This window comes from Nonomuraea sp. NPDC003727 (assembly GCF_053586935.1).
Genome location: NZ_JBSFNE010000004.1, coordinates 167,083 through 223,229, shown reverse-complemented (window position 1 = coordinate 223,229; position 56,147 = coordinate 167,083). Strand labels below are relative to the sequence as shown.

52 protein-coding genes (2 of these 52 only partly in view) are annotated in these 56,147 nt (G+C 71.8%); 18 read left to right on the top strand and 34 right to left on the bottom strand.

Annotated features, from left to right (window positions below; translation table 11 throughout):
- A protein-coding gene (locus ACWDLG_RS12635) for an NPCBM/NEW2 domain-containing protein (RefSeq protein ID WP_449919069.1) crosses the window boundary here: on the top strand, positions 1-816 show its final stretch. The gene continues 2,514 nt to the left of window position 1, outside the view; 816 of the gene's 3,330 nt are visible here — the last part of the coding sequence; its start codon lies off the left edge, out of view; the stop codon is at positions 814-816.
- Between the two features lie 110 nt (positions 817-926).
- On the opposite strand, the gene ACWDLG_RS12630 is transcribed toward ACWDLG_RS12635, so the two are convergent.
- Complete coding sequence (locus tag ACWDLG_RS12630) at positions 927-1,652, bottom strand: MarR family transcriptional regulator (protein WP_449919066.1); 726 nt, start codon at positions 1,650-1,652, stop codon at positions 927-929.
- 254 nt (positions 1,653-1,906) lie between these two features.
- On the opposite strand from ACWDLG_RS12630, the gene ACWDLG_RS12625 reads away from it, so the two are divergent.
- The 5 genes from ACWDLG_RS12625 (at position 1,907) to ACWDLG_RS12605 (ending at position 8,166) form a co-directional block, all read left to right on the top strand.
- Positions 1,907-2,899 carry a hypothetical protein gene (locus ACWDLG_RS12625; RefSeq protein WP_449919065.1) on the top strand — a complete coding sequence of 331 codons (993 nt, stop codon included), beginning with the start codon at positions 1,907-1,909 and terminating at the stop codon, positions 2,897-2,899.
- 46 nt (positions 2,900-2,945) lie between these two features.
- A complete protein-coding gene (locus tag ACWDLG_RS12620) occupies positions 2,946-4,124 on the top strand; it encodes a serine hydrolase domain-containing protein (RefSeq protein ID WP_449919063.1) in 1,179 nt (392 codons plus the stop codon).
- Between the two features lie 156 nt (positions 4,125-4,280).
- Positions 4,281-5,423: a M20 family metallopeptidase gene (locus tag ACWDLG_RS12615; protein ID WP_449919061.1), complete on the top strand. Its 1,143-nt coding sequence runs from the start codon at positions 4,281-4,283 to the stop codon at positions 5,421-5,423.
- Between the two features lie 21 nt (positions 5,424-5,444).
- Entirely contained in the window at positions 5,445-6,332 is an 888-nt protein-coding gene (locus ACWDLG_RS12610; protein WP_449919058.1) for a GNAT family N-acetyltransferase, read from the top strand.
- A 154-nt stretch (positions 6,333-6,486) separates the two neighbouring features.
- Entirely contained in the window at positions 6,487-8,166 is a 1,680-nt protein-coding gene (locus ACWDLG_RS12605; RefSeq protein ID WP_449919057.1) for a PucR family transcriptional regulator, read from the top strand.
- Here the strand turns inward: ACWDLG_RS12605 and ACWDLG_RS12600 are convergent.
- The 8 genes from ACWDLG_RS12600 to ACWDLG_RS12565 form a co-directional block, all read right to left on the bottom strand.
- The gene (locus tag ACWDLG_RS12600) at positions 8,144-10,207 is read right to left on the bottom strand and encodes a prolyl oligopeptidase family serine peptidase (protein ID WP_449919054.1); all 2,064 of its coding nucleotides are present in this window, start codon (positions 10,205-10,207) and stop codon (positions 8,144-8,146) included. The genes ACWDLG_RS12605 and ACWDLG_RS12600 overlap by 23 nt on opposite strands.
- Positions 10,204-11,325: an erythromycin esterase family protein gene (locus ACWDLG_RS12595; protein WP_449919052.1), complete on the bottom strand. Its 1,122-nt coding sequence runs from the start codon at positions 11,323-11,325 to the stop codon at positions 10,204-10,206. The genes ACWDLG_RS12600 and ACWDLG_RS12595 overlap by 4 nt, the downstream gene beginning before the upstream one ends.
- A complete protein-coding gene (locus tag ACWDLG_RS12590) occupies positions 11,325-13,175 on the bottom strand; it encodes an ABC transporter substrate-binding protein (protein WP_449919050.1) in 1,851 nt (616 codons plus the stop codon). The genes ACWDLG_RS12595 and ACWDLG_RS12590 overlap by 1 nt, the downstream gene beginning before the upstream one ends.
- A 115-nt stretch (positions 13,176-13,290) precedes the next feature.
- Positions 13,291-14,193: an ABC transporter permease gene (locus ACWDLG_RS12585; protein ID WP_449919047.1), complete on the bottom strand. Its 903-nt coding sequence runs from the start codon at positions 14,191-14,193 to the stop codon at positions 13,291-13,293.
- Complete coding sequence (locus ACWDLG_RS12580; RefSeq protein ID WP_449919045.1) at positions 14,190-15,140, bottom strand: ABC transporter permease; 951 nt, start codon at positions 15,138-15,140, stop codon at positions 14,190-14,192. The genes ACWDLG_RS12585 and ACWDLG_RS12580 overlap by 4 nt, the downstream gene beginning before the upstream one ends.
- Complete coding sequence (locus ACWDLG_RS12575; protein WP_449919043.1) at positions 15,137-17,119, bottom strand: dipeptide ABC transporter ATP-binding protein; 1,983 nt, start codon at positions 17,117-17,119, stop codon at positions 15,137-15,139. The genes ACWDLG_RS12580 and ACWDLG_RS12575 overlap by 4 nt, the downstream gene beginning before the upstream one ends.
- A gap of 280 nt (positions 17,120-17,399) precedes the next feature.
- Complete coding sequence (locus ACWDLG_RS12570) at positions 17,400-18,785, bottom strand: serine hydrolase domain-containing protein (protein WP_449919041.1); 1,386 nt, start codon at positions 18,783-18,785, stop codon at positions 17,400-17,402.
- Positions 18,786-18,912: 127 nt separating this feature from the next.
- Complete coding sequence (locus ACWDLG_RS12565; RefSeq protein WP_449919038.1) at positions 18,913-20,079, bottom strand: NAD(P)/FAD-dependent oxidoreductase; 1,167 nt, start codon at positions 20,077-20,079, stop codon at positions 18,913-18,915.
- 151 nt (positions 20,080-20,230) lie between these two features.
- On the opposite strand from ACWDLG_RS12565, the gene ACWDLG_RS12560 reads away from it, so the two are divergent.
- Together ACWDLG_RS12560 and ACWDLG_RS12555 are read left to right on the top strand one after the other, a co-directional pair.
- Positions 20,231-20,440, top strand: coding sequence for a heavy-metal-associated domain-containing protein (locus ACWDLG_RS12560; RefSeq protein ID WP_354908224.1), 210 nt, complete (start codon positions 20,231-20,233; stop codon positions 20,438-20,440).
- Between the two features lie 307 nt (positions 20,441-20,747).
- Positions 20,748-21,719 (top strand): C40 family peptidase, encoded by a 972-nt coding sequence (locus ACWDLG_RS12555; RefSeq protein ID WP_449919035.1) that lies wholly within the window; start codon positions 20,748-20,750, stop codon positions 21,717-21,719.
- 138 nt (positions 21,720-21,857) lie between these two features.
- On the opposite strand, the gene ACWDLG_RS12550 is transcribed toward ACWDLG_RS12555, so the two are convergent.
- The 6 genes from ACWDLG_RS12550 to ACWDLG_RS12525 form a co-directional block, all read right to left on the bottom strand.
- Positions 21,858-24,098, bottom strand: a complete 2,241-nt coding sequence (locus tag ACWDLG_RS12550; protein ID WP_354908221.1) for a heavy metal translocating P-type ATPase — start codon at positions 24,096-24,098, stop codon at positions 21,858-21,860.
- 28 nt (positions 24,099-24,126) lie between these two features.
- Positions 24,127-25,131 (bottom strand): hypothetical protein, encoded by a 1,005-nt coding sequence (locus tag ACWDLG_RS12545; protein ID WP_449919032.1) that lies wholly within the window; start codon positions 25,129-25,131, stop codon positions 24,127-24,129.
- The gene (locus ACWDLG_RS12540; RefSeq protein WP_449919029.1) at positions 25,128-25,337 is read right to left on the bottom strand and encodes a heavy-metal-associated domain-containing protein; all 210 of its coding nucleotides are present in this window, start codon (positions 25,335-25,337) and stop codon (positions 25,128-25,130) included. The genes ACWDLG_RS12545 and ACWDLG_RS12540 overlap by 4 nt, the downstream gene beginning before the upstream one ends.
- Before the next feature lie 14 nt (positions 25,338-25,351).
- A complete protein-coding gene (locus tag ACWDLG_RS12535) occupies positions 25,352-25,633 on the bottom strand; it encodes a metal-sensitive transcriptional regulator (protein WP_449919027.1) in 282 nt (93 codons plus the stop codon).
- Between the two features lie 61 nt (positions 25,634-25,694).
- A complete protein-coding gene (locus tag ACWDLG_RS12530) occupies positions 25,695-27,083 on the bottom strand; it encodes an MFS transporter (protein WP_449919025.1) in 1,389 nt (462 codons plus the stop codon).
- Positions 27,084-27,395: 312 nt separating this feature from the next.
- Positions 27,396-27,629: a heavy-metal-associated domain-containing protein gene (locus ACWDLG_RS12525; RefSeq protein ID WP_449919023.1), complete on the bottom strand. Its 234-nt coding sequence runs from the start codon at positions 27,627-27,629 to the stop codon at positions 27,396-27,398.
- Positions 27,630-27,785: 156 nt separating this feature from the next.
- Here ACWDLG_RS12525 and ACWDLG_RS12520 point away from each other — a divergent pair, with 156 nt between their 5' ends.
- Positions 27,786-28,772, top strand: coding sequence for a LuxR C-terminal-related transcriptional regulator (locus ACWDLG_RS12520; RefSeq protein ID WP_449919020.1), 987 nt, complete (start codon positions 27,786-27,788; stop codon positions 28,770-28,772).
- Positions 28,773-28,851: 79 nt separating this feature from the next.
- Here ACWDLG_RS12520 and ACWDLG_RS12515 read toward each other — a convergent pair whose 3' ends face one another.
- Positions 28,852-30,711 carry a hypothetical protein gene (locus ACWDLG_RS12515; protein ID WP_449919018.1) on the bottom strand — a complete coding sequence of 620 codons (1,860 nt, stop codon included), beginning with the start codon at positions 30,709-30,711 and terminating at the stop codon, positions 28,852-28,854.
- A gap of 214 nt (positions 30,712-30,925) precedes the next feature.
- Between ACWDLG_RS12515 and ACWDLG_RS12510 the strand changes: the two genes are divergently transcribed.
- The 4 genes from ACWDLG_RS12510 (at position 30,926) to ACWDLG_RS12495 (ending at position 34,155) form a co-directional block, all read left to right on the top strand.
- Complete coding sequence (locus tag ACWDLG_RS12510) at positions 30,926-31,924, top strand: hypothetical protein (RefSeq protein ID WP_449919016.1); 999 nt, start codon at positions 30,926-30,928, stop codon at positions 31,922-31,924.
- A 151-nt stretch (positions 31,925-32,075) separates the two neighbouring features.
- On the top strand, positions 32,076-33,110 hold the full coding sequence (locus ACWDLG_RS12505; RefSeq protein WP_449919013.1) for a hypothetical protein: 1,035 nt from the start codon (positions 32,076-32,078) through the stop codon (positions 33,108-33,110).
- 51 nt (positions 33,111-33,161) lie between these two features.
- Positions 33,162-33,341, top strand: a complete 180-nt coding sequence (locus ACWDLG_RS12500) for a hypothetical protein (protein WP_449919010.1) — start codon at positions 33,162-33,164, stop codon at positions 33,339-33,341.
- Between the two features lie 223 nt (positions 33,342-33,564).
- Complete coding sequence (locus tag ACWDLG_RS12495; protein WP_449919009.1) at positions 33,565-34,155, top strand: hypothetical protein; 591 nt, start codon at positions 33,565-33,567, stop codon at positions 34,153-34,155.
- A gap of 160 nt (positions 34,156-34,315) precedes the next feature.
- Here the strand turns inward: ACWDLG_RS12495 and ACWDLG_RS12490 are convergent, their stop codons facing one another.
- Positions 34,316-34,915, bottom strand: a complete 600-nt coding sequence (locus ACWDLG_RS12490; RefSeq protein ID WP_449919007.1) for a PadR family transcriptional regulator — start codon at positions 34,913-34,915, stop codon at positions 34,316-34,318.
- A 58-nt stretch (positions 34,916-34,973) separates the two neighbouring features.
- Here ACWDLG_RS12490 and ACWDLG_RS12485 point away from each other — a divergent pair, with 58 nt between their 5' ends.
- Positions 34,974-36,551, top strand: coding sequence for an FAD-dependent monooxygenase (locus tag ACWDLG_RS12485; RefSeq protein ID WP_449919004.1), 1,578 nt, complete (start codon positions 34,974-34,976; stop codon positions 36,549-36,551).
- Positions 36,552-36,722: 171 nt separating this feature from the next.
- Here the strand turns inward: ACWDLG_RS12485 and ACWDLG_RS12480 are convergent, their stop codons facing one another.
- Positions 36,723-37,178, bottom strand: a complete 456-nt coding sequence (locus tag ACWDLG_RS12480) for an AfsR/SARP family transcriptional regulator (RefSeq protein ID WP_449919002.1) — start codon at positions 37,176-37,178, stop codon at positions 36,723-36,725.
- 274 nt (positions 37,179-37,452) lie between these two features.
- The gene (locus tag ACWDLG_RS12475) at positions 37,453-37,656 is read right to left on the bottom strand and encodes a hypothetical protein (protein ID WP_449918999.1); all 204 of its coding nucleotides are present in this window, start codon (positions 37,654-37,656) and stop codon (positions 37,453-37,455) included.
- A 94-nt stretch (positions 37,657-37,750) separates the two neighbouring features.
- Between ACWDLG_RS12475 and ACWDLG_RS12470 the strand changes: the two genes are divergently transcribed.
- Entirely contained in the window at positions 37,751-38,554 is an 804-nt protein-coding gene (locus tag ACWDLG_RS12470; RefSeq protein WP_449918996.1) for a carbon-nitrogen hydrolase family protein, read from the top strand.
- Positions 38,555-38,567: 13 nt separating this feature from the next.
- Here the strand turns inward: ACWDLG_RS12470 and ACWDLG_RS12465 are convergent, their stop codons facing one another.
- From ACWDLG_RS12465 to ACWDLG_RS12455, 3 genes are all read right to left on the bottom strand, one after another.
- Positions 38,568-38,735, bottom strand: coding sequence for a hypothetical protein (locus ACWDLG_RS12465; RefSeq protein ID WP_449918993.1), 168 nt, complete (start codon positions 38,733-38,735; stop codon positions 38,568-38,570).
- A gap of 183 nt (positions 38,736-38,918) precedes the next feature.
- Positions 38,919-41,009 (bottom strand): hypothetical protein, encoded by a 2,091-nt coding sequence (locus ACWDLG_RS12460; protein ID WP_449918991.1) that lies wholly within the window; start codon positions 41,007-41,009, stop codon positions 38,919-38,921.
- Between the two features lie 112 nt (positions 41,010-41,121).
- A complete protein-coding gene (locus ACWDLG_RS12455) occupies positions 41,122-41,820 on the bottom strand; it encodes a hypothetical protein (protein WP_449918988.1) in 699 nt (232 codons plus the stop codon).
- Positions 41,821-42,027: 207 nt separating this feature from the next.
- Here ACWDLG_RS12455 and ACWDLG_RS12450 point away from each other — a divergent pair, with 207 nt between their 5' ends.
- Positions 42,028-43,188, top strand: coding sequence for a sensor histidine kinase (locus tag ACWDLG_RS12450; RefSeq protein WP_449918985.1), 1,161 nt, complete (start codon positions 42,028-42,030; stop codon positions 43,186-43,188).
- A 38-nt stretch (positions 43,189-43,226) separates the two neighbouring features.
- Here ACWDLG_RS12450 and ACWDLG_RS12445 read toward each other — a convergent pair whose 3' ends face one another.
- From ACWDLG_RS12445 to ACWDLG_RS12415, 7 genes are all read right to left on the bottom strand, one after another.
- Complete coding sequence (locus tag ACWDLG_RS12445) at positions 43,227-44,345, bottom strand: alcohol dehydrogenase catalytic domain-containing protein (RefSeq protein ID WP_449918982.1); 1,119 nt, start codon at positions 44,343-44,345, stop codon at positions 43,227-43,229.
- Positions 44,346-44,485: 140 nt separating this feature from the next.
- A complete protein-coding gene (locus ACWDLG_RS12440) occupies positions 44,486-45,490 on the bottom strand; it encodes a DMT family transporter (RefSeq protein WP_449918980.1) in 1,005 nt (334 codons plus the stop codon).
- A gap of 147 nt (positions 45,491-45,637) precedes the next feature.
- Positions 45,638-46,249, bottom strand: coding sequence for a glycerol-3-phosphate responsive antiterminator (locus ACWDLG_RS12435; protein ID WP_449918977.1), 612 nt, complete (start codon positions 46,247-46,249; stop codon positions 45,638-45,640).
- 16 nt (positions 46,250-46,265) lie between these two features.
- On the bottom strand, positions 46,266-47,828 hold the full coding sequence (locus ACWDLG_RS12430; protein ID WP_449918975.1) for an FAD-binding oxidoreductase: 1,563 nt from the start codon (positions 47,826-47,828) through the stop codon (positions 46,266-46,268).
- Positions 47,825-49,498: an FAD-dependent oxidoreductase gene (locus ACWDLG_RS12425; protein WP_449918974.1), complete on the bottom strand. Its 1,674-nt coding sequence runs from the start codon at positions 49,496-49,498 to the stop codon at positions 47,825-47,827. Before ACWDLG_RS12425 ends, ACWDLG_RS12430 begins: the two co-directional genes overlap by 4 nt.
- Complete coding sequence (locus ACWDLG_RS12420) at positions 49,495-51,063, bottom strand: FGGY family carbohydrate kinase (protein ID WP_449918972.1); 1,569 nt, start codon at positions 51,061-51,063, stop codon at positions 49,495-49,497. Before ACWDLG_RS12420 ends, ACWDLG_RS12425 begins: the two co-directional genes overlap by 4 nt.
- Before the next feature lie 39 nt (positions 51,064-51,102).
- Positions 51,103-52,539 (bottom strand): MFS transporter, encoded by a 1,437-nt coding sequence (locus ACWDLG_RS12415; RefSeq protein ID WP_449918970.1) that lies wholly within the window; start codon positions 52,537-52,539, stop codon positions 51,103-51,105.
- A 193-nt stretch (positions 52,540-52,732) separates the two neighbouring features.
- Between ACWDLG_RS12415 and ACWDLG_RS12410 the strand changes: the two genes are divergently transcribed.
- Entirely contained in the window at positions 52,733-53,026 is a 294-nt protein-coding gene (locus ACWDLG_RS12410) for a putative quinol monooxygenase (RefSeq protein ID WP_354908187.1), read from the top strand.
- On the opposite strand, the gene ACWDLG_RS12405 is transcribed toward ACWDLG_RS12410, so the two are convergent.
- The 3 genes from ACWDLG_RS12405 to ACWDLG_RS12395 all read right to left on the bottom strand — a co-directional run bounded on the left by ACWDLG_RS12405 (position 53,005) and on the right by ACWDLG_RS12395 (position 54,689).
- Complete coding sequence (locus ACWDLG_RS12405; protein WP_449918967.1) at positions 53,005-53,844, bottom strand: rod shape-determining protein; 840 nt, start codon at positions 53,842-53,844, stop codon at positions 53,005-53,007. The two genes, ACWDLG_RS12410 and ACWDLG_RS12405, sit on opposite strands and share 22 nt — an antisense overlap.
- Positions 53,841-54,149, bottom strand: coding sequence for a hypothetical protein (locus tag ACWDLG_RS12400; protein ID WP_449918965.1), 309 nt, complete (start codon positions 54,147-54,149; stop codon positions 53,841-53,843). The genes ACWDLG_RS12405 and ACWDLG_RS12400 overlap by 4 nt, the downstream gene beginning before the upstream one ends.
- Before the next feature lie 165 nt (positions 54,150-54,314).
- A complete protein-coding gene (locus tag ACWDLG_RS12395; RefSeq protein WP_449918964.1) occupies positions 54,315-54,689 on the bottom strand; it encodes a hypothetical protein in 375 nt (124 codons plus the stop codon).
- 135 nt (positions 54,690-54,824) lie between these two features.
- Between ACWDLG_RS12395 and ACWDLG_RS12390 the strand changes: the two genes are divergently transcribed.
- Entirely contained in the window at positions 54,825-55,493 is a 669-nt protein-coding gene (locus ACWDLG_RS12390) for a hypothetical protein (RefSeq protein ID WP_449918961.1), read from the top strand.
- A gap of 30 nt (positions 55,494-55,523) precedes the next feature.
- Here ACWDLG_RS12390 and ACWDLG_RS12385 read toward each other — a convergent pair whose 3' ends face one another.
- Together ACWDLG_RS12385 and ACWDLG_RS12380 are read right to left on the bottom strand one after the other, a co-directional pair.
- The gene (locus ACWDLG_RS12385; RefSeq protein WP_449918960.1) at positions 55,524-55,934 is read right to left on the bottom strand and encodes an Imm10 family immunity protein; all 411 of its coding nucleotides are present in this window, start codon (positions 55,932-55,934) and stop codon (positions 55,524-55,526) included.
- Between the two features lie 49 nt (positions 55,935-55,983).
- On the bottom strand, positions 55,984-56,147 hold the final stretch of the coding sequence (locus tag ACWDLG_RS12380) for an N-acetylglucosamine kinase (protein WP_449918957.1). It continues 763 nt past the right edge of the window; the window shows 164 of its 927 coding nt (coding positions 764-927); its start codon lies off the right edge, out of view; its stop codon occupies positions 55,984-55,986.

The window sequence follows — 56,147 nt, the reverse complement described above, 5'->3', positions numbered from 1 at the left end:
CAGTCCATCGACGTCAGCATCGCCGGGGTGACCTCGCTGGTGCTGAAGGTGACGGACGCGGGAGACGGGATCAACAGCGACCACGCCGACTGGGCGAACGCTCGACTTGTCAGTGCGGACACCCAGGCGCCGGCCGCGCCGACCAACCTGGCGTCGAGCAACGTCACGTCGAGCAGTGTCAAGCTGACCTGGACGGCGCCGACCGACGACGTCGGGGTGACGGGCTACGACATCTACCGCGGGACGGCGCCGGCCGGCTCGTCCACGAGCACGAGTTTCACCGCGACCGGGCTGTCGGCCGCGACGTCGTACACCTTCACGGTGAAGGCGAAGGACGCCGCCGGGAACGTGTCGGGTGCCAGCAACGCGGTCACGGTCACCACCTCCGGCGGCGCCGCGGTGTTCCTCAGCGATCTGAACTGGACCGGTACCCCCACCATCGGGTGGGGCACCCTTCACAAGGACCGGAGCGTCGACGGGCACACCATCACCCTGAACGGGACCACGTACGCCAAGGGGCTGGGCACGCATGCGACGAGCGGCATCACCTACCTCCTGAACGGCGCCTATTCCCGGTTCCGGTCGGATGTCGGGGTCGATGACGAGGTCGGCGCGAACGCGACGGTCACGTTCGAGGTCTGGGGCGACGGCGTCAAGCTGTACGAGAGTCCATCGGCGATGACTCCGTCCAGCGCGGCGGCCGCCATCGACGTCAGCGTGGCCGGGGTCACCTCGCTGGTGCTGAAGGTGACGGACGCGGGAGACGGGATCAACAGCGACCACGCCGACTGGGCGGGAGCAAAGCTGGTGTCATGATGCGCAGGACCCGGCGGGGAGCCCTTCCAGGGCGACCCGCCGGAGTCGCGCCCACGACGGCCCGTTCCTCGCGCCGATGCCGCTGGTGAGCGCGGCGACGCTCCGCCGTGCTAGCCCTGTGCGGTGCGCTGCGTGGCATGGGTCTGCCGCCACTCCTCGGCCGCCTGGATCATGGCCTGGCCGACGTGCTCGAAGAAGTGGCCGATGTCGTGCATCCGCGTACCGGCGGGTGTGGTCGTGCCGAGGACCTGGGCACCTTGACGGGCGAAGTCGGCCAGCAGGGTGTTCTGGCGGGCGCTGGCCATCCAGCCGCGGAACCACGCGTCGGCGTCGATGACGTACCGGTCGCGGCGGCGATGGGGGTCGCGTTCGCGCCTGATGAGCTCCTGCTGTTCGAGTTCGCCGACGGCCTTGGAGATGGAGGCGGGGCTGACCTGGAGGCGCCGGACGAGCTCGGCAGCGGTCATGCTGCCGCTGTCGGTGACGTACAGGCAGGTGAGCACGCGGGCTGTCATCCGCGGCAGCCCCGTGCCGACCATCATCGCGGTGAACTGTTCCTCCAGTTCGTGAACCGACTCGGGATCGCGCCCGTGCGCGTCGACGGCGGCGGGCGGAAGCTTGGCCGAGTTCCGCTTGCGGCGGCGGGCGCGTCCTTGGGTCGCCCGCTGTGCCTGGTCGGCCCGGTAGCCGCCGGCGCCGCCGTTGCGGGCCACTTCCCGGGTGATGGTGGAGATGGGCCTGCCCAGATCGCCGGCGATCTCGGTGTAGGTGAGTCCGCCGGCCAGCCCCTCGGCGATCTTCTGCCGGTCCTGGTGGGTCAGCCTGCCTCCGGGCATCGCTCCTGCCTTCCGTGTCACGTCTCGCGGTATGGCCAGTATTGCGTTCGCCAACACTCCATTGCAAGTCACCAGCTTCGTTTTGCACTCACCTTCATTCTCATTGCAAGAGTTGATTGGCTCTGAGCTGCGCGTATATGACTTCCAGCCGCCTAGCTTGTTGCCGCTTTGGTGAAAGCAAGCTAGCTTTTAGTCATTCGCGAATGAGCGAACGGACTGCTCGCAAACTGTCGAGCCGTGATCGGAGCCCCCTCATGACTTCCCTCCTCACCCCTGTGCGCACCTGGCACCGTCCCTTGGTGGTCTGCGCGCTCGTCATGCTGGCTGTGATGTTCGCCGCCGGTGTCGGGCTCGTCGTCGACGGCCGGACCCTGCTGGATGAGCCGGTGTGGGTCAAGCCGCTCAAGTTCGGCTTCGCCTTCGCTCTCTACGCAGGCACGCTGGCCTGGCTGCTGACCAGGCTGCGCAAGGGCAGGCGGCTGGGCTGGTGGATCGGCACCGTCTTCGCGCTGGCCGCGACCGTGGAGGTCGGCGCCATCACCGCCCAGGCGGCGCGCGGTACCTTCAGCCACTTCAACGCCGACCAGAGCGATCGGGTCACGCTGGCTCTGGTGCCCATCCTCACCTACGGCGTGATGATCATCCTGATCACGCAACTGATCCTGGCGGTCGTCGTGCTGATCCAGCGCACCGGCGGGGTCGCGGTGAACCGGGCGATCCGCGCCGGGCTGGCGCTGGCCGTCTTCGGCATGCTGGTGCCGGTCTACTGGCTGGTCGCCGAGATCCACCCCCGCACGGTGACCGACGCCAACGGCGCCCGGATCCCGATGTACCAGGGCCACGGCATCGGCGACCCGGACGGCCACGGCATGTCTCTCACCGGCTGGAGCGTCACCGGCGGCGACTTCCGGGTACCGCACTTCGCCGCCCTGCACGGCATCCAGGTGCTGCTCCTGCTCACCGCGGTGCTGGCCGCCCTGGCCGCCAGGCACGCCTGGCTGCGCGCCGAGAAGGTCCGTGCTCGCCTCGTCGGCTGCGGCGCCCTCGGCTACACCGGGTTGGTCGCGGCCGTGACCTGGCAGGCCTGGCGCGGCCAGTCCCTGATCCACCCGGACAGGATCACCCTTCTCGCCCTGGCCGCGGTGCTGCTCCTCACGGCGGCCACCACCGCAGGGGTGATCGTCACCGCCAGGCGCGCGGGCGCCGTACCCGCTGGAACCCCCGAGCGCCGCCGGCCGGCGCCCTGACGACCTCCCCTGACCTTGAGAACCGAACGTCCAAAGGAGAACTGACATGACACCGTCCGCTTCCGCCAAGGGCGGGCTGTTCCTCGCCACCGTGTTGATCGCTGGGGGCGTCCTGACGGCACCCGCGACAGCCGCATCGCCCGTCCCCGACCACGCCGGCGTACAACGCGCTCTCGACAACGCCGTGGCCCACGGTGGCGCTCCGGGCATCGTCGCCGAAGTCCGCGACCGCCGCGGCAGGTGGTTCGGTTCGGCAGGCGTGGCCGACACCAGGACCGGCCGCAAGCGTCAGCCGCACGAGCGGTTCCGGATCGGCAGCACCACCAAGGCGTTCACCGCAACCGTGGTCCTGCGGCTGGTGGCCGAGGGCAGGCTGAGCCTGGACGACACCGTGGAGCAGTGGCTGCCCGGTCTGGTCGCGGGCAACGGCTACGACGGCCGTGAGATCACCGTCCGGCAGCTGCTCAATCACACCAGCGGCATCTCCAACTACGGCAACGACGCGAAGTTCTTCGCCAAGGGCGTGGGTGCCGCCTGGTTCGAGCACCGCTACGACACCTACACCCCCGAGCAACTGGTCGAGATCGGCCTGGCCACCCCGCCCCGTTTCAAGCCGGGCACGAGCTTCCTCTACTCCAACACCAACTACTTCCTGGCCGCCATGATCGTCGAAAGGGCCACCGGCAGGACCTTCGCCCAGGAACTCACCAGGACCGTCATCCGCCCCCTGCGCCTGACCGGCACCTCGCTGCCCGGCACCGACCCCAAGATCCGCGGCCCTCACCCGACGCATTACTCCACCCTGTTCTCCTCCGATCCCAAGCCCGAGATCCACGACGCGACCGAGATGAACCAGTCCTTCGCCTGGGCCGCAGGCGGCATCATCTCGACCACCGGTGACCTGCAGCGCTTCTTCGGCGAGCTGCTCGGCGGACGCCTGCTGCCCGCAGCCCAGCAACAGGAGATGTTCACCACCGTCGAGACCAAGGGCCCCGTCCCGTGGATCCCCGACACCCGCTACGGCCTCGGCGTCTTCTCCCAGAGGCTGCCGTGCGGCGTCACCGTCTGGGGCAACGCCGGCGCCACCTACGGATCGTGGACCTACGCCATGGGCACCCGCAACGGCAACCACCTGCTGACCAGCCAGGTCAACGGCGACTGGAGCGGCCTGAGCGTCTTCGCCGACACGCTGTCGGCCGAGTTCTGCCCGGCCACGTCCCGATGACCCGCGACCACGCCGTAGGACTCGTGGCGCCCCGTTCATCGCGGAGTCCCAACAGGACGCGCCGATGTTGGCCGGCTGAACAGCGCCACGCCCGCCGCGCTTCGCCATGCTGGAGCGATGCGCCGATCAGGAAATGAAGATGCCGCCGCAGCCGCGATGATCGCCGACATCGAGCGGCTCGTGCGCTGCGAGTCCCCGTCCGAGGACCTGGCCGCGGTCGCCCGCAGCGCCGAGGTGGTCGCCGAGGTCGGCGCCCGGCTCCTGGGCGCGGAAGGGGAGCGGGTGGTGGTGGACGGCCACACCCACCTGCGCTGGCGGTTCGGCGGCGCGCCCCGGGTGCTGCTGCTCGGGCACCACGACACGGTGTGGCCGGTCGGCTCGCTGCGGACGCATCCCTTCGAGGTCCGCGACGGGCTGCTGCGCGGGCCCGGGTGCTTCGACATGAAGGCCGGGCTGGTGATGGCCTTCCACGCGCTGGCGGCGCTGGACGACCTGGACGGCGTGACCCTGCTCGTCACCGGCGACGAGGAAACCGGGTCCCTCTCCTCGCGCGAGCTCATCGAGGACGAGGCCCGCGGGTGCTCGGCCGCGCTGGTCCTGGAGGCCGCCGGGCCCGGCGGAGCCCTGAAGACCGCGCGCAAGGGCGTCTCCCGCTACGAGGTGCTGGTGCGGGGACGGGCCGCGCACGCGGGACTGGAGCCGGAGCGCGGCGTCAACGCCTCCGTGGAACTGGCCCGCCAGGTCGTGGCCGTGGCCGGGCTGGGCGATCCCGCGCTGGGCACGACCGTCACCCCGACCCGCATGGAGGCGGGCACCACGGTGAACACCGTGCCCGGGTCGGCGCGCTTCGAGGTCGACGCCCGGGTCTGGGAGGCCGCCGAGCAGATCCGCGTCCACACCTCGATGCTGGGCCTGCGGCCCGCGCTGGACGGCGCCGAACTGGTGATCAGGGGCGGTCCGAACCGGCCTCCGCTCCAGGCCGCGGCGTCGGCGGACCTGTTCGAGCGGGCCCGCAGGCTCGCGGCGACGCTCGGGATCGGCCCGCTCACCTCGCTCGCCGTCGGCGGCGCCTCGGACGGGAACTTCACCGCGGGAGTGGGCACGCCGACCCTCGACGGGCTGGGCGCGGTCGGCGGCGGGGCGCACGCCGACGACGAGCACGTGGTCGTGGCGGAGCTCACGGGGCGGACGCGGCTGCTCGCCGCCCTGGTCGCCGAACTGCTGGCAAGCGCGGAAGTTGTCCACTCGGACGAACCGGGAGCCGTCCTCCCGTGCCCGCCGACCAGCTACAGGACCTGACCGGCTGGAACCATGGCCGGCGTGACTGATCTCATCCGCGACCGTCGCGGGTCCGGGCCCGTCGACCTGGCGTACGCCGCAGCCGAGGCGGCCGCGCGAAGCGCGGGCATCCACATCCGCCCTTTGGACAGCGTCGTCGAGCTCGAGGCCGTCCGCCGCCTGTACGAGCGCATCTGGCGTACCGGTGAGAACAACCCGCCGGTGACGGCCGACCTGCTGCGGGCGATGGCGAAGGCGGGCAGCTACGTCAGCGGCGCCTTCGAAGGGGACGAGCTGGTGGGCGCCTGCTTCGGCTTCTTCTCCCCGCCCGCGCGCGAGGCCCTGCACAGTCACATCGCGGGGGTGCTGGCGCGCGTGCAGGGACGCAACGTCGGCTTCGCGCTGAAGCTGCACCAGCGCGCCTGGGCCATGTCGCGTGGCGTCAGCGAGGTGTGCTGGACCTATGACCCGCTGATCCGGCGCAACGCCTACTTCAACATCACCAAGCTGGCCGCCGACCCGGACGAGTACCTGCCGAACTTCTACGGCCCGATGGACGACGACATCAACCGCAGCGACGACACCGACCGGGTGCTGGTGCGGTGGCGGCTGGAGTCGCACGCCGCGGTGGCGGCCAGCGCGGGCCTGCCCAGGCCGGCCGACGCGGCCTCCGCCCGCGCGGCGGAGGCGGCCGTGGCGCTGGACGTCTCTCCCAGAGGCGGGCCGGTCGCCTGCCGCGCCGACACGCGCACCGTGCTGGTCGGCGTCCCCGGGGACATCGAGACCTTGCGGGCCCACGACCCGGGGCTGGCCGCCCAGTGGCGTACGGCGCTGCGGGACGTGCTCGGCGAGCTGCTCGCCGAGGGCGCGCGGGTGCGCGGTTTCGACCGCGCGGGGTGGTACATCGTGGACCGGCGGGAATCACCGTGAAGCTCCTCGGGGTTGGCAGTCGCCGGATGAGGTGACGGTCGCCCCGGAGTGAGTACCCCTCTCCTGAGCCCGGTCCGGCCCGACGAACCGGATAGCATCCTTTGGTCATGCAGAACGAACGCCGACCCGCCCGCGCTGCGCTAGCTTCGGGCGCGTGCTTGTCCCCGTGACCAGCCTCCCGCGAGCCAGCCTCGCCCGCGTTCTGGAGGAACTCGGTTCTACCCTGCTCGACGTCGTCTGCGGCGATGTCGAGCAGGCCGGCGATGTCGGCGGCGTCGTCATCTACGACCCGCTCGACGAGCCCGAGCTGCCGAGCCGCGCGCTGGTGTTCGGCGTCGGCCTGCACGACCCGGCCGACCTCGCCCGGGTGGTGACCCAGCTCGGCCGGCACGACGCCGTCGGCCTCGTGGTCCGCGCGCCGGTCGTGCCCGACGACGATCTGGTCGCGGCGGCGCGCGAGGCGGGGGTGACGGTCCTGTCCTTCGCGCGCGGCGCGTCATGGACGCACCTGGCGGGGATGCTCCGGTCGCTGACCGCCGAGGGCGGCGGGCTGGACGGCGCGGACGCGCACACGGTCGGCCGGATCAGTTCCGGCGACCTGTTCGCGGTCGCCAATGCCATCGCCGCGCTGCTCGACGCGCCCGTCACCATCGAGGACCGCAACTCCCGGCTGCTGGCCTTCTCCAGCAGACAGGAGGAAGCCGACCACTCGCGGGTCCAGACGATTCTGGGCCGCCAGGTCCCTGAGCACTACACGCGCATCCTGGAGGAGCGCGGGGTGTTCCAGGCGATCTACCGCAGCGACCGGCCCGTCTACGTGGCGCCCCTGCCCGAGCCGGTCGACCCGGCGCTGCCGCCGGAGCTGCCCCGGGCGGCGATCGCGGTGCGGGCCGGGGACGAGATCCTCGGCACGATCTGGGTGGTCGTCCCCGAACCGTTGGACGAGGAGCGCAGCGAGGCGCTGTACGAGGCGTCCAAGCTGGTCGCCATGCACATGGTGTGGCAGCGCGCCGACGCCGACATGGAGCGGCGGCTGCGGACCGAGCTGCTGAGCACCGCCCTGGAGAGCGGGCCGGGGGCGCTGGAGGCGGTCCGCCGCCTCGGACTGAAGGACGAGCCCGCGGTCGTCCTCGCGCTGACCGTCGTCGGCTCGGCGGCCGAGCACCCGCTGCCCGCCCAGTTGGCCACCGAGCGCAAGCGGCTGGCCGACGCCTTCGCCATGCACCTGTCCGCGGCGCACCCGCGGGCCGCCGCGGCGCTCATCGGCGACGTCGCCTTCGGCGTGCTGCCCCTGCCGCAGAGCAGGGAGCAGAACCGCGAGGACACCGAGGAGCGCGCGGTGTGGATCGCCGCCGAGTTCCTGGCCCGCGTCGGCTCGCGGCTGCGCCCGCTGATCGGGGTCGGGCCGCTCGCCGCTGACAGCTCGGCGCTCGCCCGGTCACGGTCGGGGGCCGAGCGCGCCCTGCGCGTCCTGCGCTCGGGGGTCGGTGGGCAGCAGGTGGCCCGCCTGGACGACGTGCACGTCGAGGCACTCCTGATCGAGCTCGCCGACCTCGTCCCGCGCGGCGACATCCCCAGCGGGGCCGTCGCACGCATCGTCGCCTACGACAAGGAGCACCAGACCAGCCTGGTCGCGACGCTCCGGGCCTGGCTCGACGCTTTCGGCGACGTCGCGGTGGCCTCGGCCGCGATGTACGTGCACCCCAACACCTTCCGCTACCGGCTGCGCCGGGCCGCCGAGGTCGGCCGGCTCGACCTCGGAGACCCGGGCGCGCGGCTGTCGGCCATGCTGCAGCTGCGCCTGATGTCGATCAGGTCTGCCCCGGACGGCTGACGCCGCGCAGGCCGAGCGTGCCGATCAGGAACGCCAGCCATTCGGCGTCCTGCGCGACGGCGACGTCGTGGGCGGTCGCCGCGCCGTGGCCGGCGTCCTCGAAGACGTGCAGCAGGATCGGCGCCACCCCTTGCTGCGCGGCCTGCAGGCGCGCGGCGAACTTGCGCGCGTGCCAGGGCCTGCACCGTGGGTCGGTCGCCCCGGCCTGCAGGTAGACCGCCGGGAAGACGCCGGGCTCGACCAGCTGGTACGGCGAGAGCCCGAGCAGCCGCCGCACCTCGGCGGGGTCGTCCGGGTCCGCCCACGCCTTGCGGATGACGAAGTCGAGGTAGGGGTCGCGGGTGCCGCCGATGAGGTCGAGCAGCGGGGCCCTCGGCAGGACCGCACGCCACAGCTCAGGCCGCCGGGTGACGGCGATCCCGCACATGAGGCCGCCGTCGGAGCCGCCGGTCAGCGCGAGCCGGTCGGAGGTGGTCAGGCCGGTGGCGAGGAGGTGCTCGGCGACCGCGACGAGGTCGGCGTCGCGGACGTGCTTGCGTTCCCGGTGCGCGGCCAGGTACCAGTCGCGGCCGAACTCGCCGCCACCGCGCAGGTACGCCTGGACCAGCACGCCTCCGGCGGCGACGAAGGCGGCCAGGTCGGGCTGGTACTGCGGCAGGAGCGGCACGTTGGCCGCGCCGTACGCGGAGATCAGCACCGGCGCCGGCGCACCGGCGGCGCCGCGCACCACGTGGTACGGCACGGCGACGCCGTCCGGTGCGAGGGCCTCGCCCTCCTCCAGCACGGCGTCGAGGACGACCGCGGGGGGCGTCAGCGTCTCCGGTTCCCTCTCGCCGGGCCGGTGCCGGTAGACGCCCCACGAGCTGGTGAGGGTGGAGAAGGCGAAGACGAAGTCGGCCGCGGGCGTGCCGGTGGCCAGGGCGGTCAGCGGGAAGAAGGGCGCGGCGAGCGCGCCCCTGCCGGGCAGGGGGACCTCGCCGGTGACGGCTCCTGAGCGGTCGAGGATGCGCACCCTGGCGAAGGTCCGGTCGAACTCGCTGAGGTAGAGGTGCTCGCCGACCGGGGTGAGGGAGCGCAGCACCGTGTCACCCTCCGGGACGAGCTCGGTCCACCCGGCCGGGTCGCCGGGGTCGGCCGCGTCGAGCGGGATGGCGACCACCCTGCCGCGCGGGGCGCCGACGTCGGTGACCGCGATGTAGCGGTCGCCCACGATGTGCCCGGCGATCGTCCCCGTGCAGCCGGTGACGAAGGGCCGCCAGGCCGTGTCGGGGCCGGACATGTCGCGCACCGCGACCGGGACGGGGCTGCCCACCCGGTGGGCGGCGACGGCCCAGCGGCTGCCGGTCGACATCTGGACGAGCGTGTACTCGCGGGAGCCCTCGCCGACCGGGATCGGCTCCGGTTCGGTCGCGCCGCCGAGCCGGTGGAGGAAGACCGCCTGCCGGAACTCCTCCGGCGTACCGGTGAGCGCGAAGAAGTAGAAGCCCGTGCTGTCCGGCAGCCACGAGACGCCGCCCGCCCATGCGCTGTGCAGGACCTGCTCGGGCGCGCCGTCGAGCTGCCGCCCGGAGGCGACGTCGACGAGGCGGATGGTGTTGTGCTCGCTGCCGTCGGTGCACAGGCCGAGCGCCAGGACGCGGCCGTCGGGCGCGGGCGCCAGCCAGGACACGACCGGCGGGTGCTCGCCCTCGCCGGATCCGGCCAGGTCGACGACTGTCCGCCCGTCTCCCAAGGGCGTGTCCGCGACGACCACCGCGGGCGCCGAGCTTCCTGGCTGAGCCGCGACGCGGAACCAGCGGCCGGAGGCGTACTTCGGCAGGGCCGGGCGGGAGCCGGCGTCGTAGGCGCGGATCAGGTCGCGGACGGCCTCCGGGTCCTGGCCGGCGTAGACGGCGGCGGTGGCGAGCTCGGCCTGCCGCCGCTGCCACTGCCGCACCTCCTCGGTCTCCTTCTCCAGCCAGCGGTAGGGGTCGGGCACGCGCACGCCGGCGACGTCCTCGAAGACCTCGACGGTGCGGGCGGGCGGGTAGGAAGCGGTCACGGTGACTCCGGCTCGTGTGGGGACTGGGCTCCGGTCTCGAACTCCGCGCGGAGCCGCTCGAACGCGCCGGGGACCCGGGTCACCCGGCGGACGTGGATGAGCGCGTCGTAGGCGGCAGGGAAGTCGTCGACGGGGTCGAGGCCGCCGGCGGCCAGCGTGCCGTCCACCCCTTCGAACAGCCCGGCCGGCTCGTGGCGCAGGTCGACGGCGGTGACGGCCGGGCCGAGGCGCTCCAGCCGCGACTCGATGGCGTTCGGCGGCAGGATGCGGTCGTGGAGGGAGACGTCGCAGTCGAACGGGCGCGGCGAGCGCTGGGTGAAGCGCACCTCGGGGCCGGAGCCGTACGTCATCCCGATGACGACGGGATCATCGCCGAGCAGGCCGCCGAGCATCGGCCGGCCGTGCAGCGGCGTGCGCCTGACATGCGCGTTGTGCGCGCTCACGACGACCCGCTCCTCGCGCTCCAGGATCCAGCGCACGGTGTCGGCCATGAACACGTCGCGCGGGTACGGCCCGGCGTCCGGCCCGTCCAGCTCGGCGAGAAAGGCCCCGATCGAGGCCCCGCACCGGCGCACGACCCCGTCGTCGTGCGCCGCCGTACGCTCCACCAGGTCGCGGAGGCCGTCGAGCAGCCGGGTCCGCTCGGCGGCCGGCATGGCCTGGTAGCGGATCGCCGCCTCGGTCCGGCCGCCCAGGTCGCTGAGGCGACGGAGCTCCTTGTCGCCGGGCAGCTCCGGCAGCCGGTCGAGGCAGGCGCGCACCGCCGGTCCGGGTGAGGTGGAGGAGCCGGGCAGGTCCATGCCGTAGAAGCTGACCTTCGTCGGGTTCGCGGCGTTCCACTCGCGCATCCAGGTCAGCTGCCGCCGCATCGGCTCGCACTCGCCGAACCGGTAGGTGATGCCGTCGCGGGCGACCGTCCCGACCTCGCCGGGCCCGCCGTGGATCCACGCGTCGACGGCCAGCCCCTCGGCGAAGCCCGACTCCATCACGAAGGCGGTGAACCCGTGCTCCTCCACGAGCAGGCGGAACAGCTCGTCCTTGAGCTCGTAGAACTCCGTGATGTTGTGCGCGCCCTCGCCGAGGGCCACCACCCTGGCGTCGCCGGCCAGGTCTCGCACTAGCTGTGGAAGTACCATAGTTCCGGCGTGTACAGGAAGCTGATCAGGGCGTTGAACGACGACTGCGGGCCCGACAGGGTGTTCTTCCACACCACCAGCGTGTGCGGGGTCGGCAGGAAGAGCACCGGCAGGTCCTGGGCGAGGCTGGTCACCTCTGCCGACAGCGCCTTCTGGTCCGCCCCGAAGGTCGAGGCGCCGATCAGCTTGTCCACCTCGGCGTTCTTGTAGCTGCCCAGATTGAAGCTGCCCTCGGTGTTGAACACCGTGTTGCTGCTCGGGTAGCCGGCCGCCAGGTAGAGGGGGCCGTAATCCTGCATCGCCCACTCGTTCTTGGTGGCGGGGGCGAAGGTGTTGCCGTAGTTGGCGTACATGTAGTTGAGCGACTTGGTCACGATCTTGACCTCTATGCCGAGCTTCTTGGCCGCTGAGGCGAAGGCGACGTCACGCGCGCCGACGAAGGCCGGGGAGCTGGCCGAGGCCAGGGTGAAGCTGATCGTCTGCCCCTGCGGGATGTCCGCGCCGCACTGGCCGGGCCCGGTTCCGGGACGCTCGCAGGTGGTGGCGCCGTTCGGCGCCACCTTCCAGCCGTTGTCGGTGAGCAGCTTCTCGGCGGCGGCCGGGTCGTAGGGGTAGGGCGGCTGGTCGCCGAAGGCGGGCGGGTAGGGGGATCCGTTGCCCGCGGTGCTGTAGTTCGGGGAGGCGGCGCCGTTGTAGATGCCGCGGCTGGCGATGTAGCCCTGCTGGTCGACCAGCCGCTGCAGGGCCTGGCGGACGTACGGCTGCGCGATGACCTTGTCGAAGTTGTTGACGGTGTTCGCGAAGTTGATGACGAGCGAGTCGAACCGGGCCGGGGCGGGCGCGCCGTACACGTTGTAGCCCTTGGCTTTCAGCTGGCCGATCTGGGTGGCGAAGCTGGAGTCCAGCGTGCCGACGGTCAGGTTGCCGGCCTTGAACTGGTTGAGCACGGCGGCGGCGGAGGTGAAGGCCTTGAAGTCGATCTGGTCGAGCCGTGACTCCCCCGGCCCGCTGTAGGACTCGTTGCGCGCCAGGGAGAACGAGCCGGTCGTCGGGTCGAAGCTCTTGAGCCGGTAGGGGCCGTTGACGACCTGCCAGAGCGGGTTGCCGGCGAAGGTGGCCTGCGACTCCGACTCCTTGGTGAGGTACTTGTAGATCGCCTTGGCGTTCTTCGGCTGCCTGTAGTCGAGGTGCGGGCCGCCGGTGGCGGCGATGTTCCACTCGGTGGAGGGCAGCACGTACAGCAGCGTCAGCATGGACAGCAGGTACGACGGGTTGTACGCGGTCTCCAGCTCGAGGGTGAGCGTGTCAGGCGCGGCGGCCTCGGCGCTCACGCCGTCGGGGAACTGTCCGGGGGTGTAGAAGCTCCAGTTGGCCGGGCTCTCCTTGAGCGCCGCCTTGAGCAGGGCCAGGGAGAAGACGACGTCGTCGGCCGTGACCGGCTTGCCGGTGGACCACTTGTAGTCCTTCATCTTGATGGTCACGGTCTTGCGGTCCGGACTGTAGACGGGCGGCTCGGCCAGGCTCAGCTCGGCGTCGGCGACCTGGTCGCCCTCGCCGCTGGGACGGTAGAGGGAGCGCCACAGCTGGCCGCGGGCGATGACGGTCCCGTTGGCGGCCGCCGGCGGGTAGGGGTAGATGTAGTTGGGGCTGAGCCCGGGGGTCAGCGCGACCGTGGCGGTCCCACCCTGCTTGGGGGTGCCGGTCTGCACGGGCTTGGCGGTGTAGCTGCCGGCGATGTCCTTCGTCGTGTTCCCACCGCCGCCGCTGCACGCTGTGGCCAGCACGGCGACGGCGGCGACGGCTGCCACGGAGAGGCGGCCTCGGTGCTTCATTGATGGCTCCCTGGAGAAGTGTGCGGGGTGCGTTGACGATGCACCGGCGGCTTCGGCCCGTGTTCGGCGGTGCGGACAATTCCGCGCGCCCGCCTCCGTCCTGGCGAACAGGTCATCAGTCGGCCCGGCGCCCGACCGCGTCGCGGAGCGCGTCGGCGAGCAGGTTGAGCGCCAGCACGGTGAGGACGATGCAGCCGCCGACCGGATAGACCAGCCACCAGTAGTCGGCGGAGATGAAGGTGACGCCGCTGGCCAGCTGGCTGCCCCAGTCGGCGGTGGGGTAGGTCAGGCCGAAGCCCAGGAAGCCCAGGGCGGCCACGACCAGGACGGCGTCGGCGACCTGGAAGGTGATGGTGACGATGATGACGCCGAGCGCGTTCGGGATCAGGTGGGTGAGGATGGTCCGCCGGCGGGAGGCGCCCATCAGCTTGGCGGCCAGCACGAACTCCCTCACCCGCAGGGTCAGCACCTCGCCGCGCACCAGCCGGGCGGAGACGAGCCAGGAGAATCCGCCGATGACGAGGCTCAGCGACAGCGCGTCGGCGTGGAAGCGGGCCGACAGGATGAGCACGAAGAACAGGAACGGGATCGACAACATGACGTCGACCAGCCGCATCATGAACCCGTCGACCACGCCCCCTGCCAGCCCCGCCACGGCCCCGTAGACGGTGCCGATCGTGGTGGCGACAAGCGCGGACAGCAGCCCGATCTGCAGCGACACCTGGCCGCCGGACATCAGCCGGCCGAGTACGTCGAAGCCGTTGGTGTCGGTCCCGAGCGGGTAGCCGGGGCCGGGCGGCAGCGCCGCGTTGACCAGGTCCACGTCGGTCTGGTTGGTCTGGTAGAACAGCGGCCCGAGGAAGCAGAACCCGGCGATGAGCAGCAGGAGCAGCCCGCCGGCCAGGCCGAGCGGATGCCGGCGCAGCCCGCGCAGGACCGACCGGGTCGAGACCCGGTTCCTGTCCGCCGACGTCTCGGCCTCGGGGGATGGAACGGCGGTCAGGTCTGGTGCGGTCATGCGCTCAGCTCGATTCGGCGGTCGGCGGCCGCCACCGCGACGTCGGCGATGAAGTTGCCGGCCACGGTCAGGACGCCGCCGATGAGGGTGTAGGCCAGGAGCACCGGGTAGTCCTCGCGCTGCAGGCTGTTGAGGAACAGCAGGCCCAGGCCGGGATAGTTGAAGAGCGACTCGACGATCAGGTTGCCCGCCAGCAGCGTGGGGACGAGCGTGCCGACCAGCATGACCAGCGGCAGGCAGGCGTTGCGCAGCAGGTGGCGGGTGAGGATCAGCCGCTCGGGCAGGCCCTTGGCGCGCGCGACTCGCACGTAGTCCTGGCCGAGCTGGTCGAGGGCGGCGGAACGCTGGTACTGCGCGAAGATCGCGACGCTGGTGACCGCGAGGGTGATGACCGGCAGCGCCATCGCCCGCGGATCGGTGAAGACGACCCACGGCGAGTGCGACTGCGACGCCTCCGCCGGGAAGATCGGGATCGTCTGGCTGAAGACGGCGATCAGCAGCAGCCCGAGCAGGAACGACGGCGTCGCGTAGAGCACGTACGACGCCGCGGTGGCGACCCGGTCGACGAGGCTGTTGCGCCGGACCGCCTGCAGGATGCCGAGCGGGACCGCGACAAGCAGCGCCAGCACCAGCCCGGCCAGCGACAGCATCGCGCTGCGGCCGGCGTTCCGCGCCAGCAGCGCGCCCACGTTCTCGTTCAGCTTGTACGACCGGCCCAGGTCGCCCTGGAGCAGCTGGCCGAGGTAGCTGATGTACTGCACGACGACCGGGCGGTCGAAGCCGTGCTCCCGGTTGAAGGCCGCCACGGCCTCCGGCGAGGCGCGCTGCCCGAGGACGACACGTCCCGGGCTGTCCGACACCAGGTGCAGCATGAGGAAGACGACCGCGGAGATCCCGAGCAGGACGAGGAGCGAGACCGCCAGGCGGCGGAGCACGTACCAGGTCATGAGCGAGACTCCGCTCGGCGCAGTGGGTGGTGGCAGGCGACGTGGTGGGTGCCGGTGACCGGTGTCAAGGGGGGCTCCTTCTGGGCGCACAACTCGGTCGCCAGGGCGCACCGGGTGCGGAACCGGCAGCCGCTGGGCGGGTCGATGGGGCTTGGCAGCTCGCCGCGCACCCTCGCGGCCGCAGGGGGTCGCGGCGCATCGGGGTCGGCCTCAGGGATCGCGGCCAGCAGCCCCGCGGTGTAGGGGTGCGCGGCTGAGCCGTACACCTCCTCGGTGGTGCCGGTCTCGACCAGCTTGCCCAGGTACATGACGCCGACGCGGTCGGCCAGGTACCGCACCACCGCGAGGTCGTGCGAGATCACCACGCTGCTGAGCCCGCGTTCGAGCTGGATGCGGCGCATCAGGTTGAGGACCTGCGAGCGGATGGAGACGTCCAGGGCGCTGACCGGTTCGTCGGCGACCAGCACCTTCGGGTCCAGGGCGAGCGCGCGGGCCAGGCCCACCCGCTGCCGCTGCCCGCCGGACAGCTCGTAGGGGTAGCGCTCCAGCATGCTCGCCGGCAGGCCCACGTCCCGCAGGAGCTCGCGGGCGCGGGCGGTGCGCTGGGCGCGGGTGCCGATCCCCTGGATGGCCAGGGGTTCGCGCAGGATCGTGCCGATGCGCATGCGCGGGTCGAGGGAGGCGTTGGAGTCCTGGAACATCATCTGCAACTGGGTACGGCGGGGCCCCAGCGTCCGGGCGCTCATCCGGGTGACCGGTTCGCCGTCGAAGATCACCTCACCGGAGGTGGGCCGGTCGAGAGCCACGAGCATGCGGCCCAGGGAGGACTTGCCGCAGCCCGACTCGCCGACGAGCCCGAAGGTCTCCCCCGCCGCCACCTCGAAGCTCACGCCTGAGACCGCCTTGACGGTGCGGCGGCCGCCGAACAGGCCGGCCCTGCCCGCCGGGTGCTCGCGCCGGAGGTCGACCACGCGCAGGCGCGGCTCCGTGACGACCGGCGCCGGGACGACCAGCCGCGCGCGGGCCCTGGCGGCCGGGCCGTCGGCGGGGTGCCAGCAGGCGTAGACGTGGCCGTCGGCCTCGGTCGCGGGCGTCGGGGGCTCCTGGCGGCACCGGTCGGTCGCGGCGGCGCAACGCGGCGCGAACGGGCAGCCCGCCTGGGCCACGGTCAGGTCCGGGGGCGCCCCGGGGATGCTGAAGAGCTCCTCGTTGCGGTCCTGCGTGAGCGACGGGATCGAGGAGAGCAGCGCCTGGGTGTAGCGGTGCCGTGTCCGGGCGAACAGCACGGGCGTCGGCCCGGTCTCGGCCACGCGCCCGGCGTACATCACCCCGACGCGGTCGGCATGCCGGGCGATCACCCCCATGTCGTGGGTGACCAGGATCATCGACATGCCCAGCCGGGACCTGAGGTCGTCGAGGAGGTCGAGGATCTCCGCCTGGATGGTGACGTCGAGCGCGGTGGTCGGCTCGTCGGCGATGACGAGCCGGGGCTCGCAGACCAGCGCCATCGCGATCATCACGCGCTGCCGCATGCCGCCGGAGAGCTGGTGCGGGAAGTCGTCCAGCCGCTCGGCCGGCCGCGGCAGCCCCACGAGGGCCAGCATCTCCTCGGCGCGGACGCGCGCCTCCCGCTTCGAGGCGCCGCGGTGCAGCCGAACCGGCTCGGCGACCTGCTCGCCGATGCGCTTGGTGGGGTTCAGCGCGGTCATCGAGTCCTGGAAGACCATCGCCACGTCGTTGCCCCTGATCGCGCGGTACTGCGCGGCGGGCAGCCCGACGAGCTCCCTGCCGTCCAGGTCGATCGAGCCGGCGGTGACCCGGCCGCCGGCCGGCAGCATGCCCATGATCGCCAGACCGGTCATCGACTTGCCGGACCCGGTCTCGCCGACGATCCCCAGCGTCTCGCCTCGGTCGAGCGTCAGGCTGACGCCGGAGACGGGGCGGACGACCCGATCGCCCCGCCGGATCTCGACCGACAAGTCACGGATCGTCAGCACGCGGCCGCCATCCGCCTTCGTGGAATCATCGGCCGTGCTCAAGGCAGTGCTCAAGGCAGTGCTCTCCCAATCCATTCGACGATAGTGGGACCCGATCCCCCTGGTGGTGTTCGTCACGTGGCTCGAACCTTGAAGCCCGCGTTCGTCCACCGGGACGAACTGATCGCCGCGAGCCGTCGCGGCGGGGCGGGAATCGTGAACGGCCAGGCGTTCTGTCCCGCCGGTCGCGTACCGAACCTCGCGGGACAGAACAGCCAGGCGTTCAGGACGGCGCGCGCCGGTCGGCCCGGCCGGTGTGCAGGTAGAGGGCGCGCCCCTGCCCGTCGTCCCCGAGGAAGGCGAGCGGCGCGCGGACGCCCCGCTCGGGTTCGGTCGGGAGCACCGAGTCGCCGCGCCAGGCGACCAGTTCGGTGCGGTACGGCGCCTCGTCCAGGTCGGCGGTGACGCCAAGGGGTACGCGGTCCAGCCACAGCCGCCCTTCGGCGTCCCGGCTCACCGTGGTCCGCGAGGTGCTCGACAGGTAGGTGCCGGCGTAGCGGGCGGCGTTCAACGGGGGCGCGGCCGGGTCCGGCCGGGGCGCCTCGCCCGGCTCGACGCCGGCGAGCTCGCCGAGCACGCGCCCGGCGAGCTCGCGGAAGACCGGCTTCGGTGAGCCGCCGTTGGTGAGGATCACCAGCGCCACGTCGCGCTCCGGGACCACGCGCAGGAACGCCGACTGGCCGATGGTGTTGCCGTCGTGGCCGAAGACCGCCCGGTCGGGGCGGTGGAAGAGCTCCCAGCCGAGGCCCCAGCCGGTGCCCTGGTCGAGATCCGGCTGGGTGACCTGCGGCTGCCGCATCGCCCGGACGCTCTCCTGGCTGAGCACGGCGCGGCCGTCCGGCCCCAGGCCGCCGGCCAGGTGCATGCGGGCGAAGGCCAGCAGGTCGCGGGCGCGCATCGCCAGCATCGAGCCGGCCGGCGCGTTCGATCGGGCCAGCGCCCAGACGCGGGTGGGTTCGAGCGGGCCACCGGGCTCCTGCTCGATGTGCCCGACCGCGGCGCGGTGGAGGATCGCGTCGTACGGGTCGTTCGCGGCGTGCGTCAGGCCCAGGGGCTCGAACAGGTGCGCCCGCATGCAGTCGTCGAACGGCCTGCCCCGGACGACCTCGACGATCCGGCCCAGCACGCAGAAGCCGGCGTTGTTGTAGGAGAACATCTCCCCGGGCTCGAACAGCTGCGGCACCTCGCGCAGGAGGTCGACGTACTTCTCGAGGCAGTCGTCGCCCTTGCCGGTGTCGGTGAAGATGTCGCCTTCGAAGCCCGCGACGTGACACATCAGCTGCCGTACGGTGATCCGCGCGGCCGCGCGCTCGTCGGCGATCACGAAGCCGGGCAGGTAGGCCCGCACCGGCGCGTCGAGGTTGAGCCTGCCCTCGTCGACCAGTTGCATGGCCAACGTCGTGGTCAGCACCTTGGTGATCGAGCCGATCTGGAAGAGCGAGTCGGCCGTGGCCTCGACGCCCGTGACGGTGTTGAGCAGCCCGGCCGCGGCGTCGGCCGTCCCGTCGCCGGCGCAGACCGCCACCGCCGCCCCTGGTACCTGGTTCTCCGCGAGCAGATCCGGCAGCCGGTGCCGCAACCACGCAGCGATCTCATCCAGTTTCGACACCGATTTCCCCTCTGGCTCGTTTCCGGGGGAGCATAGGGGCGGCGGACACGGTGGTGTTCGTCAGGTCGCACCACTGGCGGCCCGCCCGTTCGTGGGCTCGGCCAAGCGTCTTCCAGACTGCCGGGCTTCAGCGCCCGCCCGAGGCCGTGATCTCGCGCTTGAGCCGTATCCAGTCCTTGGGAGAGTTGACCGCCACGGCGCCCGTCGCCACGCCCCGCCGGGTGAAGGCCACCGCGAACCGGTCCTCCTCGAGCGATCCCGCGACGATCTGTGCCTCGTCCGCCAGGTGCGGGAGACCCGCGGTCTGGATCCTGGCGCCGTGCACGTGCGTGGCGAAGGACGGCACCTCGAGATAGGGCCTGGCGTCCTGCCGGCCGGCCAGGAGGTTCTTGGCGGCCACCCCGCCCTGGTCGTTGGCATTGGACCAGTGCTCCACGCGGACCAGCTCTCCGTCGTACATCTCGTGCGGCCAGCGGGCCACGTCGCCGGCCGCCACGATGTCGTCATGGCCGCGGGCGAAGAGCGTGGCGTCGCAGAGCAAGCCGTCGTCGAGCGCCAGTCCGCTGCCCTCCAGCCACTCGGTGTTGGGCGTCACGCCCGCCGCGGCCACCACGAGGTCCGCGGGAATGCTCCTGCCGTCCGTCAGCGTGACAGCGGTCACCCGTTTCGTTCCCTGCACGCCGGACACCCGCACGCCTGAGATCAGCTCGACGCCGTTGCGCTCGTGATGCGCCGCCAACCACTGTCCCGTCGCCGTCCCCAGAGTGCGGCTCATCGGGTACGGCCCCGCGTCGACGACGGTCACCTTCACCCCCAGCCCGCGGGCGGTTGAGGCGACTTCTCCCCCGATGAACCCGCCACCGATGATCACCAGATGCTCGGCGCCGGACTCCAGTTCCGCCCGCAGGGCCAGCGCGTCCTCGATGGTGCGGAGCGTGTGCACTCCGTCGAGCGGCCCAGGAACGCTTCGCGGTCTCGCGCCTGTGGCGATGACCAGACCGTCGTAGCCCACCTCGGAGCCGTCGTCGAGAAGGACCGTCTTGTCGGTGGTGCGCAGCCGTACCGCCTGCCGGCCGCGCAGCCAGTGGTCGTCCAGCTCCTCCGCGCCGGGCAACGAGACGTCGTCGTCCCCGCGAAGGACGCTCTTGGACAGCGGCGGGCGGTTGTAGGGCGTGTGCTTCTCCGCGCCGATCAGCGTGATGTCCCCGTCGAATCCTTCTCGCCGGAGACTCTGGACCGCGCGGAGCCCCGCGAGGGAGGCGCCGACGACGACAACTCTTCGTAGGTTTCTCATGGCCGACAACATACCCAAGGGGGGTATCTGCAGACGATGTGATCTTCGTCTCATATACCCTCACCCGGTATGGGTTGCGACTTCGACCGCGGGCGCATATGGTGCAGCATGCCGATACCCGCCCGGGGTATTTAAGGAGAGGGTGAAAGCGATGAGCACCAGTACGTTCGTTGTATCCGGAATGACCTGCGGACACTGCGTCGGCACGGTGAAGTCCGAGGTCGGCAAGGTCTCCGGAGTGTCCGCCGTCGACGTCGAGCTTGCCTCCGGCAAGGTGACCGTGACCGCCGACGGACCCGTCGACGAGGCCAGGGTGAGGGAGGCGGTCGAAGAGGCGGGATACGAGCTCGTCGGTAGCTGACTCGACCAAGCTCCCATCAGGCCGGTGCGCAGGCGGCGCGCCGGCCTGTTGTCATGTCCGAGCGCCGGCGCCCTTCCTCCTGTCGCCGGTAGGGCCGGAGCCGGTCCGCGTGGGCGACAGATGACCGGAGGGGTGCTCACGGCTTGCCCACCACGGGTCCCGACCGAATGTCAGCCTGATGGACGAGCCACGATAGTAGGCGATCGATGCCCGTCTTCCCTCAGACAACCTGGCAAACCGGGCGAAATGGCTGCGCCACTTCTGTACCATTTCGGCCACGGCTACGCGAGTACGAGGGAGCATCGTAGTGGTGAAGTTGAGGTCGGCGGCTGTCGTGCTTGCTCTGGCCGCCCCGATCTCCGTACAGGGAGGCGCCCTCGCCGCGCCACCGCCCACCATTCCTGAGGCCCGAGCCCGGCTCGTGAAGCTCAACGAGCGCGCTGATCAGATGGTCGAGAAGTACAACCAGGCCACGGAGACGCACCGGAAGGCCAAGAAGAAGTACGACTCCCTCAACGCCGACCTCAAGGCGAAGGGAGCGCGCGTCGACGCCCTGCGCCAGAGCCTCGTCACGGTGGCGGTCAACCGCTACCAGTACGGCGACCCGACCGGCTGGGGGCATCTCTTCGTCCAGGGCGAACCACAGGCGATGCTGGGATCGCTCGCCTCGATCGAGCAGATGGCACAGACCAGCACAGCGGAGCTGGCCGCCTTCGAGGCGGCCACGAAGGAGCTGCGTGAGCAGCGGGTCGCCGCCAAGACCGCCCTGACCGAGGCGGACGCCGCGCGTGACCGCGTTCGCGGCGAGAAGGCGAAAGTCGACAGCCTGGTCCGCGACCAGACCAAGCTCCTGCGCAGACTGGGCGCCTTCAAACAGGGCAACCCCACCAGCACGGGCGTCACGTACACCGGCTCCGCCTCGGGGCACGCGCGCCTGGCCCTCCAGTTCGCCTACGCGCAGATCGGCAAGCCGTATCGATACGGCGCCACCGGCCCCGGTTCCTACGACTGCTCCGGCTTCACCCAGGCGAGCTGGCGGGTGGCGGGAGTAGAACTGCCCCGCACCACCTGGGACCAGTGGAGCTGGGGCGCCGATCGCCGGGTGTCCCTGGACGAGCTGCAACCGGGAGATCTCCTCTTCAGCAAGGGCCTGGGCCATATGGGCATGTACGCCGGCAACGGAAAGATGGTCCACGCGCCCCAGACCGGGGACGTCGTCAAGGTCGTCGACCTGGACGACTACTGGCGCAACCGCCTGCTCGGAGCGGTGCGTCCTTGACGCGGCGCCACCGGGCGGCCGCGGCCAGGCGCCTCTGTCCTGCGCGTGTCCCCAGGGTCGTGCCTGAGGACGCCGGCATGGCCGGAGACGCCATTGTCTCCGGCCATGTCGGGGGTTCTTCTCCTCCTCGCCGCCGCCCTACTTGAAGCCGCGCAGCCTGAGGCTGTTGCTCACCACGAAGACGCTGGAGAACGCCATCGCGGCACCGGCGATCATCGGGTTCAGCAGCCCCATCGCGGCCAGCGGCAGGGCGGCCACGTTGTAGGCGAAGGCCCAGAACAGGTTGCCCTTGATGGTGCGGAGCGTCCGGCGGGACAGCCGGATGGCGTCGGCGGCCACCCGCAGGTCACCCCTGACGAGGGTGAGGTCGGAGGCCTCGATGGCGGCGTCGGTGCCGGTGCCCATCGCCAGGCCCAGGTCGGCCTGGGCGAGGGCGGCGGCGTCGTTGACCCCGTCGCCCACCATGGCGACCGTCCGGCCCTCGGCCTGCAGTTCCTTGACGACGTCCACCTTGTCCTTGGGCAGCACCTCGGCGATCACCTCGTCGATGCCGACCTCGGCCGCGACGGTCCTGGCGACCGCCTCGTTGTCGCCGGTGAGCAGCACCGGGGTGAGACCGAGCGCGCGCAGCTGCCGGATGGCCTCGGCGGAGGTGGGCTTGACCACGTCCGCCACTTCCAGCACCGCGCGTGCCTTGCCGTCCCAGCCGACCGCGACCGCCGTACGGCCGGCGGCCTGGGCCGCCTCCAGCGCACGCTCGAGATCGACGGGCAGGTGCTGGGACCATTCGGCCAGCAGCTTGGGCCGGCCGACGAGGACGGCGTGCCCGTCGACGATGCCCTGGACGCCGAGGCCTTCGATGTTGGCGAAGTCCTCCGGGGTGGGCAGGCTGCCCACCTTGTCGGCGGCGCCGCGTGCGACGGCCTGGGCGATGGGGTGCTCGGAGGCGTGCTCCAGCGCGCCTGCCAGGCGCAGGACCTCGTCGGCGTCCTCGCCGTCGGCCACGTGCGTGGCGACCAGCGTCATCCTGCCCTCGGTGACGGTGCCGGTCTTGTCCAGCACCACGGTGTCGACCTTGCGGGTGGATTCCAGCACCTCCGGCCCCTTGATCAGGATGCCGAGCTGCGCGCCCCTGCCCGTGCCGACCAGCAGCGCCGTCGGCGTGGCCAGACCCAGTGCGCACGGGCAAGCGATGATCAGCACCGCGACCGCGGCGGTGAAGGCCGCGCCCGCGCCGCCGCCGGTGCCCAGCCAGAAGCCCAGCGTGCCCAGGGCCAAGGCGATGACGATGGGGACGAAGATGCCCGAGATGCGGTCGGCCAGCCGCTGGACCTGCGCCTTACCGGTCTGCGCGTCCTCGACCAGCTTGGCCATCTGGGCCAGCTGGGTGTCGGCCCCGATCCGGGTGGCGCGCACGACCAGGCGACCACCCGCGTTGACGGTCGCACCGGTGACCGCGTCGCCCGGCCGCACCTCCACCGGGACCGACTCGCCGGTCAGCATGGAGGCGTCGACCGCGCTCGAGCCCTCCTCGACCACGCCGTCGGTGGCGATCTTCTCGCCCGGCCGCACCACGAACCGGTCTCCCACCGCCAACTGGCCGGTGGGGATGCGGACCTCGACGCCGTCGCGGAGGACGGCCACGTCCTTGGCGCCCAGTTCCAGCAGCGCCCGCAGCGCGGCGCCCGCCCGGCGCTTCGACCGGGCCTCGAAGTAGCGCCCCGCCAGGATGAACGCCGTCACGCCCGCCGCGGCCTCGAGGTAGATGTTGCCCGAGCCGTCGGTCCTGGCGATGGTGAACTCGAACGGGTGGGTCATGCCGGGGGTGCCGGCCGTACCGAAGAACAGCGCCCACAGCGACCAGCCCAGCGCGGCGAGCGTGCCCAGGGAGACCAGCGTGTCCATGGTCGCCGCGCCGTGGCGCAGGTTGGTCCACGCGGCCTTGTGGAACGGCCAGCCGGCGTAGACGACGACCGGCGCGGCCAGCGTCAGCGACAGCCACTGCCAGTTGGTGAACTGCAGCGGCGGGATCATCGCCATCGCGATCACCGGGATGCTCAGCGCCAGCGAGGTGAACAGCCGGTTGCGCAGCGGACGCAGCTCGTCCTCGGGCTCGGCTTCGGGGGCCGACTCGGCACGCGGCGGCGCGGGGAGCGCGGCGGTGTAGCCCGCCGACTCCACCGTGGCGATCAGCTCCTGCGGGTCCACTCCCTCAGGAAAGGTGACCTTCGCCTTCTCCGTCGCGTAGTTGACCGTCGCGGTCACGCCCTCGAGCTTGTTCAGCTTCCGCTCGATCCGGTTGGCGCAGGACGCGCAGGTCATGCCGCCGATCGATAGTTCGACCGAGCCTTGGGGCTTGTCGTCGGTGAGGGAGGACATCACCTCTCCTTTCTCAGGGTCCTGCGGATCAGTGCTTGTGGTCGCCGTGCCCGCCGGACTTCGCGGTGCTCGGCGTGGGCTTCGCGGTGGCGGTGGCGGTCTGCCCGGTGTTCACGGTGAAGTCGGCGGTGCGGACCTTGCCTTCGTGCTGGAAGTCCAGGAAGAGGCGGTAGTCGCCCCTGCTCGGCACCTCGGCGTAGAAGACGATCTCGGGGCCGGCCTTGGTCTTGCCGTCGCCGGGCTCGCCGTCGGGGTGCACGTGCAGGTAGGCCAGGTCGCTGCCGCGCAGGGCGACGAGGTGGCCGTAGGCGCCGAGGTAGGGCTGCAGGTCGGTGACCGGCTTGCCGTCCTTGTTCACCTTGAGGGTGAGCTTGCTCGCCTGGCCGGGGACCAGGTCGCCGTCCAAGGTGACGGTGTAGCCGTCCACGTCGGCCGTACGGCTGGCCGCCGGCAGCGCCTTGGGCGTGTAGTCGCCGGCCACGAGCAGATCCGCGCCGAGCGTCAGGGCGCTGCCGCCGGTGGGGGCGAAGTCGGCGAAGGCCCGGTAGGCGCCCGCCGCCGGCAGCGTCAGCTTCACCGACCAGACACCGTTGCCCGCCTCCACCGGGTGCAGGTGCTGGAAGCTGCCGAGGTCCCTGGAGACCACGATGAAGTGGAGCTTCTTGTCGTGCTGCACCTGGTAGTCGGTCACGGCGCCACCGTTCGGGCCCGTCACCGTGAACTGGAAGTCGGTCGGCTCGCCGGGCTTGATCGTGGTGGTGAGCGGGTTGAGCGTGTAACCGTTCTCGGACACTTGGAGCCCCCCGGGGGTATCTTCTGAAGCCGCCTCAGCGGGCTTGGCGTTCGTGGTGTGCGTTCCGCCGTCGTGTGCGCCTGTCGGCCGGCTGCTCGGGGTGTGGCCCGCGCCCTGGCTGTGGCTGTTCGCCTGGGGCGGCGCGCCGACCTCGCCGACCGCGTTGCCCACGCCCAGGGCCCCGCCGAAGACGACGGCAAGGCCCAGGACGTAGGCGCCGAGCTTGGCTGGAGTGTTCACTGGTTCGTCACTTCGTATCCGGCCGCCTCGACGGCGACGACGATCTGGCCGGCCTCGACGGGCTGCTCGCTCTGGACGGTCAGCAGGCCGGTGGCCAGGTCCACCTCGACGCCTGTCACTCCCGTGACCTCGCTGACCTCTTCCTTGACCGAGCTGACGCAGTGGCCGCAGGTCATGCCCTTGACGGTGTAGGTGGCGGTGCTCATATCGATTCACTCCTTCAGGAACGGACGAGTCGTGCGATGGCGTCGGTGGCTTCCTTGACCTTGGCTTGCGCTTCGGGTCCGCCCTTGACGGTGGCCTCGGTGACGCAGTGGGCCAGGTGCTCTTCGAGGAGGGACAGAGCGAAGGACTGGAGGGCGCTGGTGGCGGCGGACACCTGCGTGAGGATGTCGATGCAGTACTTGTCGTCCTCGACCATCCGCTGCAGGCCTCTGGCCTGCCCTTCGATCCGGCGCAGCCGCCGGAGGTGGTCGTGCTTCGCGTCGGTGTAACCGGCCATCACCCGCTCCCCTCGCTCTGTCTCCTACGAGAACACCATACCCCCCTAGGGTATTTCAATGTCAAATTCGCGCGGGGTCGGGCTGCTCCTGCACGGCCGCCGGCCGGCGCATGAGCACCAGCGAAAGCAGCGCGCCGGCCACGGCGACGACCGCCGCCCCGATGAAGGCCGCCTGGAAACCCTCCGTGAGCTTGCCGAGGTCGCCCAGCTCACCGGCCCCCTGCGAGGTGGCGATGGCGGTCATGACCGCCAGGCCGAGAGCCGAGCCCACGTTGTAGGTGGTGTTGACGATGCCCGAGGCGAGACCGGCGTCCTCAGGACGCGCTCCCGACATCGCCGACATCATGGCCGGGATGTAGGCCAGCGACATGCCGACCGCGGCGATCAGGCTGGCAGGCAGCACGTCGGCGACGAAGGTGCCGTCAGGCCGGGCGAAGGACAGCCCCGCGACCCCCGCCGCCAGGACGAGCAGGCCGAGGACGATGAGCGGCTTGGCGCCGAAGCGGCCGAGCAGCCTCGCGGTGATCCCGATCATGAAGATCATGATGGCGACGGTCATCGGCAGCAACGCCGCGCCGCTGGGGAAGGCGCCGTAGCCGAGCACCTGCTGCAGGTAGAGGTTCAGGAAGTACCACATCGGAATCCACGCCGCACCCAGCAGGGTCATCGCCAGGTTGGCGGTGGCCAGGCCCGGCGTCCGCCAGATCGACAGCGGCATCAGCGGCGCCTTCACCGTGCGCTGGATGACGAAGAACAGCGCGAGCAGTGCCGCACCGCCGAGGGCGACGGCCCAGTTCATGTCGACGATGGCGTAGACGACCAGAGCGACTCCCGCGGTGGCGGAGATGCCGCCGAGCACATCGACCGAGCCGCGCCTGCCGGGAGTGGCGGGAAGAAGGGCGGGGACGGCCAGCAGGGTGGCCACGCCGATCGGGATGTACACGATGAACACCCACGGCCAGCTGAGGTACTCGGTGATGACGCCGCCGAGGAAGACGCCAGCCGTACCGCCAGCCGGGGCGGCCGCGCCGTACAGGGACATGGCCTTGCCGAGCTCGCGCGGGTCGTGGCTGAAGAGCATCATCAGCAGCGTCATGGCCGCCGGGGCGATGAGCGCGCCACCGACACCCTGAACGGCTCGGCCGAGGATCTCGACCCACGCGCTGCTCGCGGCCGCGGCGACGACCGAACCGATGATCAGGATCGCCCAGCCCGCCGTGAAGATCTTGCGGGCGCCGAACAGATCGGACAGGCGACCGCCCAGCAGCAGCAGCCCGCCGAAGGCGACCACGTAGGCGTTGAACACCCACTGCAGGCCGCCCTGGGAGAAGCCGAGGTCGCGCTGCATGTCCGGCAGCGCCACTCCGATGATCGACGTGTCCATGATGACCATGAATTGCGCGGCGGCGAGCACGATGAGTGCCCACCACCGGCGCGGATTTGCTGACATGACGCTCATTCCTATACCTGGTAGGGGTATGTGTCTTCGACGGCAGGGAACGTAACATACCCCCATGGGGTTTGCAAGAGACCGGGTTTCCCGCACGTCCGCGTGAGGCGGCCCCCCGTTCGGCTCCATCGGCGCCAGGACCACGGAAAGGGGCTCCGGATCAACTCCGAAACCCCTTGCCGGAACCCCGCTCGGCGTCGATTCAGGTGGCGGCCGTCCTCGACGCCGGAGCCGCCCAGCCGATTTACTACTCATGCTAGTAAGTCATCCTGTCGGGCATCGCGACCTCGACGCCCGACCGGACCATGTGTGTCAGGAGCCGACGACATCGCAGCCGGCGGCGTCGATCGCCGCCCTGACGAGCTCCTCGTCCACAGGACCGTCGGTCAGGATGCTGATCTTCGCCTCCCTCGGGTTCATGTCCACACCGACGACACCCGGCACCTGGATGAGCTCGGACTTGATTCCGGCGAGACAGTGGCCGCAGCTGTCCGGAGACAGCCCCGTGACGATGTAGGCGATCAGACTGTAGGCAACGGTGATCATCCCGTTCCTCCTTGCGCTTCATGCGTACGAAGATCAGGCAGATGACTCGAGTCCGCCCTCGTGAGAGATCTTCGCGGAGTTGGAGCGCCTTGCGGAGCTGTGGAGGCTTCGGGGTCACGCCATGGCGAGAAGAGGACATCTCCTACTGTTGGTCGTATGTCCGACCAGACCGGCTCCTCCCCTGTGGACGACGATCGCCACGCCCAGGCCCTGTACCAGCGCATGCATGCCAGAGGCGAGTCGCTCGCCGCCGCGTCGGCCGCGCTCGCCCTGACCCCGGTCGAGGAGTCCCGCGCACGGAACCGGCTGGTACGGCTCGGCCTGCTCAATCCCGAGTCGGAGCTGACCGTCGAGACGACGGCGGCCCTGATGCTCAGCCTGGAGCGCGGCCATCGGGCCCTGGACAAGCTGGTCCAGCAGCACGTCATGACAGCGGCCGTGGCCAGGAACTACCTGGGACTGGCTGCCGGGGACGGCGACGACGTCCACGTGGAGTTCTACGCGCGTGAGGAGCACACGACGCGGCTCGCCCAGCGGCTGGACGATCTGGCCGCGACGGTACGGCACGAGGTCGTGGCGCTGCACCCGCCGGCCAACTGGGATCCCCGCAGGATGGGGGCCGTCTACGAGCGCGACAGGATCCACGTGACCAAGGGTGTCCGCGTGCGGTCGATGCACGCCCAGATCGCGCTGGCCGACCCTCCCATGCGGGAGCTCCTGCGAGCGCGGGCGGCGCGCGGGGTCGAAGTCAGGGTCGCCCCGGTCATTCCCACCAGGATGCTGGTCTACGACCGGCGTCTGGCGATCGTCCAGGCTGATCCGGACGACCTGGACGCGGGTGCGGTGCTGATCCGGAGCGCCAACGTGGTCAGGTCGCTGGCGGCGATCTACGACTACCTCTGGATGACGGCGTCCGAGCTCGATGACGTGCCCCGCTCGGCGGACGGCAGCACGCTGACGGAGCAGCAACGCGCGGTGCTCCGCATGCTGGCGGAGGGGGCGAAGGACGACGCCATCGCCCGGAGCCTCGGTGTGTCGACGCGTACGGTGACACGGGTGGTCGGCGAGCTTTCCACGATGCTCGGGGCGGGCAGCCGGTTCCAGGCAGGTGTGCGCGCCACCCGGCTGGGCTGGCTCGACTGACCGCCCGAAAGGAGGACGGAACCGCTGGTTACCACCGGCGGCAGGGGTAGTCGCGTTCCTGCCGAACCGGGCTCGCGCGTCACGAATCGTCGGTGGACAGCAGCCGGGCCAGGGTGTCCAGACCGTGGTGGAGCCGGCGGAAATAGGTGGCCCTGCTGATGTGGAGCTGCCGGGCGAGCTGCTGGTGCGTGCGCGGTCTGCCCAGGTAGTAGTGCCGCAGGATCCACCCCGCCTCGGTGTCCTCCGGTGCGTCGCCGTCCTCCAGGGTGCGCACCGCGTCGCGCAGCCACTCCTGCAGGTCCTTCACCGTCGCCGTGCGTGCGCAGGACAGCAGCGGGCTGTCGGCCAGTCTGGCCTGGTCACGGATGTGGGTCAGGGCCCAGCCCACCTCCCGGCCCGTCGGGCCCTGGGCGGCGCCCCCGTCCGGGGCGGGGACGAGCCGCTCCACCCAGTCGGACAGCGCGTCCTGGCCGAAGTCCTGGCTGTAGATCTCGGGCCTGCGTCCGCACCGGTAGATGTCGTCGGTGGTCGTGCCGTGCCGCCGGAACCGCAGACCGTGCAGGAGCCGCTGGTAGACGGGGTTCGGCGTGGAGACCGTCAGCAGGACGCCGCGGGAGCGGACCTGGTGCAGCAGGTGGCGCAGCAGGAAGGCGTGCAGGCCCGCCTCGGGGCAGTAGGCGGCCCCGAGGACCAGGCTGCCGGCGCCCCGCGGCCGGTCGAAGAGCCCGTCGGTGTGTTCCTGGAGCAGCGACTCCACGCTGGTCGCGGTGCGCTCGGTGACGTGGAGCAGGCCGATGAGGCCGGCGGACCGGCCGTCGCCGTCCTTCAGCAGATGGAAGCCCGAGGGGTCGTCGCGCAGCCATTGCTCCACCATGCGGTCGGTTCGCCGGGGGTCCAGCCCTCCGTGCCGGGCCCAGCGGTGCATCAGCTGCCCGATGTCGTCGGCGTCCCCGGGGTCGGCGGTGTGGACCAGACCGGTGGGCAGGCCGGCGGGGAACCTGGCGGGAAACAACGTCTCGCGCACGGCCGCGTCGTCGGACAGCGCCATGACGCCCTCGGCGAGGCGGCTGCGGTACTCGGCGCTCGGCTCTGTGGCCACCAGGCGCTTGCGGTAGGCCAGCGCCCGGGCCCGCGTGCCGCGGTGGGCGGCCGGTTGCCGCCACCGGTGCGCCAGCTCGATCACCGTGCGGAACGGCTCGGCCACGGCGAGCCCGAGCTCGGTGCGGGTGACGACGCTGAGCCCGCCGAGGGCGTCGAACAGCTCCGGGTCGGCCTTCAGCAGCGCCTCGTCGCCCGACCACACGGTGGCCAGCCGGTCCAGCGCGCCCCGCCACCGGGCAGCGGGCGACTCGCGCGACAGCCGTTCGACGATCTCCCGGGTGACCTGGTCGGCCACCGCCCCCGCAACGTGCGGCGAGGCGCCTGCGTGCAGCGCCCGGCATGCCGCGCCGGCGATCAGCGGGTTGCCTGCGGCGAGGCGGACGACCAGGTCCCGGCTTCGCGGGGCGTGCAGCTGCGCGTCGGCGGCCAGCTTCCTGATCCGCTCGTCCTGCCAGGCGGAGACCGTGAGGACCGTGACTCCCGACAGGGTCCAGGCCGGGTGGGCCAGCAGCGAGCGCCTGCTCACGATCAGAACCGGCCTGCCGTGCTCCGGCCGCCGGGTCCGCACGGCCTCCAGCGCGGACAGCGCTGCCTCGCTGTCGGCGCCGTCGAGGGCCAGCGGTGTCCTGGTCTGTTCGGCGAGCGCGGCCGGTACGGCCTGCCGGGTGCCCGGCTGCGACAGATCCAGCACCGGCACCGAGGTCAGGCTCGACACGAGCCGGGACTTGCCGATGCCGAGGGGGCCCGTGAGGTTGACGAGCGCGTGCCTCGTCAGTGCCTCCCGCAGGACATCCGGGGTCACGCCCGGAGCGGGCCCGGCCTCTGGTGTCTCTGCCATCAGATCTCCTTGCACTCCTCGACGAACGGTCCGTCGCCGCACGTGGCGAACACCTCATCGGCCCGGCGACGCGGCGAGGAACCGGGCTGCGGCCCTCGTGAGACTGTGAGACTCCCGTGAGACTTGGTTTGTTTGCTTCCCGACTAGTTTGTCCTCCGTGGTCACCAGGCACGCGGGACCGAACGCGCGGGGGGAAGACATGCAGGGCCACACCATGTCCGTACTCGGCCTGACCGGAACCGAGGAGGACGTGTACCGCCACTTCCTGCGCCATCCACGCACGCCCGCACGCGACATCCGCGAGGTGTTCTCCTTCGACGAGGAGAGCGCGACGCGGGCGCTCTCGCGCCTGCGCGACCTGCGGCTCCTGCACGGGGACGACGAGAGCACGTGGGCGTCGGAGCCCGAGGTGGCCGTGCCCCGGCTGATCGAGGAACAGCTCGAGGCGATGCACCGGACGATGCGCCGGCTCGTGGACCCCTGGCCCATCGTGCGTTCGCTGCAGCGCGACCGGCAGGACCCGGTGCCGGGGCTCTCCGGGACGGCCGACGGCGCGGGCGTCGCGCTCCGCCGGCTGGAAGACGCGCGGGAGGTACGCGCCCACATCGACCAGCTGGCCTTCAGCGCCCGGGACGAGGTACTGGCCGCCGAGCCCTACGACACGCTGTCACCGCGGGACATCGCGCACGGGCGGCCCGTCGACGCCCGCTGTCTGCGGCGCGGCGTGCGCATCCGGAACCTCGTGCGCGCCTCCGCCCTGGAGGATCCGGCGACCCTGGGCTATCTGCGGGAACTGCACGCCGACGGTGCGCAGATCAGGGTCGCGGACGAGTTGTCGGACCTGATGCTGGTCTACGACCGACGCACGGCGCTCCTCCCGATCGACCTCCACGACACCGGCAGGGGCGCCCTTCGCATCGAGGAGAGCACTCTGGTGGGCGGCGTCATCAGCCTGTTCGAGAGGCTGTGGGCGGCGGCGACGGACCTCGCCGAGCTGACGGCCCCCGACGCCGGGCGGGTCATCCAGCTCTCCGAGACGCAGCTGCGGGTGCTGACCTGTATGTGCACCGTGAGCAAGGACGAGGTGGGCGCCCGGCGGGCCGGCATGTCGCTGCGCACCTACCGCCGGCACATAGCGGATCTGCTGCGGGTGCTCGACGCGGGTAGCCGCGCGCAGGCGGCGTTGACCGCGCGCGAGCGGGGCTGGGTGTGACCGCGTGGTACGACCCGCTCGATGGGTGGCAAGGCGCGGGTCTGACAAGCGGTGCGAGGTTCTTTCACACAGATCGTCACCCGCGCACGGCCTTTCTTCGTTATCGTCACTCGCGCATCATCGGCAAAGTCCGTCATGATCGGGAGACTTCATGCGCGCGGTCCTCTCCGCTGCTGCGGCGGCCTTCACCCTCCTCCTCACCTGCATGGCCGCCCCTTGGCCTGCTGCCGCCTCCACCGCGGCCCTGCCGGGCGGCAAGGCGACCTATGTCGTCTCGCAAGGACACCTGAAGGCCGCATCCAGCCAGAACTGGGTACGGCTCGGCAGCTACCGCTTCGCCGCCGACGGCACGGTGACCGCGGCTCTGTATCTGTGGTGGCAGCGCCATCCCGAGGCCAGGCAGCCCACCGGCAACACCCCCGACTCGGGCTGCACCACCAGGGCAGGCGGTTCCCGCTCGCTCCCCCGTACCTGCGAGGTGCTCACCGCCGGGGGTTTCACCGGCTCCCCCGACGAGAACCGCACCGGAACGTACACCGTGTCGGGCAACGTGGTGAGCATCCGGTGGAAGATCGCCCAGACGTGGACCGAGCAGTGGTACGTGCGGCCCTCCCCCGACGGCGCTCTGGCCCGCCTGGACCTCAAGTCCAGCACGCTGGCCACCCACGGTTACGGCTACGGCAGCAACGCGGCGCTCGGCACCCGGCGCGCGATGAGTTCGGTGAAGGCGTTCGCCGGCACTCTCAGGCAGGACCTGACGAGCTGGGCGGGCGGCAGGATCGTCGCCACCGGCGGTCAGAGGTTCGCTCATTCCTCCTTCCGCGCCTGTGCCGACACCACCTGGTGCCTGACCTACCTGCAACCGTCGTCCGCGGGCGCCTGCCAGAAGTCGGGCGGATGCCCCAGGTACGGAGGCGGGACGAAAGCGAACGTGAGTTCCATCCAGTACTACCTCACGAAGATCTCCAACTCCGATCGCCGCGACACGTTGTGGCACTGGTGCACCTGTCTGGCGATGGAGCGCGGCGAGTTCTGCTACACCGGCAACTCCCACGTCAAGCCGCTCATGCAGATCATCGACGACAAGGGCGCCTTCCGCGGATGGGTCGGCGCGGAGGCCTCGTTCTCGACCGGCTCCAGGGGCGCGGACATGCTGGCGGTGTTCCGCATCACCGACTTCCGCTGACCGGAGGGAGCGGCCCGCACGATCTCCGCGTGGCTGGCCCATGTCCTGCAGATGCTCGCGGCCTCGCTGGCCGACGAAGGCCGCACCGAGGAGAGCCGCCGCACCTACGCGCGGGCGGCCGAGGTGTTCGAGGCGATCGGTGACACCGAGGCCGGCAGCCGCTGCAGCCACGCCGTCTACGTCTCCCAGCCGGCCGCGGTCGCCGACCTCATCCGCCAGGCCGCCGCCTGACGACCGGCGCACCTGGCGGGATCGCGCCGCCCGGACACCGGGTCATCACGATCGGGCGCGCGTCTCAACTCTGTTTCTCGCCGGTCAGCCGCTGTCCAGACCTGTCCGGTGTCCGGTCGTTGTCCGCATCCGCCGTCCGCGGGTGGTGGACACCCCGCCGGCCTTCCGAAAGTGATCTCACGCCGATCAAGGCACACCGTCCCGACCCGACAGGAGTCACGCAGTGAGATCTCTTCAGCGCATCGCCGCCCTGGCGAAACACGCAAGGGCCGCTCATGCCGTGCCGGCAGCGATCAAGCGAGACGAGAGGAACGGAGGAACGAAGCGCGCTTTCGCCGTCCTGGCGGCCGTCTTCGCCATGATGGCGCTGGGGCTCGGAGCACCCGCCCAGGCCGAGAGCGTCACAGCCGCACCGGACGCCTCACACCAGTACTGTGCGGCCACGACGGACGATCTCTCCAAGGTCAGGTGCTTCACATCCGCCAAGGCCCTCAAGGCCGCCAAGGCGGCTGAAACCATCTACGGCGAAGTCCTGTTCGACAAGTTCAACGGCGGCCAGTTCTACGTCTGGGCCAGAAACCCCTGCTACACGCTCGACCAGGGCCCGGTGCAGGATGTCAACCTCGCTACGTGGGACAACAACACGGCCTCCCGAGGGCTGATGACGGCGCTGTCCGGGCCGAACACCTGTAACCGGTGGATGGCCTGGAGCCTGCCCGGATGCGGCGGCACCTCGCTGGGATGGGGCTCGCCCGGCGTCTGGGCATCCGCCGGGATCAATCGGATGATGTGCGTCCGCTTCTGGCGGGCCTAGAACGCGGAGGGGTGGTCGCCCGCCGTCCGGTGCCTTCCACCCCCGGCTGACGACCACCTGGCCGGCGCCGCCCTCGGCGGCGCCAGGCTGCTGCCCGAACGGATCTGGCAGTCGGTTCGCGGTCCGAACTCCTGACGGGCGGGTCGACCGCGCCTGAGGCTCAGCCCTCAGGCGGGGCGGCGAAGGGGGCCAGGTCGGCGGGGGTCACCGCGGTCAGGCGACCGGTGCGCACGTCGTCCAGGACCGAGGCCACCCAGCCGGCCTCCGCGGCGGCCATCGTGCGGAGGTACTCGATCTCGATCACCGTGATCCGGGGCAACCGGCGCGCGGCATCCGAGCCCAGGCTCGCGTCCAGGGCCGCCAGCCGTTCGGCGAGCGCGGCGGCCCGTTTCTCCAGCACCGCCGTCATCTCCGCCGGCGAGAGCATGAGCAGGTGCGCCAGGCCCACGGCGAACTCGGGGAACTCCTGCCTGGGCACGCCGAGCATCTCGTGCAGCCATCGGCGCGTCGCCTCCCGCCCCGCGTCCGTGATCTCGTAGACGGTCCGCTCGGGGTAGAGCTGGTCGCGCTCGGTCTCCTTGACGGTGACCAACCCGCCGGCGAGCAGCCGGTCGATCGTGCGGTACAGGCTCGACCGCTGCCCGACGTTGACCACCTGGTCCTTTCCGTACTCCTTCAGCAGCCGCTGGATCCGGTACGGGTGCAGCGGCCCGCCGTGCAGGAGCGCGAGCACGGTCAGACCGAGTGGCGAGGACTTCATGGCCCTGATCCTAGCAACTAGTTGACGTGAAACTAGTTGCACTGCAACTATCAGCGCCATGGACACCCAGGTACTGATCGTCGGAGGCGGCTACGCAGGCCTCGCCTCCTCACTGTTCCTGTCCCACCAGGGAGTGCGTTGCGTCCTGGTGGACCGGCATTCCGGCGTCTCGATCCTCGGACGGGCACGCGGCATCAACCCCAGGACCACGGAGATCTACCGCCCCCTCGGCCTCGACGCGGCGATCAAGGCCGCGGGCAGGCCGTTCGACGAGGAGTCGGGCGTGGCCCGCTGCACCACGCTGGCGGACGAATGGCACTGGATCTCCGACGAGAAGTCACCGCGCGCGCTGCCCGAGCTGACGGCCGGCGAGTTCGGCATGGCCGACCAGAGCACGGTCGAGCCGATCCTGGCCCGGGCCGCCCGCGACAGGGGCGCCGACCTCCGTTTCAACACCCGGTGCGTCTCGGTCGAGCCGGACGCCGACGGGGTCACGGCCGTCATCGAGGACCGCGCCACCGGCGAGCGGCAGACGATCAGGGCCGGCTACCTGATCGCGGCCGACGGCTATCGCGGGCGGATCAGGGAGCAGCTGGGCATCGAGCGCACCGGGCTGGGCGTGCTGCGCCATTACCTGTCCTTCGTCGTCAAGGCGGACCTGTCGCAGATCATCAGGAAGCGCGCGCTGTTCTGGATCATCGGCGGTCCTGGCGCCGCGGCCTCCGGAGCGTTCGCCGGCCACGCCGTGCCGGGCCAGTGGGGTATCGGGCTGACCTACGACCCCGCTGTGGAGTCGCCCGACGACTACCCGGACGAGCGGCTCGCGGCCACGGCCAAGCAGCTGATCGGCCGCGACGTCCCCGTCGAGATCCTGGACCGGGCGGCCTGGGTGGAGGCGGTCGGCGTCGCCGACCGGTACCGCCACGGACGGGTCTTCCTGGTCGGCGACGCCGCGCACGTGTGGCCGGCCGCCCAGGCGATGGGCGCGAACTCGGCGGTGCAGGACGCCCACAACCTGGCCTGGAAGCTCGCCATGGTCCTCGCCGGCGACGCGGGTGACGAACTGCTCGACACCTACGAGGCCGAGCGCAGGCCCGTCGCGCTCGAACTGGCCGACCTCACGGTGCGCAGCCAGGCGGCCAGGTTCGGGCCGAACCCCGAGGACGATCCGGTGGACCCGATCATGTGCGTGCTCGGGCAGCGCTACCGGTCCACCGCGATGGTCGGGGCCGAGCACGGGTCGGTCTTCGGCGAGAGCGTCGAGCAGTACGCCAGGCCGGGCACCCGCGCTCCGCACCTCTGGCTGGAGCGGGACGGCCGCAGGATCGGCGTGCACGACCTGTTCCACGACTCCTTCGTCCTGCTCACCGGGGCGGAGGGCGAGCAGTGGACGCGCGAGAAGGCGCACGTGCCGGTGCGCGCCTACCGCGTCGGGGTCGACCTGCTCGATCTCGACGCGGCCTGGCAGTCACGGTACGGCCTGGGCGAGAGCGGCGCGGTGCTGGTGCGTCCCGACGGCTATGTCGCGTGGCGCAGCGACTCCTCCGCCATGAGCCCCGCCGAGGCCCTCCGTCAGGTGCTGGCCGCGGACAGGCGTGGCGGTCGCCAGTCGGCGGCGACCCCGACGCCGGCCTGAGCACGCCTGGCCGGGCCGTCCGGTCCGCCGCCGCCCGGACCAGCCGGTCCAGGCGGACCCTCTCCACGGTCGCCGCCCGATGCGTCGCCGGGTGGGCGACCTGCGCGAAGCCGAAGGTCACCGTGCCGCTCGGCCGGCGTGGCGGCGCGTGCCCCGGTACGGCGGGCCCGCTCAGCCGCTCGTCGTGGTCGAGGATCCGCGACTCGAGCTCGCGCACCCCCGGCCCGGGTTCGACACCCGACCGGGCGCGTCCAGACCGGCCAGGGGAGTTCCGCCCCACTGCGCGAGGGCCGCGGCGAGATCGCCCTCGCGCAGGTGCCGGCGAAAGCGCGTCACGTCGACCGCGTCGGGCGCCACGTCGAGGCGGTAGGCGGCACCGACCCGCACGATCGTGCCGGGACCGAGGCTCTTGCGCAGCCGGGCCACGTGCCACTGCAGGGTCTTGTCCGCCGTGCGCGGGGGCGCGTCACCCCATCCGAGCTCCACCAGGCGCGACACCGGCAGCGGTGTCCCGGGCGACAAGGCCAGGGCCGCGAGCACCGTCCGCGACCTCGCCGAACCGATGTCGACCGGCTCGCCGTCCTCGGTGGCGACGCGGACACCACCGAGCAGACCGATCCGCACCACAGGGCTGCTCCATGGGTGTCCGGCTGGGCGCTCGTCGCGGTGGCACCGTACCTGGCCGGAAGTCTCCTCGTCATGTTCGACCTGCTCGCCGCGTCCTCGGCACGCCGTTCTGGTCGTCCCCCTGGCGCTGAACGAGATGGTGCTGGCGGTCCGGCTGCTGGCGAAGGGGTTCAGCACACCGTCGTCGCCGCTCACCGCCCAGGTCGCCGGCACCGGCGGCGCCGCGTGACGTGGTGCGGAGGAGGGTGTCCGCCGGGGGCGGGCACGGCTGCCGTCAGCGCCAGAACCTCGCCTCCGGGTAGCGGCGCGAGGCCCGGTCGAGCAGCGGCCGCGACTGCTTGCGCAGGTGCAGGTGGAAGAAGGCGCCGACGTACGTGCGCAGGACCTCCACGGTCCGCGGACCCGAGAGCGAGGAGTCCAGCTTGAGTCCGAGCTGCTGGGCGAGGAGCGGATAGTCGCAGAACGACCGGTGTTCCATGCCGTCGAAGGTGATCCAGCGCTTCCAGCCGGGAACTGCCGCACTCCCCGGGCGAGTCCGGCGCTGGGTGCCACGCGGACGCTAGGATGCCGCCGTGTCCCAAGAGACGTTGATCGTGGCGGTCGCCCAGACTTCTGCCCGCCTCGGTGACGTGACCGCCAATGCTCACGCGGCGGCCGCGTCAATCCCCGTGGCCGTCGAATCCGGGGCGAAGCTTCTCATCTTCCCCGAGCTCTCCCTCGTCGGCTACGACCTCGACCTTTTGGACGACCCGGCGGCGTGGGTGACCGAGGACGACCCACGACTCGACGTCGTCCGGCAGGCCGCGCGGGACTGCGGGGTGACCGCGGTGGTGGGCGCGGCCTACCGCCGGGCCGACGGCACGGCGTGGATCGCCTCGCTGGCGGTGCGTCCGGACGGAAGCATCCATGCCTACGGCAAGCAGAACCTGCACGGCCGCGAGCGTGATCTCTTCCAGCCCGGTGAGCCGGGTGCGCTTCTCGACGTCGACGGCTGGCGGGTCGCCCTCGCCATCTGTTACGACGCCGGCGTGCCGGCCCACGCCGAGGACGCGGTCCGCCGAGGTGCGGAGGTCTACGCCGGATCGGTCCTGTACACGCTCGCGGAGGCGCGGCGGCTGGACCTCCATTTCGGGGCACGCGCCATGGATCACCGCATGTTCGCGATCGCCGCCAACCACGCCGGCACGGGGCCGGGCTGGGTCTCGTGCGGTGGCAGCGGGGTCTGGCACCCGGACGGGACCCGGCTGACGCAGGCCGCGACCGGCCCGGGGCTGGTCACCGCGGCGCTGTCGCGCGGCGAGCTGCTCGCCTTGCGCGACAGGGACGCGCTGGCGGGCTACCCGCGCGGCACGGTTCCCGACGCCTCGCCCGCGTAGGGGGCCGAGATCGTCAGCGGCCGGCCGAGCGCCGCAGCTCGTCGAGGATCTCGAACTCCTCCGCCGTCAGGTCGGCGGCCACGCTCAGCCTGCCCGTGGACGTCTCGAGCTCGATGGGCGGCGGCCGCTCGGCGTTCTCCGGCACGACCTCGAAAAGCGGCTTGTGTTCGGGGTTGCTCACTGTCCCAGCATGCCACGGGATCACTGACGGGGTCGCCGGCCGGCCGGGCCAGGGAGCCGCGTGATGAGGACCGCCGGGCAGACACCGCCCCGCCGCCGCACTCGATGTGATCAAGGCAGGGCGAGGCGGTGAGGGCATCTCCTGACGGCGTCCGTGGCGGCCGGGCCAGGCGGGCCGGATCCGTCAGGTGCAGGTGACGCTGTACGTGACAGGTTCGGAAACCGCCGTGTTGGGCGCGACGACCTGAAGGTAGCCGGTCACCCTTCCGCCGGTGGACTGGACGGCGCGCCAGTCCTTCCACTCCACCGTCCTGGTGAGCGGGCCGCCCTCGGGGAAGGTGATCCGCTCGGTCGGGCTGCTGGTGTTGTTGTCGAAGCGCCAGGCGTACTCGACCGGTACCGACGTAGGCGCGGACACGGTGATCGTCGCGGTGGCCTTCAGGTCGACGGGGCAGGCGCCGGCGTGGTTGGACGGCGTGATGGCCGGGTTCGTCACCGACGTCACCTTCCCGCCGGTGTTGGGCGCGGGCGGCTTGCCGTTGCAGGTCAGGGAGTACTCGCCGGGCTCGCCCTGAACCTTGGCGGGGCCGGTGACGTCCAGCCATACCTTGGCCGCGTGGCTCTTGGAGGTCATCCAGGAATGGGCGGCACGCTGTGTCCCCGGTTCGGTGAACCGGAGCTTCTCCTCCTGCCAGTAGCCGCCGTCGTCCCAGCGCCACCGGTAGGTCACGGTCAGCGGGTAGGTCAGGCCCTTGGGGGCGGTGACCGTCGCCGCGGCGGTGAGCTGGTAGGGGTTGGCGGTCGTGCAGGCGCCCGGTTCGCGGCTCCACGTGGTGACGGCCGCCTTGGACACGGTGAGCTGGGCCGGCTCCTCGCCCTTGCAGGTGACCGACCAGGTGATCGGCGCCGAGTCCTTCCAGTGGCCGTAGTCGTCGCCGGTCGCGACGGCGAACGCGGTCGATCCCGTTGTCGTGCCGTTCTCGACCCAGTCCCTGGTGTAGGTCCTGGTCCCGGAGATCCTCTCGGAGGTGGCGGCCGTGCCCGGGTACTTCCAGTAGTGCCAGACCACCGCCGGCCCGCCCGTCACGGTGATCGTCGCCGTGGTCCGCACCGTCACGGGGCAGGCCCCCGTGTACGGCTGGGCGGGCGAGGCCACCTTGGTCTCGGAGAAGCTGATGTCGACGCACGCGATCGTGAACTTCACCGGTTCGGTGCGGGCCAGAGCCGGCGAGGTGACCTCGACCCAGGCGGATCCGCCGCTCGTCCTGGACGGATCGGCGACCGGCCAGGCGAGGGTGAGGTCCCTGGTGAGGTCGGTGCCCTTGATCTCGATCTCGCCGGGGACCGTGGTCCCGTCGCTGCGGACCCACCTGTAGGTGACCTTCGCCGGCTTCGACACCGCGAGGGTCGCGTGGAAGGTGAACTGCAGGGGCCTGGTGCAGGAGCCCTGGTAGCCGGCCGGGCTCACCCACGGGTTGGCCGCCTTCACGACGACCGGGGGCGGCGTCGGGTCGGTCGCGCAGGCGACGCGGTACGGGGCCCTGTTCGAGGTGCTCAGCACTCTGCCGTCCGGGCCCAGGATCTCGATCCAGCGCGTACCCGACTGGCTGGTCAGGAAGGTGCGGCTGGAGGTGACCGTACGCGTGGAGGCGTCGGAGAACCACAGCCGCTCGGTGCCGAGCGCGCCGCCGTCGCTGTCCACCCATCGGTAGGAGACGGCCGCGGGCACCCGGGAGACGGTCAGCCTGCCGGTGAAGCGCAGCGTTCCGCCGCCGGCCGGGCACTTCCCTGCGTAGTCGTCGCCGGTCGCCTCGGCCGACGCCGTGGGTGCCGGCGGCGCCTGTCCTGGTCGCCCGGAGACGCCGACGTCACGCAGGCCGGCGCCACAGGAGACCGTGTAGTAGGCGCGCTTGGAGATCAGCTTCTTCGGGCTGAGCACCTGGACGGCCTGCCAGCCCCGGGTGCTGCCGGTGAAGGAGCGCCGTTCCCGCAGCGTCACCTTCGCTCCCGCGCGGACGGTCTTCACCGCGCTCTTGCTTCCGTCGCTGCGGATCCAGCGGTACGTCAACCGGTCGGTCCCCTTGACCGTGACGGCCGCGGAGAACACGGTCGAGACCGGGCACTGCTCGCCGCCACGGGCCGGGGAGGCCTTGACCGCGGCGATCCTGACCATGGGGTCCGCCGCCGCGTTCGCGGGAGCGGTGAATGTCCCCGCCGACAGGCAGAGAGCGGCGGCCGTCGCCACGGCACTCCGCCACCATAGGTTCTTCCTCACGCAAACTCCGATTCAGTGATGTAGCGCGCGTAGTCTGATCAACGCGACTTGCGGGAGAGTGGGAAACGGCTGCAAACGTCACCGCCCCGCCGCCGGCGGCCTGCCGCCGGGATCACGCCGCGGCGCGCACGCGCTGCAACGTGCGCACGCCCGCGACCGCGAGCGGCAGGAACAGCAGGCTGAACGCGCCGCCCACCACATACGTCAGGTCGATCGGGATGAACATCATCGCGACGAAGGCGCCGAGGTAGACGGCGGTCAGCCACCAGCCGACGACACCGGCGCGGGCGAGCCCGGCGCACACGGCGAGCAGGCCCAGGAAGGCGAACATCTCGGTGCCGTTCCACAGGGGCATGAACGCCGACCCGTCCACGGTGTCCGAGATCCGCACCGCGACGTCGAGCGGCAGTTGCCGGCCGAGGACCATCCGCCACCAGTCGTCGCGCACGGCGCCGGACACATTCAGCAGCCCGAGGGCGGCGGCCAGCGCGCCGAACAGGGTCAGCCACCGCCCCTTCCTGCCGCGGACGAGCCCGGGCACGACCATCGCGCCCAGCGCGCCGGCGATCAGGCCGTAGTGCAGCAGGATCGCCGACAGCTCCGTCAGGAAAGCGTCGCGGGCCAGCGAGGTGATGTAGTCCATCGTCGAGTCGGAGTCCTGCGGCGGGCAGGTCATCATGCCGGCGAGCATGAGCAGGGGGCAGGCGATCAGGGCGGCACCGCCGGCGCGTCGCAGGAACCAGCCGGCTCGATCGACGGGCTCGGCAAGCGCGGGCCCGGCGGCCGTCGCGCTGTGGGCAAGGGGGGTCATGTCGTACCTCCGGGCTTCGGTGTCGTTGGCGAAGGAACTCTCTCGCCGGGACGCCAGGCGGCGCGTCAGCCATTGCGTATCGTGACGGGTCCACGCGTCGGTGGACCGGCTCTCACGCGGGTCCACCGTTCGAGGGACCCGGTGAGCGGCAGCGGTCCGCCATCCGGCGGACTCGGCGGCCATCGGGCATGATTACCATCTGTAGCCATGACGATGACCCGGCTGAGGGACGCCCGCCTCATCCCGCTGGTGTTCGGCCCGCTGATCGGCGTCCTGTCCGTCGTGGAGACGAAGCTCGACGACTTCTTCGGCGCCAGCGCCGCGGCCACCTGGGTCTCGGGGATCGTGCTCGGCGTCGGCGTGGTGCTCGCGACCTGGTATCCGCTCGCCGGTGCGGCCGTCGCGGCCATCTGCTTCCCGGTCGGCGTGGTGGCCTTCGACGCGCCGGGTGCCGGCGGTGCGGCGATGATCGGCCTCATCGGGGCGGTCGCCTGGGCCGGATGGCGGGAGCCGCCGCGGCGTTCGGCCGTCGCGCTGTGCGTCGCGGCCGTGTCCTTCGCCGGCACGTCGGTCGTCGGCGGCCAGTCGGTGTGGGAGCTGTTCTTCGTGCCGGCGATCCTGCTGCCGGGCTGGTACATGGGGCTGCTCGCGCGGCGCAACGGCGAACGCGCGGTGAAGCTGGCCGAACTGGCCGCGGCGCTGGACGCCGAACGGGAGGCCAACGCCCAGGCCGCGGTCGCGCAGGAACGCACGCGCATCGCACGGGAGGTGCACGACGCCGTCGCGCACTCGGTCAGCGTGATGACCCTGCAGCTGGGCGGCTTGCGCCGGCTGCTGGCCGATCGTCCCTCCGAGCAGGAGATCGTGGTCGGGCTGGAACGGCTCGGGCGGCAGACGGTCGAGGAGATGCGCGGCCTGGTCGGCATCCTGCGCGAGCGTCCCGACGGTGAGCGGCCGACGCCCGTCCCGTCGCTGTCCAGGGTCGACGAGCTGATCTCCGACGTCCGCGCCGCCGGCCTGGAAGTGCACCTGGACTCCCCCGCCGACCTGCCGCGGCTGCCGCCGGTGCTGGATCTCACCGCCTACCGGGTCCTGCAGGAAGCACTGACGAACGTGCTACGGCACGCCGGCGCGGCTCCGACCGCGGTCGCCATCGGATACACCGAGCAGGCGCTGACCCTGGAGGTGCGCAACGAACCCGGGCGGGCGGCGCGCGCATCCACCGCATCGCCCGCGAAGCGCGGCGGCCACGGGCTGGTCGGCATGCGCGAACGGCTGGCGATGGTGCACGGCAGCCTGCACGCCGCCCCCGAACCGGACGGCGGTTTCGCGGTCCGTGCCCGATTCCCGCTCCCCCGAACCCGGTAGGGACAGGCTCGGTCGCGCCCGTCCTTCCCGCTCGCCGTTCAGGCCTGCTCCTCGCCGAAGAGGATGACCTGCCGGACGGCCTTGCCGTCGGCGAGCTGGTCCATCGCCTCGTTCACCGCCGAGAGCCCGATCCTCGCCGACACCAGCGCGCCGACCGGCAGCCTGCCCTCGCGCCACATCCGGGCGAAGACGGGAATGTCACGGGAGGGGACCGCCGACCCGAGATAGCTGCCGATGATGGTCCGTCCCTCCGCCACGAGCTTGAGCGGCGAGATCGACGATCGGGCGTCGGGCGCCGGAAGTCCCACGGTGACGGTGCGGCCGCCGGGGGCGGTCGCGTCGACCGCGCTCTCGAAGGCGCGAGCGTTCCCGGCCGCCTCGATGACGACCGGCGCCTTGATACCGAGCGCGGCGACCTCGGCGGGACTGTAGGTCGCATGGGCGCCCAGGTCACGGGCGGTGGCGAGCTTGTCCGGATTGCTGTCGACGCCGACGACCGTGACGCCGTCCAGGGCACGCGCGGTGATCAGCGCGGCCATGCCCACGCCGCCGAGCCCGACGACCATCACCGTCTGGCCGGCGGCGGGTTCGCCGGCGTTGATGACCGCGCCGCCACCGGTGAGCACGGCGCAGCCGAGGATCGCGGCGACCTCGGGAGGGACGTCGTCGTCCACCGGGACGACCGAGTGCCGGTCCACGACCGCGTGCGTGGCGAAGGCCGAGACCCCGAGGTGGTGCAGGACCCTGCCGCCGTTCCGGTGCAGGCGGACGCCACCGGTCAGCAACCTCCCCTCGTTGTTGGCCGCGCTGCCCCGGACGCAGGGCGTCACGCCGTCGGTGGCGCAGCCCTCGCAGGCGCCGCAGCGGGGCAGGAAGGTCATGACGACCCGCCGGCCGACGGCGATGTCGTCGACACCGGCGCCGGCCTGCTCGACCACGCCGGCCGCCTCGTGTCCCAGGAGCATGGGTACGGGGCGCACCCGGTTCCCGTCGACGACCGACAGATCAGAGTGACACACGCCGGCCGCCTCGACCCTGACGAGGAGCTCGCCGGGGCCGGGCGGGTCGAGGTCGAGATCGCAGATCGTCAGCGGACGGGACTCGGCGTAGGGGCGCGCCCGGCCGATCTCCTCAAGGACGGCTCCGCGGATTCTCATCACATCACCTCTCAGAGGCTCCAAGGTTGTCTTCACGATAGGTTCGGCGTGCGGATACGGCCCGGCCGGAGCCGCCGGCCGGACGCCGGGCGGCTTCCTGCCACGGCGGGGCTTCCCCACGCGAGGCGGCGCCGTGACTCTCAGGACGGGGCGGACCGGTGGTTGGCCAGCAGGACACCGGCGCCACCGAGAACCAGACCGACAACGGCGAGCGGATGCAGCACCTGGCCCACCAGGAGCCAGGCCAGCACCGCCGTCACCGAGGGAGTCAGGAAGAACACCGTGCTCACCCGGCTGGCGGACCAGCGGAGCAGCATCATGTTGAGCAGGATGAACGACGCGATGGAGTTGACCAGCACCATCCACGCGACGGACGCGCCGAACGTCGTCCAGTCCGACACCCGCGGCGTCTCGACCGCCAGGCAGGCCAGCCCGACGGCGGGGGCGCTGACGAGAAGCTGCACCGCGGTTCCGGCCCGCACGTCCATGTCGGGGACGAACCGCTTCTGGTAGAGGGTGCCGGCGCTCAGCCCGAGCAGCCCGACCAGGCACAGCGCCACGCCCCAGCCGGACAGGCTCACCCGGTCGGCCACCGCGAGGACGACGCCGGCCGCGCCGAGGGCGAAGCCGAGCCCCTGCCGCCTGGTGACCGTCTCGCCGAGCAGGCGCATGGCCAGCACGATGACCACGGGGCTGAGCCCCTGGACGAGGGAGACGACCGCGGCGGGGAAGCCCATGCCGAGCGCCGTGTAGAAGCAGCCGAACTGCAGGGCCTGGATCAGCAGCCCGGAGACGGCGATGTGCGCCGCGGCCCGGCCGCGCGGCCAGGGCGCGCGGGTGATCAGGGCGTAACCGGCGAGCAGCACCCCGGCCAGGGCGAAGCGCGCGAACATCAGCAGCAGCGGCGGAGCCGCCGCGACTCCCGGGATGCCGGCGATGAAGGCGCTGCTCCAGAGCAGGACGAACACGGCTGGCGCGACCGCCGTCAACCGCGGACCGCCGGACGTCCCCACGGGTGCCGCGTCACCGAGGCCGCGGGCCGTGCTGACCGGTGGCGGGCCAGGGGTCGCCGCCGGGGGTCCGGGCGGCGCACCGGACGGCGGCCCGGGTGGCAGTCCGGGCAGGTCCGGGGTGACCGGCGTCATCGAGTCGTCCTTCCGTGCGAAGACCCACCGGTGGGGACACACGCGGCGGCCGAGGGGCGGCTGAGGGATGGCTGCGCCCGCCCCGCACGCCCGGCGCAGCGAACGGCGGGACGGCGGGACAGCGGACGGCGGGAGGCGGGAGGTGGTTCAGGAGGCGCGCAGGGCCGACCGGCGTAGCTCCCACAGGGCCTGCTCCGAGGTGCAGACCCCGGCGGCGCCGTGGCGGAGCGCCTCGGCCACGTCCGCCTCGCCCTGGACGAACCCGGCGGCCAGGTACGGCACGCCGAGCTCCCTGGCCTGCTTCTCCACGTATCGCAGCACGACGGCGGGCATGAGCTGGACCAGATCGGGACGGGACCGGGCGATGGCCTGGACGCTGCGGTGCAGGTTGGAACGGTCGGTCACGAACACCTTCTGCATGGCCAGCAGCCCCAGGCTGCTCGCCCGCTCGACGATCGCCGCGCGGGTGGAGCAGATCCCGACCGCCCCGATCCCCTTGAGGTAGGTCAGGGCGCCGGGGTCGTGGCCGAGGCCGGGGGTCGAGTCCATGTTGACGAACACGATCTTGTTCGCGGCCAGGGTCCGCCGGACGGTCACCTCGAGATCGCCGAGCGGGACCGAGGCGAGGATGCCCAGCGGGGTCGAGGTGGTGGTGAACCGGTCCGCCATCTCCACGCCGACCAGCGACGCCATCACGGGGTGTTCCGCGAGCGAGGCCAGCAGGCGCCGGTCAAGGGGACGTTTCGGACGAGGGTTCACTGCTCCACCTTATGCGTCAGCCGTGCGCGGTTGTGTCGGCCTGGAACCGGCTGGGCAGCCCCAGCTTCCCCGGGTTCATGATGCCCTCGGGGTCGAGGGCCTGCTTGACCGCCACCAGGGTGCCGAAGCCGCCGGCCAGCGATCGTTCGACGTACGGCGAGCGCAGCAGTCCGACGCCGTGGTGGTGGCTGATGGCGGCGCCGTGTCGGATGAGCACCTCGTTGGCGGCGTCCCAGGCGGCCCGGTACCACTCGCGGCGGCGAGCGCGTTCCACGTCGCCGCGCAGCGAGAAGTACAGGCAGGCGCCGTCGGTGTAGGCGTGCGACTGGTGGGCGGAGGCGCGCAGCGTCCCGGGGACCGCCTCGATGGCCGCCACCACCTGGTCGTAGATGGCCGTCAGCGACGACCACGGCGCGGCGATCTCGCAGGTGTCGGCGACGAAGCCGGGGCCCTTGGCGAAGCCGTCGCCGGACTTGCCGACGACCATCCGCTCGTCGAGCCACCGCGCGAGGACCGCGTCGCCGTCGAGCGTGACCGCCGCCCGCTCCTTGCAGACCTCCTCGACCACCGCCATGGTCGCGTCCACCAGCGCGGGGTCTCCCTCGTCGGCGATGAGCAGCAGATTGGTGTCCCGCTCGCCGAAGTGGGTGCCGCTCTCGTGCGCGTCGTACAGGCGCAGTACCGCGGGGGTGGCGCCGCGCTGGAGGATCTCCCTGCACGCGTCGAGCCCGGCCGCGAAGGTGTCGAAGCCGTACGCGAGCCCCACCGCGTAGCCGGGCAGCCGGTGGGTGCGCAGCCGCAGCCGGGTGATCACGCCGAGCGTGCCCTCGGAGCCGATGAACAGCTGGCGCAGGTCAGGCCCCACGGCGGCCCTCGGGTAGGTGCCGTAGCTGGCGGTGCTCCCGTCGGGCAGCACCACGTCCAGCCCGACGACCATGTCCTCGATCTTGCCGTAGCGGGTGGACAGCTGGCCCGCCCCCCGGCAGGCCGCCCAGCCGCCGACCGTCGAGATGGCGAAGGCGGACGGCCAGTGCCCGGTCGTGGCGCCGTACGTCTCCTGCAGTTCCTTCTCGAACAGGTCGCCGAACATGCCGGCCTGCACCTCGACGATCATCGACTCGGCGTCGAAGGAGATGATGCTGTTGAGCCGGCAGACGTCCAGCACGACCCCGCCGAACACCGGCAGGGCGGCGCCGAGGACGTTGCTGCGGCCCGCCGAGACCGTCAGGGGGATGCGGTGCGCGTGGCAGAGCCTGACGATCGCGGCCACCTGCTCCTCGTCGGCCGCCTCGACGATCACGGCGTCGGGCGTGGCGGGGTGACCGTCCGTCTCGCCGATGGAGGTGCCCGCCCACCAGTCGCGGGTGCGCGTGATCACCTCGTCCCGCTCGGTGTGGACGGCGGCGGCGATCGCCCGCAGCTCGGCGACGACCGTGGCGGGAACCTCGACCACGGCGGCCTGCAGGCTGGCCGGGCCCGCGCCGGGCGGGCAGTCGGCGGCCCAGCGCGGCGGGGTGGGCGCGCCGACGACGTAGTCACCCCGGTTGAACGGGTGGGTGATGGTCTGCCTGCTGATCATGAATGTGCCTCCATCAGTACGGTCTTCTCGCGCTCGATGCCGGAGATGTAGTCGTCGACCTGCCGGGCGACCTCGTCGTCGGACAGCCCGAGCTCCCTCTGGAGCAGCCGGCCGACCTCAGGGGCGGCCTTGACCGACAGGTCGCGGGCGAACACCCGCATCCGGGTGCGGCGCGACAGCACGTCGTCGACGCTTCGCGCCAGCTCGCACCTGGCCGCGTAGACCACCTCGGCCCGCAGGTGGGCGCTGCCCTCGATGATCGGCTCGGCCAGGGAGGGATCCTCGCCGAGGAGGTCGGCGACGAAGCGGGCCTCGGTGCCGTAGCGCTGTCCCAGGTGGGCGCCGAGCCCTCCGGTGGCCGAGGTGGCCTCGGCGTCGTAGCCGGCGCCGCCCAGCAGCGGGAGGCGTGCCGTACGGCAGCGGGCCCTGCGGCCGAGCACCTTCAGGGCCGCGTCGACCACGAGCTCCCCCATGTGGCGGCTGGTGGTGAGCTTTCCGCCGGTGACGGTGACGAGCCCGTGCGCGTCGGTCGAGATGCGGTGGTCGCGGCTCATGTCGAGCGTGGCCCCCTCTTTGCCGCCGACCAGGGGACGCAGCCCGGCGATCGAGCCGACCACGTCCTCGGGGCCGAGGTCGGCGTCGAAGGCGGTGTTGGCCCCGTCGAGGAGGTACTGCATCTCCTCCCTGGTGCACAGCACCTCATCGAGGGATCCGTCGTAGTCGGTGTCGGTCGTCCCGACGACGACCACGTCCCCCCAGCGGGTGCAGGTCGCGCGGCGGGCCCGTCCGGGGATGGGCACGGTCACGGTGCCGTCGATGGGCAGCCGCGTCCAGGGCACCACGATGTGCACCCCCTTGGCCGGACGGATCCGGGGCCGGTGGCCGGGATCCGACAGGGCGTCGAGCGCGTCCGACCAGACGCCGGTGGCGTTGATCACGACGCCCGCCCGCACGTCGATCTCGCGGCCGTCGACCTCGATCTTCGCGCCGCGCACCCGGCCGCCCTCGCGGACCAGGCCGCGGCAGGCGGCGCCGTTGATCACGGTCGCCCCGAAGTGCGCCGCGGTCCGCGCGATCGTCAGGGTCAGGCGCGCGTCGTCGGTGCGGCTGTCGTAGTAGAGCAGCCCGCCCTTGAGCTGTCCTGCGCGCAGCCGCGGGGCGCGGGCGAGGACTTCGGCGGCGCTGAGGCGCTGGTGCAGCCTGCCGATGCGCCATCCTCCCGCGAGGTCGTACGTCCACAGCAGGCCCTCGAAGGCCTTGGCGATGCGCGCGTCGAAGACGCCGTCCTGAGCGAGCACGGGGAAGACGAACGGCAGCCGCTGCACCAGGTGCGGGGCGTTGTTGCGGAACCGCTGCCGCTCCAGCAGCGAACGCCGTACCAGCGGCAGGTTGCCCTGCTCGATGTAGCGCAGGCCGCCGTGCACCATCTTCGACGACTTGGAGGACGTGCCCGACGCGAAGTCGTCCCGTTCCACGAGCGCCACGGTCAGGCCGCGGGTGACGGCGTCCAGCGCGGTGTAGCAGCCGGTGATGCCGCCGCCGACGACCAGGACGTCCACGGGCCGGGCGGCGAGCCGTTCGATCTGTTCCCTGCGGTCGAGCGCGAGCGCGGTACGGCGGATGGCGCTGTTCGTCTCTGACCTCGCCTTGCGTGCGGGAAGCCGGATCACGAGGGTGATTCCTCCTGTACGTCGGGTTCGGGACCGCGGGAGCCCGGCGCGCCGGGGCCGGCGGTGGCGGTGTGGCGAGCCAGCAGGTCGCGCCATGCGGCGCGGGCCGCCACCCGCTCGCTCTCGGGAAGGGTGGGTTCGAAGACGGGGGCAGGCCGGAGGCCGGCGACGGCCGCCGAGACGTCCGGCCACAGCCCGGCGCGCACGCCTCCGAGGTAGGCGGTGCCGCGGAGGCTGGCGGTCTCGTGGTCGCGGGCCCGCCGTACCGGCCGGCCGATCAGGTCGGCCTGGCTGGACATCAGCACGTCGCTGCCGGCCAGCCCGCCTCCGCAGAACAGGTCGGTGACCGGCCTGCCCATGACGTCCTCCACGCCTTCCAGCAGGTCGCACACCGAGTGCGCGAAGCCGTTGAGGACGCCGCGGGCCAGCTCCGCCCTGGTCGTGGACAGGCTGAGGCCGGTGAGGACCCCCGTGGCCTCCGGCGACCAGACCGGGGTGCGCAGTCCCGCCAGTGCGGGCAGGAACATCACCCGGGTCGGCCCGGTGTGCTCGCGGGCGAGTTCGGCCAGCTGGGCCGGCGAGCCGAACAGCCCGATCTCCTCGCACAGCCAGCGCATCGCCGAGCCGGTCGTCGAGGCGTAGCTCTCCAGGCTGAACACGGAGGTGCCCCGCGACCGCCAGCCGACGAGGGTGAGCACCCCCGGCACCTGGCGGCCGGGAGCGGGCGGCCGGTCGCCGGCGACGGCGTCGAGGAACGTTCCGGTCCCGTGGACGCTCGTGGCCTGGCCGGGCCGGTGGGCGCCGAGCGCGATCATCGCCGCGTGCTGGTCGCCCATGACGGACAGGATGGGCAGCCGCACGCCGAGCACGGACGGGTCGGTAACACCGAAGTCGCCGTCGTCGTCGACGATCTCCGGCAGCAGGTCGGGCGGGCAGCCGAGGAACTTCACCCACGGCTCGTGCCAGCCGCCCGTCCGCAGGTCGTAGGCGCCCACGGCCACGGCGTTCGTGGCCGACATGACATGGCGCGCGCCCCCGGTCAGCTTCCAGACCAGCCAGGTGTCGACCGAGCCGAAGGCCAGCCTGCCCTCGTCGTGGGCCCGCCGGAGGGCCGGGTCGCCGGCGACCTCCTCGGCCGCCCACAGCAGCGGCGCCCGGGAGCCGACCGGCCGGCCGGTGTGCTCGACCAGGTGCGCGTCCCACTCCGGCTCCCACTCCCGCAGCCGGGCGGCGTACCGGCGGTCCTGCCACACCACGGCCTGGCTCAGCGGGGAGCCGGTCACCGTGTCCCACAGCAGCACCGTGGCGCGCTGGGTGGAGATCGACACCCCGGCGAGCTCCACCCCGTGCGCGGTCGCCCACTCCATCGCCTCCCGGCAGACCCGGACGGTGTCCGCCCAGATCTCCGTCGCGTCCTGCTCGACCCGCAGGTGGTCGGGCGAGCGGACCGAGAGCGGCAGGTAGGCGGCCGGTGCGGCGGTGCCGTCGTCGAGGACGACGGCGGCCCGGGTGCCCGTGGTGCCCTCATCGATGCTGAGCACGCCGCGACGGCGTTGCCTTGTCATGCGCGAAGGTCCTTTCATCGTGTCCGTACCGGACACCGTTCAGGCCGACACCGTCGTACGCTGCCGGAGGCTGATCGCCTCTTCCTCCAGGTTCACCGCGACCCGGGTGGGGTCCCACTTGATGGCCAGGCAGGTGAGCAGGCCGACCAGCGGCACCACCGACAGGACCATCAGGCTGTTGCCCACGCCGATGCCTGCCTGGAGCTGCGGGAACAGGTACAGGCCCGCCACCGAGCCGAGGCTGCCGAGCATGCCGGTCACGCCGGTGCCCAGCGTGCGGATGTCGCTGCGGTACGAGAGCGCGGCGATCGACTTGCCGTTGGGGCCGGGCCCGGCGGAGTGGAAGAAGATGAACAGCACCGGCAGCAGCGCGGCCAGCGCGACGGGCAGTTGCTTGAACGTCGCGCCCATGACCAGCAGGGCGACGAACACCATGGCGTAGCCGGCCATGGAGCTGACCCGCAGGCCGAAGCGGCGCCCCGCGTAGGCCGACAGGCAACCGCCGACGATGCCGACCGCGTTGAAGGCCATGGAACCCAGCGTCGCCTTCTCGAACTCGCTGCCGAACAGCTCGAGGCTGATCACCGGCAGGTACCAGCCCACGGCGAAGTACTGCATGGCCTGGGTGAGGGAGATGGCGGTCGACAGCACGGTCCTGGGCAGGTAGGGCTTGCGGAACAGGACACCCGCCTCACGGAACCCGACCGGGTGGGCGCCCTCCTGGGCCGGCCCGGTCTCCCGCGCCCCTTCCTGTACGGCGAAGCCGTACATCCGGCGCAGGTTCGCCACGGACTCCCCCAGCCTGTTCTTGGCGGCCAGCCAGGTGGGGCTCTCCACCAGGAACAGGCGCTGCAGGACGAGCAGGACCAGCGCGAAGGCCGCCGACGAGCCGACCGACCAGCGCCAGATGTCGGCGCCGACGTCGAAGTTGTAGAACAGCAGGGTGAGCAGGAGGTTGGTGGTCGTCGCGGTGTACCAGACCCCCTGCCAGAAGTTGAGTCTGCCCTTGAGGGAGGCGGGGGTGTACTCGGCGAGCAGCGCCATCGCCACGGCGAAGTCGACGCCGTAGGCGACGCCCACCAGGGCCCGCCCGGCGAAGACGGTCTCGAAGTCGGAGCCGACCGCGGTCAGCAGCGCGCCGCAGGCGAAGACGACCTTCGTCATCAGCAGCGGCTTGACCCTGCCGATCCGCGCGGCGAGCCAGCCGCCGAAGGGGTTGGAGATGATCGCGATCGCGGGGGCCATGGCGGTGAGCACGCCGACCTGCGTCGGCGACAGGCCCAGTTGCTTCACCATGGGCGACAGGCCGGCCCCCAACGCCGCGTTGGAGTAGGCGTCGAGGAACAGGCCTGCCAGGGCGAGGAACCAGATCCAGTTTGCCCGGCCGCTCAGGCGCTTGAGGGTGTCGATGAGGTCGGCCGCGTCTCCCGCGTTGCGGATGACCGCTGGTGCCGTGTTCGCAGAGCCGTCGTTCATGCTCAGCCGCCTTTCGGGGGGTGTCCCTTGCCAGCGGTCCAAGAACGACAAAAAGCACAGACGAAGACCACTGACAGGGATGTCTTCGTCTGTGCCTGTCGGTTAGCGGGACGTTAATCGCGTAGTGTCCGATATGTCAAGCATGATGGGCCGGGTGTGAGAGGTTCCGGCACCCGTCCTAGAGTCACCCGTCATGGCATATGTTGTGCAAGCCGTGTGGACCGCGCGCGACGGCGAGGAGACCGCCGTCGCCGACATCATCCGGACCATCACCCCGCTGTCGCGCCAGGAACCGGGCAACCTCTCCTACCAGGCCCACGTCGCCGTCGACGACCCGCGGCGGTTCATGATCTACGAGCGGTACGTCGACGCGGCGGCCTTCGAGGCCCACCGCGCCTCCCCGCATTTCCAGAAGTACGTCGTCGGTGACTGCCTGGCCCGCCTCGCCTCCCGGGAGGTCGTCGCCTACGAGCCTCTCGACCCCTGAGCGAGCCGGGCGGTCAGGCCGGGTTGCCGGCACAGGTGGGTCAGGCCGTAGACGGTGGCGTGCGCCGGTTCGGACGCCACGCGTACGGGCATGCGGAGCGTGCTGCGCAGCCGGTTCAGCAGCCGCGTCTGCCCGGCGCCGCCGCCGGTGACGATCAGGCCGCCGTCGCGGACCGTCGCACGCAGGTGGGCGGGCATGCGGTGCAGCAGACCGGCTGTCATGCGGACCACGCTGTCCACCGTGGGCCAGGGCAGGCCCGCGCGCGTGGTGGCGCTCAGCTGCAGGGCCACCGCGTCGGTGATGGCGCCGTCGTGGATGACGACGGCCTCCACGACGCCCGCGCCCACGTCCAGCAGCAGGCACGGCCGGGGATCGGTCACATCGAGACCGGCGCCGACGGCGGCCGCCAGGGGTTCCTCCACCAGCACCACCGGGCACTCGGCCGCCTCGATGACCGCCGTGCGCAGCGACCGGCGCTCGCTCGCCGTGGCGGCCACCGGCACGCCGACCAGTATCCGCTCCAGCGGCCAGGTTCCGGCCAGCCGCGCGTCGTAGAGAACGATGTCGACCAGCCGCCGGCAGGCCGCTGGATCGGCGACCACGCCGTGCCGGATCGGCCAGCGCAGTCCGGAGGGCGCCGTGGTCCCCGGCGCCCCCGCGGGGACCGCCGAGAGCCGCTCGGCGATCGCGAACGTTCCCGAGGTCAGCGACCTGGTGCGCACGGTTCCGAGGTCCAGGACCGCGTAACCGCCCATGTCACGGCGGCGCCGTCCGGTCTGCTCGCCGGTGCGTGCGGTGGTCTGGGGGGAGGTGCTCATGCCGACGCCTCCCTCTGCGGAGGTACGGCGCAGCCGTCGCAGGCGAGCCGGTGCGGCGCGCGCAGCAGCTGCTCGTACGGGATGAACGACGCGCAGTCCGTGCACACGCCGTAGCGCTCCCGGTCCATGCGGTCGAGTGCGGCCTCGATGTCGCCGACCTGCCGGTCCGCGCGCGAGGCACGCCCGCCCGTCGCGGGCGTGAGGGCGGCGAGCTGGTCGTGCAGCAGCCGGCGCAGTTCCTCCAGCTGCGCCAGGTGCCGGTCGTAGTGCTGGAGGTGAACCTGGACTGATCTGACGTCGGCCATGACGATGATCGGCTCCTTGCTTGCGGGAAAGGCCACGCCGCGCTGGACGTGGCGATGCCGAGCTCCCGGCGGCGCCCGCGACGCGGGCCGCGCGTGCACACCCGGGCATGCACAGCGGGCCTCCCGGCGTGCGAGCGGCCGGAGACAGGAAATCGAAGGACGCGACTAGATCAGCGGAGGACTGCGCGAGCCGGCGGCGCGGTGCGCCTCCTGCTGAGGATGGCGGATGGCGCCGGCACCGGGTTCCGGCCCTCCCGGCGACGGGACCTGGTCGGTCTCCGGCCGCCGTTCGGCGCGCAGCGCCGTCCACAGCGACGACACATGGCGCGTGGTGACCCCGGAATTCCGCGGCGGCAGGCTGGACAGCAGAGCGTCCTCGGCGCCCGGCGCCCAGGACTGGCCGGAAGCGTCGGCCGGCCGCAGTGCCACGCCGTGACCGGCGGGAAAGGAGCCGGCCAGCAGTAGAGACAGCAGGATCAGGCCGATCACGCCGGTGAGCGCGACGGCCGCTCGTGGTGTCCTCCACGGCCCCCTTGTCATGCCCCCGACCCTAGCCCAACCTGCGCGAAAACCGGCATCCGGCTGAAACGGGCACCAGGTACGGCACGCCGATCTTTGCAATTCCTCCACATCTCCTGAGCCATGCCTGCACACGACCTTCCTATCGTGAGGCCGGTGACGGTCTTCGAGACGGGCCCGTCCGGTCGCGGGCGACCCGGACGGCGGCTCCCCATCTGGATTCCGCTGCTGTTCATGGGCGTCGTGACGGTGGCGCTGCCGGCGATGGAGCTGCACATCGGCCGGCTGTCGACCACGCTGTGGATCCTCACTCCGGTGGTGACGCACGGGGCGTACGGCGTGGCGCTGCTCGTCTACGTGCTCGGGATGAAGTCCCTCGCCAGACGGGGCGCGCCGGCCGGCGCCGTGGGTCTGCTCCTGGTGGTCATCGGCATCGCCGGCCCCGTGACCCTGCGGTCCTTCCCCGAGTTGCGCATCCAGGCCCGTTTCCTGTTCGAGCGGCCGGCGTTCGACGAGGTGGCCGCCCTGTCGGACAGCGGACGGCTGCCCGCGTCGCAGCTCGGCGGCTACATGGGCGCGCGGCTGCCCGACCGCCTGTGCTTCGTCTCGGCCACCTGCCGGGTCAAGACGATCGGCACCAGCGGCGGGCGGCCCGTGCTGTTCGTGCCGGACTGGCTCGGCATCCCCGATGACGCCGTCGGCTACGCCCGTTTCGCGGCTCGTCCCGGCGGCGAGACCTTCGACGGGTACGGCATGCGCATCTGCCCGACCGTCGAGCTCCCGGACGGCTGGTGGTGGATGGGCCGCTGCCCGCCAACTCGCTGACCGCCGCCGCTCCCCTCGGGCGCGGGCGACTCACAGCTCCATGCGATGGGGGACCGCATCCGGCCGGCCGTACGAGAGGATGCGCCGGAGAGCGCCGCGCAGTTCCTCGCGCGCCTGAGCCTCGATGTCCAGCGTGACGTCGATGATGTGGTCGTCGACGTGCAGGCCGGCCGCCGCGGCGGCGTCGAGGACGACCGTCAGCCGCGGGCCGTCCAGGACGATCTCCGTCACACAGCCGTAGGCGACGGCCCCGTTCTCCAGGACGAGGCAGTGGCTGTAGTCGTCGCCGGCCTCCTCGTCGTCCTCGAACTCGTCGAGCGAGCACTGGAAGACGAGACTGCGGCCGGTTCCGTCGAGGTTCTCGGCGACACCGGCCGACAGGGACTCCAGCTCGGGATCCTCGTCGACCCCCGCGACGCGAGCGGTGAAGGCGTGTGGCATGCCGGGAGCCTAGTCACCTTCTTCCCGGCGCGGTGGAAGAGCGGCGCTGCTATGTCGCCCCGGTGAAGCGCGCGTGTGTGGTGGTCGCGGCGTCGTGTCCGGCCAGGTCCAGGGCGGCGAGCCAGCACGCCGCCCCCGCCGTGTCCCGTGCGGTGCTGACGCGGTGTCCACGCAGCAGTTCCATGACGGCGTCGCGGACGGCGCCTTCGCTGG

What these genes read in the sequence shown, in the direction of transcription:
- ACWDLG_RS12630 (WP_449919066.1), bottom strand. Translation starts at nt 1,652, where the DNA reads ATGCCCGGAGGCAGGCTGACCCACCAGGACCGGCAGAAGATCGCCGAG.
- ACWDLG_RS12625 (WP_449919065.1), top strand. Translation starts at nt 1,907, where the DNA reads ATGACTTCCCTCCTCACCCCTGTGCGCACCTGGCACCGTCCCTTGGTG.
- ACWDLG_RS12620 (WP_449919063.1), top strand. Translation starts at nt 2,946, where the DNA reads ATGACACCGTCCGCTTCCGCCAAGGGCGGGCTGTTCCTCGCCACCGTG.
- ACWDLG_RS12615 (WP_449919061.1), top strand. Translation starts at nt 4,281, where the DNA reads ATGATCGCCGACATCGAGCGGCTCGTGCGCTGCGAGTCCCCGTCCGAG.
- ACWDLG_RS12590 (WP_449919050.1), bottom strand. Translation starts at nt 13,175, where the DNA reads ATGAAGCACCGAGGCCGCCTCTCCGTGGCAGCCGTCGCCGCCGTCGCC.
- ACWDLG_RS12585 (WP_449919047.1), bottom strand. Translation starts at nt 14,193, where the DNA reads ATGACCGCACCAGACCTGACCGCCGTTCCATCCCCCGAGGCCGAGACG.
- ACWDLG_RS12580 (WP_449919045.1), bottom strand. Translation starts at nt 15,140, where the DNA reads ATGACCTGGTACGTGCTCCGCCGCCTGGCGGTCTCGCTCCTCGTCCTG.
- ACWDLG_RS12565 (WP_449919038.1), bottom strand. Translation starts at nt 20,079, where the DNA reads ATGAGAAACCTACGAAGAGTTGTCGTCGTCGGCGCCTCCCTCGCGGGG.
- ACWDLG_RS12560 (WP_354908224.1), top strand. Translation starts at nt 20,231, where the DNA reads ATGAGCACCAGTACGTTCGTTGTATCCGGAATGACCTGCGGACACTGC.
- ACWDLG_RS12550 (WP_354908221.1), bottom strand. Translation starts at nt 24,098, where the DNA reads ATGTCCTCCCTCACCGACGACAAGCCCCAAGGCTCGGTCGAACTATCG.
- ACWDLG_RS12540 (WP_449919029.1), bottom strand. Translation starts at nt 25,337, where the DNA reads ATGAGCACCGCCACCTACACCGTCAAGGGCATGACCTGCGGCCACTGC.
- ACWDLG_RS12535 (WP_449919027.1), bottom strand. Translation starts at nt 25,633, where the DNA reads ATGGCCGGTTACACCGACGCGAAGCACGACCACCTCCGGCGGCTGCGC.
- ACWDLG_RS12530 (WP_449919025.1), bottom strand. Translation starts at nt 27,083, where the DNA reads ATGTCAGCAAATCCGCGCCGGTGGTGGGCACTCATCGTGCTCGCCGCC.
- ACWDLG_RS12525 (WP_449919023.1), bottom strand. Translation starts at nt 27,629, where the DNA reads ATGATCACCGTTGCCTACAGTCTGATCGCCTACATCGTCACGGGGCTG.
- ACWDLG_RS12520 (WP_449919020.1), top strand. Translation starts at nt 27,786, where the DNA reads ATGTCCGACCAGACCGGCTCCTCCCCTGTGGACGACGATCGCCACGCC.
- ACWDLG_RS12515 (WP_449919018.1), bottom strand. Translation starts at nt 30,711, where the DNA reads ATGGCAGAGACACCAGAGGCCGGGCCCGCTCCGGGCGTGACCCCGGAT.
- ACWDLG_RS12510 (WP_449919016.1), top strand. Translation starts at nt 30,926, where the DNA reads ATGTCCGTACTCGGCCTGACCGGAACCGAGGAGGACGTGTACCGCCAC.
- ACWDLG_RS12505 (WP_449919013.1), top strand. Translation starts at nt 32,076, where the DNA reads ATGCGCGCGGTCCTCTCCGCTGCTGCGGCGGCCTTCACCCTCCTCCTC.
- ACWDLG_RS12500 (WP_449919010.1), top strand. Translation starts at nt 33,162, where the DNA reads ATGCTCGCGGCCTCGCTGGCCGACGAAGGCCGCACCGAGGAGAGCCGC.
- ACWDLG_RS12490 (WP_449919007.1), bottom strand. Translation starts at nt 34,915, where the DNA reads ATGAAGTCCTCGCCACTCGGTCTGACCGTGCTCGCGCTCCTGCACGGC.
- ACWDLG_RS12485 (WP_449919004.1), top strand. Translation starts at nt 34,974, where the DNA reads ATGGACACCCAGGTACTGATCGTCGGAGGCGGCTACGCAGGCCTCGCC.
- ACWDLG_RS12475 (WP_449918999.1), bottom strand. Translation starts at nt 37,656, where the DNA reads ATGGAACACCGGTCGTTCTGCGACTATCCGCTCCTCGCCCAGCAGCTC.
- ACWDLG_RS12455 (WP_449918988.1), bottom strand. Translation starts at nt 41,820, where the DNA reads ATGACCCCCCTTGCCCACAGCGCGACGGCCGCCGGGCCCGCGCTTGCC.
- ACWDLG_RS12450 (WP_449918985.1), top strand. Translation starts at nt 42,028, where the DNA reads ATGACGATGACCCGGCTGAGGGACGCCCGCCTCATCCCGCTGGTGTTC.
- ACWDLG_RS12445 (WP_449918982.1), bottom strand. Translation starts at nt 44,345, where the DNA reads ATGAGAATCCGCGGAGCCGTCCTTGAGGAGATCGGCCGGGCGCGCCCC.
- ACWDLG_RS12440 (WP_449918980.1), bottom strand. Translation starts at nt 45,490, where the DNA reads ATGACGCCGGTCACCCCGGACCTGCCCGGACTGCCACCCGGGCCGCCG.
- ACWDLG_RS12430 (WP_449918975.1), bottom strand. Translation starts at nt 47,828, where the DNA reads ATGATCAGCAGGCAGACCATCACCCACCCGTTCAACCGGGGTGACTAC.
- ACWDLG_RS12420 (WP_449918972.1), bottom strand. Translation starts at nt 51,063, where the DNA reads ATGACAAGGCAACGCCGTCGCGGCGTGCTCAGCATCGATGAGGGCACC.
- ACWDLG_RS12415 (WP_449918970.1), bottom strand. Translation starts at nt 52,539, where the DNA reads ATGAACGACGGCTCTGCGAACACGGCACCAGCGGTCATCCGCAACGCG.
- ACWDLG_RS12410 (WP_354908187.1), top strand. Translation starts at nt 52,733, where the DNA reads ATGGCATATGTTGTGCAAGCCGTGTGGACCGCGCGCGACGGCGAGGAG.
- ACWDLG_RS12405 (WP_449918967.1), bottom strand. Translation starts at nt 53,844, where the DNA reads ATGAGCACCTCCCCCCAGACCACCGCACGCACCGGCGAGCAGACCGGA.
- ACWDLG_RS12400 (WP_449918965.1), bottom strand. Translation starts at nt 54,149, where the DNA reads ATGGCCGACGTCAGATCAGTCCAGGTTCACCTCCAGCACTACGACCGG.
- ACWDLG_RS12395 (WP_449918964.1), bottom strand. Translation starts at nt 54,689, where the DNA reads ATGACAAGGGGGCCGTGGAGGACACCACGAGCGGCCGTCGCGCTCACC.
- ACWDLG_RS12385 (WP_449918960.1), bottom strand. Translation starts at nt 55,934, where the DNA reads ATGCCACACGCCTTCACCGCTCGCGTCGCGGGGGTCGACGAGGATCCC.